This is a genomic window from Aquirufa sp. (genome assembly GCF_044377215.1).
Taxonomy (GTDB): Bacteria; Bacteroidota; Bacteroidia; order Cytophagales; family Spirosomataceae; genus Aquirufa.
Genome location: NZ_JBILJM010000018.1, coordinates 1 through 52,649, shown reverse-complemented (window position 1 = coordinate 52,649; position 52,649 = coordinate 1). Strand labels below are relative to the sequence as shown.

Here is a 52,649-nt window from a genome sequence, read left to right as displayed (position 1 = left end):
GGCTGCCTAGATACCCCCAGCACCGGGTCTTATATCTTAAACGGCCAAGACGTTTCGACGATGTCGGAAAATGAATTAGCCGCAGTTCGTAACAAGGAAATTGGATTTGTTTTCCAAACCTTCAACTTACTACCCCGTCAATCCGCCCTTGAAAACGTTGCCCTTCCACTCATCTATGCCGGCTATTCTAAATCAGAACGCACCCGGATTGCCATGGAAACACTCGCAGGGGTAGGTCTCGAAAACCGTGCCCTTCACAAGCCAAACGAGCTTTCAGGTGGACAAAGACAGCGTGTAGCCGTTGCACGTGCCTTAGTCAATGATCCTTCGATACTTTTGGCGGATGAGCCAACAGGTAACCTAGATACCAAAACATCCTACGAGATCATGGATCTCTTTGATCAATTGCACAAAAAAGGCAATACCATCGTCATGGTTACCCACGAAGACGATATTGCCCAATATGCCCACCGAATCATTCGTTTACGCGATGGTGTCGTGGAATCTGACACCATCAACAAAAACGTTCGGAGGATAGAAAAAATCTAGAACTTTACCCGATCAGTTCCATAAGGTGCCCTTTGAGAGCGACGCAACCAGGCATTTGCCTCAGCATCGTTCCCAAAGTTCTCCTTCTTTGAATCCCAAGTTAATTTACGCGGCACCTTCATCGCCACATGCGTAATTAAACAAACTGTGCAAGCCCGGTGTCCAATCTCAATAGGCGAAATCGGCTCCTTCCGCGACTCAATGCAATCAAGCCAATTACCATGTTGGTCTACTGAATGATATAAATGAATTTCATTCTCCCCAATAACAGAACTTAAAATCTTAGGATCTGATGCGTCCAAAGCCTTCGAACGTACTTTGGATGTTGGATCTGTAGGCGTCGCCGCATAATCACCCCGCGAAACAAATATCCATCCCTCTGACCCTTCATAACGAATACCATTTGGAAAACCTCCCGACGTATACATGGTAATTCCATTTGCGTACTCTGCTTTGGCCATAAAATCTCCATGTACATTCCACAAACCAGATTTAGGGAATTCCGCCAACGCCTCAATCGTAACCGGACCCGTGTATTCCGTATCCATTCCCCAAGCTGCTGAATCAAAATGATGCTGTCCCCAGCCCGTAATCATACCAGCACCAAACTGCTCCATGCGCAACCAACCCGGGCGGTCATAGCCCTTCTGTGGATGCACCGCAATTTCCGTATAAGGCATATTGGGCGTAGATCCCAACCATGCCTCGTAATTAAATCCTTTCGGCACAGGCATCGCTGGCGCCGGCGGCCCCGAGGGATCTCCTGGCAAGCCTACCTTAACCGTGTGCAATTTTCCAATCCGACCATTGCGAACTAATTCCGCCGCTATTCGAAACTGTGAGGTTGACCGCTGCTGTGTTCCCACCTGTAAAATACGTCCCGTTTTCTTAATCACATTGGCGAGTTGGCGCCCCTCATGAATCGTCAACGAAGTAGGCTTTTGCAAATAAATATCTTTACCTGCAATCGCTGCTTCCATCGCAGGCTGCGCATGCCAAAAATCCGGCGTACTAATCATCACCGCATCGATGTCTTTATTCAACAACATCTCCCGGTAATCATCATACATCTTCACATCGATGTAATTCGACTGACCCGTTTTTTTCGTGTAGTATTCCTCAACCAATTGCTTTGTTTCCTCCGTCCGATGACGGTCCAAATCGCACACCGCCATAATGCGCGCCTTCTCATGTTTCCACGTTCCCGGCAAATCATGCGTACGTGCAATTCGACCGCAACCAATTTGGCCGATATTAATCTTATTGCTTGGGGCATCTTTCCCACCCAACACGTGTGCTGGAACGATCGTAGGAAACCCAAGGGTTCCCACGGCACCCAAGGCTATATTATTGATAAATTTTCTCCTTTTCATGCTTTAATAGATATGTTGGTTGCGTTTTTCTGTGCAATTAATGCGAGTTCAGTTGATAAAAAACAATGCGCTTGTGTCATCGCCGTTTCTGTACGATTCAACACATCATCCACGAGCAATTCGCCGTGTGGCAAATTCACGTCCTTGCAATCAACATACAAGGTCTCTTTCTTATTCACAATGTATAAATGGCTCCCCGTTCCATGCGGCGAAGCAATATCGGTATTCTTACGTACTTCAATATATCCATCCGTTCCTAAAATCGTCAAACGACCATCGCCCCACGTATTCAATCCATCCGGCGTAAACCAATCCACCCGAATATATCCTGACCCTTTATTACTGCGTAACATCAAATCACCAAAATCCTGGAATTTGGGATACTGTGGATGGTGGTGATTCGCAATTTGCGAAGCCACGACCTCTCCTTGCGTCGAACCCGTAAAATGTAAAAATTGATCTACTTGATGTGAGGCGATATCCGTAATAATCCCACCATAATACTTGGTATCAAAAAACCAGTCGGGACGTGAATTTACACTCATCCGATGCGGCCCTGTTCCCAACGTCTGCATCACCTTTCCTATCTTTCCTTGAGCGACCAGTTGGCTCGCCAACTCCGTCGCCTTATTCTCAAAACGCTCACTAAACGATATCGAATAAATCCGATTCGTCTCTTTTTGAACTTTCCGAACATCGGCTAATTGTTCCAAGCTAGTAATCCCTGGCTTATCCACCATGTAATCCTTCCCATGCTGCATCACCCGAATTCCTAAAGGCGCGCGCTCATTTGGCGTTATCGAACTTAAAACTAATTTGATCGAAGGGTCTTCCAAAACCGCAGCCTCATTCTTAACAAGTTTTGCTTGCGGATAACGCTTCGCAAAATCTTTAATCAAATCTGGCTCTTTGGCATAATAGGAAACAAACTCCCCTCCTCCACGGATAATCGAATTAGCCATCGAATAAATATGCCCATGATTAATCCCAACCACCCCAAAACGCAACCGAGGCGCGATAATTTTCTGCGAAGAACCTTTGACAAACGAACTCGTAACATCTTTCACAGAAGGCATAAAGGCCAATCCGCTTAATAAACTCGCGTCGTGAAGGAACTTCCGACGATTCGAGGAACTTGATCTCATGATTGAATAGGTTTAAACTATGTTTAAAAGCACGCCAGTTAAAATTTCTACTGATACAAACCCACAAAAAAAGCTGCTCATTTCTGAACAGCTTTCTTTTATACAAAAAATCTCAAACCTATTTTTTCTTCTCTTTGACGCGAGCCGATTTTCCTTGCTTACCACGCATGTAGAATAAACGTGCACGACGCACTCTACCACGACGTAATACTTCGATTTTATCGATGTTTGGAGATAGAATTGGGAAGATACGCTCAACACCAATTCCATTAGAAATCTTACGTACAGTGAAAGTCTCACCAGCACCTGAATTCTTGCGTTGAATTACCAATCCTTGGAACACCTGAATACGCTCCTTATTCCCCTCACGGATCTTAACATGAACATTAATGGTGTCTCCAGCTGCAAATTCTGGACGCTCAGCTCTACGCAATGCGTTTTCGGCTTCTACAAATTTAATTAAATCACTCATCTGACTTTTTATTTTGTGTAATATCAGCACTTAGCGGTCGCTTCGTACATAAAATTGCTGATTGGGTTGCAAAGATAGGAAAAATATTTCTTTCCAAAAACAAACTATTACTTTTTACCTTTAATCGATTGAACAAATCCCACAATATCCGCATGAAGATTTTGTGTTTGACCTAGCAACTTCACAAATGCACTTCCGATAATCGCACCAGCCGCTGATTCTGAAGCTTTCACGAAACTCGCACGATCCGATATGCCAAAACCAATCAAACGTGGGTTTTTCAAATTCATCCCATTAATTCGCTTGAAATAAGTTTCCTGAATATCTGAAATACCCGTCTTCGCCCCGGTTGTACTTGCCGATGATACCATGTAAATGAACCCTTTACTGATGGCATCAACTTGGGCAATGCGCTCGTCTGTTGTCTGCGGAGTTATCAAAAAGATATTATACAATCCATATTGCTCGAAAATCGCTTGGTATTCCGATTCATATTCGGCCATCGGCAAATCCGGCAAAATAACCCCATCAATCCCCACTTCCGCGCATTTCTTGCAAAATGCCTCCACCCCAAATTGTAAAACCGGATTAATGTAACCCATCAATAAAACAGGAACCGTTATGGTTTGACGCATAGCTTTCAACTGTTCAAATAAATGCGCCACGGTCATCCCTTGATCCAAAGACACTTGGTTCGATTGTTGAATCGTCTCCCCATCCGCAACCGGATCCGAATACGGCATCCCAATCTCAATAATATCAACCCCACCTTCCTGCAAGGCATGTAAAACTGTCAACGTATCCCCAAAATTTGGATAGCCAGCCGTCGCATAAACATTCAAAATAGGCTCCGTCGCCTTCGCAAATAATTCCGTAATCCGATTCATCTTAGTCATTCAATTTTAAGTGCTGCTGATACGTGGATAAATCTTTATCTCCCCTGCCCGATAAATTCACGACAATTACCTCATCCGGCTTAGCTTGTAATTTATCAAACACCGCCAAGGCATGCGCTGTTTCCAATGCCGGAATAATTCCTTCCATGACAGAACATTCAACCGCCGCATCCAATGCCTCCGCATCTGTTATACCAAAAAACCGGGCACGTCCCGTCAGCGATAAATTGGCATGCATCGGTCCAATGCCCGGATAGTCTAGACCCGCCGAAATCGAGTATGGCTCAATAACCTGACCATCAGCCGTCTGCATCAATAAACTTTTACTGCCATGCAAAACTCCCGGTTTCCCTAAGAAAGTTGTTGCCGCCGAATGGCCCGAATTAACCCCTTTTCCCGCCGCCTCCGCCGCAATCAATTGGGTACGTGGCTCATCCAAGAAATGGTAAAAAGCACCCGCCGCATTCGACCCACCACCCACACACGCAATCACATAATCTGGATAATCACGACCCTCTTTCTCTAGCAATTGACTGCGTATTTCTTCCGAAATCACCGACTGGAACCGAGCCACCATGTCGGGATAAGGATGTGGACCTACCACAGAACCAATAATATAATGCGTGTCAACCGGATTATTTATCCAGTGGCGCATCGCCTCATTCGTCGCATCTTTTAAGGTTTTAGATCCAGATTGAGCTGCGACTACTTGTGCGCCCAACATACGCATCCGTGCCACATTAGGCGCTTGACGTTCAATATCAATCGCACCCATATATACGATACACTCCATCCCCATCAGCGCACAAACCGTCGCCGTCGCAACGCCATGTTGGCCCGCCCCCGTCTCCGCCACTATCTTATTTTTGCCCAAACGCTTCGCTACTAAAATCTGCCCAACCGTATTATTCACTTTGTGCGCACCCGTATGGCACAAATCCTCCCGCTTGAAATAAATATTCGTATTGTACTTAGCCGATAACCTTTCCGCCTTGAACAAAGGGGTCGGTCGGCCTACAAAGTCACGCAACAAATCATCATATTCCTTCTTAAACGCAGGCTCCGCGATGATATCTAAATAGCGGCTGCGCAATTCCTCTACATTGGGATACAACATTTCCGGAATAAAAGCTCCGCCAAATTCTCCGTAATATCCACGTTCGTCAACTTGAAATGAATGATTCATATGTTTTGCATTATGTCTTTTACCTTCGTCAAATCCTTTAACCCAGGACTTGACTCTAATTTACTATTGAAATCCAAGGCAAATAAGCCCGGTAATTGCTTCGCTACTTTGATACTCGCCTCTTCCAAACCGCCCGCTAAAAAATAGGGAATATCGAGTTTGTATGCTTCTAGTATAGACCAATCAAACTGTTCCCCCGTTCCGCCCACTTGCGATCCTTTTTTCGTATCAAACAAATAAAAATCAGGGCTCAAATTTAAGCCTTTTATGTCTTCGTCAGTGGCCACGCTAATTGCTTTGATAACAAGCAAACCTGCCGCTTGCAATTCATTAATGACCTCTTGCCCCTCATCCCCATGCAATTGCACGACTTGAAATCCAGCCTTTTTTGACAAGGCAAGTATGTTGGCCGTAGTCTCATTCACAAACACCCCAACCGCCTTTGTGTTCGCTGAAAGTGTAGGAATAACAAAATCAGGACCCACATAGCGTGGAGATTTAGTAGCCCAAATGAATCCCATAAAATCCGGTTCGCATGCAGCCACTGCCTCAATGTTATTCAAATCCCGCATGCCACAAACCTTCCACTTCATGTTTATTGCTTTAAAAAATCAGTTAATGCTTGACCCGGATTAATGGTCTTCATAAAACTTTCACCGATCAAAAATCCACGATATCCGTATCCTTTCAAATCTGTAATAATCTCAGGGCCTGAAATACAGCTCTCTGAAACTTTGACAAATTGTGCCGGAATTTTGTCGGCAAGCACTTTGGATGCCTCCACATTTTGCTCAGAAAAATTCTTTAGGTTCCGATTGTTCACGCCCACCACCGAAATGTAATCGCCCAATGAACGTTCCAATTCCTCTTGGTCGTGCACCTCGAGGAGCGTTTCCATACCTAAGGAACGCGCCAACAAACCTAATGTTTTGATTTCCGCTGGGTTTAATGCCGCGGCAATTAATAAAACCACATCCGCACCCATCGATTTCGCCTCAATAATTTGGTATGCGTCGATCATGAAGTCCTTACGCAAAATGGGTGTGTTCGGGTTGGTCAAACGCGCTAAATTAAAGTCGGCATAGGTGCCTCCAAAATACGGTGTATCTGTTAATACAGATAGACAAGCAGCTCCCGCTTCCACATATCCACGCGTCACTTCGTCTACTCCCATGGAATCATTGATGATACCTTTCGATGGTGACTTGCGCTTAAATTCTGCAATAATACCCGTGGATGCTGGTTGGACCAACGACATGGCCAACGAATGACAAGCACGCGCAAAATAGCCCTGCTTTTCAAGCGCAGACACAGAAACGTGCGCTTTTGCTGCGGCGACTTCCGCTCGTTTGGTGGCAATGATTTGGTCTAAAATACTCATACCAGTTAGTTGTAAAGACGCGATACCTCGCGTCTATTTATTTTCGCGATACCTCGCGTCTTAATCCATTATAAACTTCTTGAACACCTGAAACGCTTTCCCGCTTTCCAAGGATTCTTTCGCCATGGCAAAACCATCCGTTAATGATGGCGCTTTCTCGGCAACCCATAACGCTGCACCTGCATTCGCAAGCACGGCATTCGTTTGTGCCGGTGTCCCTTCTCGTTGTAAAATCTTGTATAACATATTGGCCGATTCCTCCACATTTGCCCCTCCAAACAACTCGGATTGTTGGACATATTCACAACCCAAATCTGAAGGCGAATAAACCTGTCGGCCCGTATTTGTTTCTAATCGAAAATTTGAAGTCAACGAAATCTCATCATAGCCATCCTCCGCAAAAACAATCCCATACTTCTTACTCGAATCCTTAAAGAATCCCGCATACAAATCGAACACTTCGGGCGAATACACTCCTGTCAATTGCTTGTTGACATTCGCCGGATTCAACAAAGGCCCCAGCAAGTTAAAAAACGTTTTCATCCCCAACTCTTTCCGAATCGGGCCCACAAAACGCATCGCAGGATGAAACAAAGGTGCGTGTAAAAAGCACATACCGGATGTTTCCATTTTACGTTTTAATACTTTCGGGTCATTGTTAAATTTCAATCCCAAAAATTCTAAAACTGTAGAAGATCCCACAGAGGACGACACCCCGTGATTGCCGTGTTTGGCAATTTTTTGACCTGCACCTACAATGATAAACGAAGAAGTCGTACTTATGTTAAACGTATCCTTCCCATCACCACCCGTTCCACACACATCCATGGCATCGAACTCCGACAAATCAATCGTCACTGCAAGCTCAAGCATAGCAGCAACAAAGCCTTTTAACTCGTGTACTTGAATCGGATGATACCAGTAAGATGACAAAAATGCGGCGATTTGGCTTGGATTAACTCCGCCATTCCCGATTTCCAACATCACCTCACGCGCCTCATGTTCTGACAACGCCTCTCCACTCACTCTTCTTTCTAGAACCTTTTTCATATTTTATTTCATCCAATTTTTAATCATTTGTAATCCATGTTGCGTCAAATACGCCTCAGGGTGAAATTGTACGCCACGCACATCGAATCGCTGGTGCGCCTCCGCCAGCACATACCCTTTGTCATCCTGCGCCGTTATCTTTAAGTCCGTAGGCATGGATCCCGGAATCACTGTCCAGGAATGGTACCGACAAACCTCAAAGCGGGCTGGAATATCCAAAAACAGCCGTTCTGCAGGGTCGAGTACCTGACATTCAGTCGTCACGCCATGCAGAACTTCCCCCATATTTTGCAATTCCGAACCAAAGGCCTCCGCGATAGCTTGGTGACCTAAGCAAACCCCCAAAATCTTTTTTGTCGACTTATACTCCTTCAATAAATCCATCATGATTCCGGCCTCTGAAGGAATACCTGGACCTGGGGATAATAGGATTTGATCGTAGTTGCCAACCTCCTCTAATGTTATCTTATCATTGCGAAACACATCTACGTGCGCACCTAATTCCTTTAGTAAGTAAACTAAATTATATACAAAGGAATCATAATTGTCTAGTACCAAAACGTTCTTCATATCGGCTTAGCTTAAAGTGGAGGCAACTTCCAATGCGCGACGCAAAGCTGCTAATTTATTATGTATCTCTTGCATTTCACTGGCAACAACAGACTTGGCAACTACGCCCATCCCTGCTTGGAAATATAGCGTGTTGCCTTTACTCAAGAACGTACGAATCGCAATCGCATGATTGAAGTTTCCTTGAAAATCCATAAAACCGATAGCCCCGCCGTAAATGGCTCGATTCGTTGGTTCTAAGCGATTAATGATGGTCATCGCATTATGCTTTGGCGCGCCACTTAAGGTTCCCGCAGGAAACGTATCCGCCACTAACTGCAAGGGATTAACTACTTTTTGTAAACGACCAGTCACTTTAGAAACCAGGTGAATCACGTGCGAAAAGAATTGTACTTCCTTGAAGGTCTCTACTTTGACCTGGTCCGCACTTCGGCTTAAATCATTGCGCGCTAAGTCGACGAGCATCACATGTTCGGCCGTTTCTTTAGGATCTGCCAATAATTCTTGGGCTAATTCCGCATCACGGGCATCATCCCCCGAGCGTCTAAATGTTCCCGCGATCGGGTGAATCTCAGCAACATCCCCTTCGATTTTTATTTGCTTTTCAGGCGACGCGCCTAAAATTCGGTAGTGCTCATAGTCGAAATAGAACAAATACGGGGAGGGGTTCACGGAGCGTAAAGCTCTGTATAATTGAAAATCATCCCCTTTAAATCCTTGGGCAAAACGACGGGATGGGACAATTTGGAAAACATCCCCACGTAAACAATGTTTGATGCAGGTTTCCACAATTTCTTTTACTTGTGGATCTGTCAAGTTACTTGTCTCCTCACCGACTAATTCGAAGCGCTCAGAATCGTAATGTGGCATGTTCAACAAATACGTAATCGTATCAAAGGAAGGCTCCGAACCATCGTAACTATGCGCATAAAGCGACATTTGATTATTGAAATGGTTGACCGCAACCACATAGCGGTACACAAAATAGCGAATGGATGGAATTTCCGTTTCGGGATTTTTCGCTTGAATCTCAATATCCTCAAAGTAGGTTACCGCATCGTATGAAATATGGCCAAACAAACCATTCGCCATGGGCGAATCTCCTTTTTCTTTTTGAAAACCAAATCGATCCGCAAAAGCTTTGAGGGCTTGAATGGCATCCCGGCGGTTCTCCAAAGTGAACTTTTCTATGGACCCGTCAGGAAATATTTGAATAACATTTGAATCTGTTAATTCAAATGAAGCAACAGGGTCAAAGGCAATATGCGAAAATCCGTGTTCCCGACCGTGGTAATCAGCGGATTCAAGGATTACGGAATTCTTGAAGTTTTTACGAATCTTCATGAAAATGCCGATTGGCGTGAGGGTGTCGGCCAACAGCGATTTTCTAGTAGTTCGAATTTGAATTATAGACATGTTTTCTAGGGACAAAATTAAAAAAGGCTTACTGAGAACAGCAAGCCTTTGGTAAACATATCATGTACACACAGCGAAACTGTTCAAGGGGGTATTAGCCTTGCCACCAGTTTTTGTTGTATGTTGCTTTTGTCATTGTCGTATTAATTTCATGCAAATGTAAACTGAAATCTCTTAATTCAAAATTTTAGCCAATTAAATCCCACAAATTTCCATATAAATCCTCGAATACTAAGACCTGACCATATTCTTCTACCACGGGACCGCGAACGATTTTAATGTTGTGCTTCATCAAATTTTGATGGTCTTTTTCGAAGTCATCCGTGTGCAAAAACAAGAAAACGCGGCCACCGGTTTGATTTCCAACACGGGATTTTTGCTCGTCAGTTGCAGCCTTGGCTAGTAACAATTGGCATGAACCCTTCCCCGATGGTTGCACTAAAACCCAACGTTTCACATCGTTAAGTCGGGTGTCTTCAATTAAACTAAAGCCAAGCTTTTCCGTGTACCAAGCGATTGCTTCGTCGTAATCGGCGACCACAAGGGCGATGTGCATGAGGCGGTGGTTCATAGTCAAAAGTCCGAAGTCCGGAGGGAAAGAGTCCGGAGGGGTTTAGTTAATGTATTAATTTTCGTCGCGGCCTACGAAGTTAAATGGGCTAATTAATTTCAATTCGGCTTTAATGGCATCAGTCACAGCTAATCCGTCAATGAATGCGTGGAAAACAGCCTGGTCAATTTTGCCGTGGTGACGGGTTAAATCCTTCAAGGCTTCATATGGTTTTGGGAAAGCTTCTCGGCGTAAAACGGTTTGAATTGCCTCCGCAATGACTACCCAGTTATCCTCTAAATCTTGTTGGATTTTGCTATTATTCAATTCCAATTTACTCAAACCACGCTGCAATGAATTCAACGAAATCACCACATGCGCTAGCGGAGTTCCTACATTACGAAGTACGGTAGAATCCGTCAAATCACGCTGCAAACGAGAAATAGGAAGCTTCGCAGATAAGAATTCAAAGAAGGCATTTGCCATGGCTAAGTTTCCTTCGGCATTTTCAAAATCAATTGGGTTTACTTTATGGGGCATCGCTGAAGAACCAATTTCTCCTGCCTTGATTTTTTGTTTGAAATAACCCATCGAAATGTATTGCCAAATGTCGCGAGACAAGTCAATAAGGATTGTATCCAATCGCTTTAAGCCATCAAAATAGGCAGCTAAATTATCGTAATGCTCAATTTGCGTCGTGTATTTTGACCGTGTAATCCCTAGATTCGCATGTAAATTGGCAGCAAATTCCGGCCAATTAATCTCTGGAAATGATACCTGATGCGCATTGAAATTACCTGTTGCACCACCAAATTTTCCGGTAAATGGGACTTGCGCCAATAAGTCTAGTTGGCGATTTAATCGCTCAACAAAAACCATAATTTCTTTTCCTAAGCGTGTCGGAGAAGCCGGTTGGCCATGTGTATGCGCCAACAACGGAATCTCTTTCCACTCAATTGCATAGGCTTCTAAAATCTCAATAACCGCCTGATAAGCCGGCAAGATAACCTGTTTATGTGCCTCCGCAATCGAAAGTGGGATGGCGGTATTATTAATATCTTGGGATGTAAGGCCAAAGTGGATGAATTCAACGTAAGGGGTCAGATCTCCAGGAAGTGCCAGCATTCGATCTTTGATGAAATACTCAACTGCCTTAACGTCGTGGTTTGTTACTTTTTCGGTTTCCTTAATCCATTGTGCATCAGCTTCCGTGAAATTGATATACATCGCACGTAGTGCTGCAAAATGTTCCTTAGGAAAGCTCGCTAACGGAGCTAATGGAATTTCGCAAAGAGCGATGAAATATTCAATTTCGACACGAACGCGATATTGGATTAACCCAAACTCAGAAAAATAAGGAGCGAGTGAGTGGGTTTGGCGACGGTAACGGCCATCAACTGGGGAGATTGCCGTAAGCAGATTTAAGTCCATAAGATCTATTCAAAGCGCAAAGGTACAACATTTTAAAAATTAATCTGTAAATTCGAACATGTTACAGCCTAGATATCTTTCGGTCGTTTTATCCTTTTTCATCTCAGGTGTGACTACGGCATTTATCTCGTTTTTGCCGTCGAGTGATTTGACCATTTTGGTCATTAGTTTCATTAGTTGTTTTATATTCGGTTCGATTTTAATCTATTTCGCGCTCGATTATTTAGTATTTCAGGAGGTCAATCAATTGTATGACCGAATCAAGCAGATAAAAAAGAAGGACTTTTCAGTCACCCCACGCAAGCAGTTGGTGGAAAAAACAAATCCGATCGAACTCTTAAAAAAGGAATTAAATACCTACGTAGCATCCAAAGAGGGGGAGGTTCAAGATTTGAAGAAAGCGGCGAAGTACCGCCAAGAATTTTTGGCAGATGTTTCTCATGAATTAAAAACTCCCATTTTTGCGGCTCAGGGTTTTGTTCATACGTTATTGGATAATCCAGATGAGGACATTGAAATCCGTGTCAAATTCCTAGAAAAGGCAGCCAAAAGTTTAGATGGTTTAGATAATTTGGTTCAAGATTTATTAACTGTTTCTCAGATTGAAACAGGGGCAATTAAAATTGAAAAGAAGAAAATTAATCTTCGGCCATTGATTGAAGAATTATTCGAACAATTGGAGGCAAAAGCCAAAAAAAGAGACGCTAAACTCAAACTCATCGCTCCTGTAGGAATGATTCAAGTTAAAGCTGATGAACAACGGATTTCGCAGGTGATTTTGAATTTGGTCGTTAATGCCATCAAGTATGGCAAAGACAAGGGGCTTGTTCAGATTATCATAACAGAAAAGAAAAAAGTATACACAATATCGGTTGTGGATAATGGGCCTGGGATTCCGGAAGAACACTTACATCGTATCTTTGAACGATTCTATCGGGTTGACAAAAGCCGCTCGAAAAATTCGGGGGGAACGGGACTGGGACTTTCCATTGTTAAACACATCGTCCAAGCGCACAACAGTAAGATTTCGGTGCAATCGGAGATAAACAAGGGGACTCGGTTTGAGTTTAAGCTAGAAAAGGCTTAGGGCAATCGGCGTAAAATCAACATGTAGAGACGCGATACCGGCGTCGAATCAACATGTAGAGACGCGATACCGGCGTCTGATAATCAAAAAAACGCGATACCGGCGTCAAATCAACATGTAGAGACGCGATACCTCGCGTCTAATAATCAAAAAACGCGATACCGGCGTCAAATCAACATGTAGAGACGCGATACCTCGCGTCTAATAATCAAAAGAGACGCAACGTATGCGTTCTACAAAATCTAAACTGCCCCTTCTGTTAGACGCTCCGCATTTTCTGCAATGCGTAACTGCTCAATAAATTCAGCAATTTCGCCATCCATAACGGTAGGTAAATTATATACAGTTAGCCCAATCCGATGATCTGTAACACGGCCCTGCGGGTAATTATAGGTTCTAATTTTATCTGAGCGATCGCCTGTGCCAACCATCGATTTCCGATTTCCCGCGATCTCTGCGTTACGTTTTGCTAATTCGATTTCGTATAAACGCGAACGCAAAACTGTCATCGCTTTGTCAAAATTCTTGATTTGGGAACGCTCATCTTGACATTGAACAACTAAACCAGAGGGAATGTGCGTCACACGAACTGCTGAGTAGGTTGTGTTTACGGATTGTCCACCTGCACCTGAAGAACAGAATGTGTCTTTGCGAATATCATTCATATTGATTTGCACATCCACCTCATCAGCTTCTGGCATCACAGCAACGGTAGCTGCTGAGGTATGAATGCGTCCTGCTGATTCTGTGGCGGGGACACGCTGCACACGATGAACACCCGATTCAAATTTCAATTTGGCATAAACATCCTCTCCTTGTACGGAAATAATAATCTCTTTATATCCTCCAGCTGAACCATCGGTAAAGTCCATAATTTGGAACGTCCAACCTTGTTTTTCTGCAAACCGTTGATACATGCGAAATAAATCGCCTGCAAAAATAGACGCTTCATCTCCACCTGTTCCACCCCGAATTTCCAAAATACAATCCTTTGAATCGTTCGGATCACGTGGAATCAACAACTCCTTCAACACCTCTTGCATCTCTTTTTCTTGAGGAGCTAGTTCCTCCAATTCGGCTTTAGCCATATCACGAAAATCCTCGTCTTTTTCGGTTGCAATGACTGACTTAGCTTCCTCGATTGATTTTAATAAATTTTGGTAGGTGATGTATTGATCAACAATTTTTTGCAGGTCTTTGTACTCCTTACTTAAGGTCTTGAATTTCTTTAAATCGGAAACAATTTCCGGCATCGCAATCTGTTGTTCTACTTCAAGGAATCTCTCTCGGATGGCTTCTAGCTGCTCCAGCATGTCTTCTGTGGGGTTAAAAATCTGCGCAAAGATAACCAATTAATGAATACCTTTGCGCTTTACATTTTTCAATATGAAAAACATCTGCTTTTTAGTCGTTCTATTTTTATTTACTCAATGTGACTTCTCTACCCGTATTGATACGGCAGCAGCCGTAAAAGAGATGAAAGCGCGGCAAGTCAAACGGGTACTTCCACAAGATATCGTTAATCAAGTGGATGAGTGGGGCCAGCAAATGCAGCAAAATTTGCAGGACACGGCTCTTAGAACAAAATATACAGTTAGATACATTCAGGGAAATGCCCAATCGTTACGCGGACAAGTTAAAGACGCCAAAATTCAACAGGTATTAGATGCGCTAGCCTATAGCCAATCTTTGAATCAAGAAGTTCCTCCTAGTATTCAAAAAAATGTGGCAGGTGATAGCTTATTTTACATTTTCCCAACAAACAATAATCAAATTATTATTATTGGTTTTAGCAAAGTACAGGTGATCCAAAAAATGGATCGCAAATTAATCAAATAGATTTTTGTCGAATCAATTCCACCATATTGCGGTAAATTTCCCTCATTTCAGGCTTCTCAAGTAGTGATTGATGGTCAAGACTGATCCGGGTATCTTGTAGTTTGGCTAATTCTTGATTGGATGCCAGCACCTGATTTGCGAAAAATGCCTGAGCGTAATTTTGCATAAGCCCTTGAATTAGCTGTTTATCTAGATCGATAGATTCAAGTAGCGATTGCGCTTGTAACCACAATTGTTGGGTAAAAACCCCTGCCATCAACATGGCTAAGTGAATCCGTTTGCGCTCCTCTCCGTTCACTAAATAAATAGAATCCGAGATGTCCTTTGCCAAATGCACTAATAAAGCCTCTGTTTCTTCCACTAATACCTCAATGCAGATGGGTGTATGACTTAAATTAATTTTGCGTTCCGCTTGCAGATGTTGGACCGGGAAAAACACCCCTAGCTGATTTGTGCTTTCACGGAGAGGGTCGTATTGAATCATTGCTTCAGGCAAAGAGGTCGTGCCGGCCACAAGAATTAACGTTGCATATTTGGGTAAAAGTAGCTCAGGTAGTACCAAACTGTAAGCTGACTCGGGAATACATAGAAAAAATACGGTAGAGGTCGATTCTGAATAATCTAAATGCTCCTGCACTTGGGCATTATACAAATAAGAAACAACGTCTTTGGCTTTGGCGGGATTGCGACTAAATACTTCTTGCACACTATGACCGGCATTTTCCAGCGCTTGAGAAAGGTGCCAGGCCACATGGCCTGCACCAATAAACGAGATTTTTAACATTAATACATGGGTTCAGTCTTAGATCCTACAAAGGGGAGCCATTGATGATTCAAAATTCCGGAAAAATTTCGCAAAAACATAACAAATGATGGCTTGAATGGCTTGCGCAATAAATGCATTCCTGCTTCCTCGGGAGTCAAATGTCCCTTTTTAGAGTTACAATATTTACACGCCGTTATCAAATTATCCCATGAGGTACGTCCTTGGCGCGATTTAGGGATAACATGATCCAATGTCAAATGGTCGCCAGATCCGCAATATTGACATTGATTACCATCGCGTTTGAAGATGTTTTGTCGGCTTAACACCACCCCCTTATACGGAAAATAAACATAGCGATTTAGTCGAATGACCGAGGGATAGGGAAAAGTTTGATGGATGGAGTGAAGCTTTTCTGAAGTTGATTCGGCTATTAATTCAGCTTTATTGAGGTAAACTAATAAAAAAGCCTTGGGCATCGAGCAAATGGTCAAGGCACTATAATCTTGGTTAAGGACTAATACTTTTTGACTCATGGGGGAAAAAATTATTGCATTCAGTAGCACATGCTTTAAAGTTAAAAAAAATAATAACCTGATTGACAAGGGCTTGCCATAAAATAATTAGAAGAGCTCTCATTTCGATTTAGAGCTATTTAAGCCATATTTTGTACTTTTGTCAAAATAAATATTTTCTGATGCCTTCACTTATTGAAAAGATCAAATCACTAGCGGCTGCACACACAACCGAAACAGTTGCGTACAGGCACCACATTCACCAGCATCCCGAATTGTCTTTTCAAGAATTTGAAACACAGGCTTATGTACAAAAACAATTAGCCCTTATGGGTATTGCGAGTACGCCATTAGCAAATACAGGGTTGGTGGCTTTGATTGAAGGCAAAAACCCAACGAGTCGGGTAGTTGCGTTGCGCGCCGATATGGACGCGTTGCCAATTTTAGAGACGAATGATGTCCCTTATAAATCACAAACCCCTGGAGTTATGCATGCCTGCGGGCATGATGTGCATACCTCATCATTGTTGGGGACAGCACGTATTTTGCAATCCATTAAAGAAGAGTTTGAAGGTGCCGTGAAATTGATTTTCCAGCCAGCAGAGGAGAAAGCTCCAGGTGGTGCCAGCATAATGATTCAGGAAGGGGTTTTAGAAAACCCAAAGCCTGCAAGTATTTTTGGCCAACATGTTGCTACGAATGTTCCAGTTGGCAAAATAGGGTTCCGAGAAGGCATGTATATGGCCAGTACGGATGAAATATACATCAAGGTTATCGGCAAAGGTGGGCATGGAGCCATGCCGGATGCATGTATCGATCCAATTGTTATTGCATCGCATATCATTGTGGCGATGCAGCAAATCATTTCACGAAATAAAAATCCAAAATTACCTTCTGTGTTAACTTTTGGAAAAATTGAGGGATTAGGGGCTACTAATGTTATTCCTGATGAAGTGAATATTGCGGGTACATTCCGGGCAATGGATGAAACTTGGCGGGCAGAAGGCTTGTTAAAGATGAAAAAATTAGCGGAAGGAATCGCAGATGCTATGGGAGGTGAGGCAATTTTTGAGGTTTTGAAAGGCTATCCATTTTTACAAAATAATCCTGAATTAACACGTAAAGCCAAAGCCGCGGCTATCGAATATATGGGCGAAGAAAATGTGGTGGATTTAGATCTTTGGATGGCTGGCGAGGATTTTGCTTTCTACACCCACCATGTCGATGCATGTTTTTATCGACTTGGGATTCGGAATGAAGCGCGTGGTATTATCAGCGGCGTACATACACCTACATTTGATATTGATGAAAAAGCGTTGGCAATTGGGCCAGGTTTAATGGCTTGGCTGGCAGTGAGTGAATTGAAAATGTAGAGACGCGATACCTCGCGTCTTAAAAAAAAGACGCAAAGTATTGCGTCTGTACAATTTGTGATTAAAACTCCATCGGATCAGGCCATTTAAAATCGTACGTTAATTCCTCTACGATTTTATCTCCCGAAACAATTTTACCCCCTAAACACGGTTGGCTCGAATCCCAGTAACCCGAATTCATGCCACGTTTTTCACAATCGTTCATACCCACATCTTGTTTGGTGGGGTGTTCGGGAGCAACAATGTTATAGATCCCGGATTGGATTTTCTCACATGTAAGGGCAATTAAATTGACTACATCGTCTTTATGAACATAATTGACAGGGCAATTCGCGCCGTCATTCCGCTTATTTGAAAAGTATTTAGCTACAAATCGGTCTCCTCCCATTAGGCCTCCCAGGCGTAAAATTATAGATGTGATTGGAGAGGCCGAAACAATAGCTTCTGCTTGGGCCATCAATGAATTTTCATTGATTTCAGCCGTTTCATCCACGATAGCCGACACATTTGCATAGACAGATGTAGAGGACAAAAAGATAATTTTCTCCACTTTTTCAGCATCCAAGCCGCTGACCCAATTTTGTACGATTCGCAAATATTGTTCTTCCGAGTTTTTCTTACGGCGTGGGGGAATGGACCAAACTTGAATTGCAGATTGATTCATTTGTGACCATTCGCTCTCAGTTGTCTCGTCGCTGGCACGAAAATCGACCACATGTACGTGCGGATGTTTGGCTTGGGGATGTACTTGAGAGGCAGAAACATGAACATCAAAATCCGCTAATGCTAGTTTAAATGCCAATGGTGCGCCTACCCAACCGCCTCCGTAAATACTTAATGTCTTTTTCATATATATTTGCACTTTTGGAACAATTGAACCGCAAAGATAGTTTAGAACCCATGAATAAAATGTTTTTTGTGCCTTTTATCAGTATTGTACTTGTTGCATTGGATTACTATGTTTGGATGGCCGTAAAAACTGCCTTCAAAAAATCAACTAATCGTATCCAAAAAACGGCTAAATATTTCTTTTGGGGCTTTACTGTATTTATTCTTTTAGGCATTGTTTCATATAATTCCTTGCCTTTGCACGCCTGGAAAAACGAACTGCGTGTTACGTTCATGTCATTAGTCATGATTTCGGTATTTAGCAAAATATCCATTATTCTGTTTTTGCTGTTAGAGGATATCACCCGCTTTTTCCGCTGGGGAAATAATAAAATTCGCAAAAAAGATCCGAGCGCGATCAGTCGGCATGAATTCCTTTCACAAGCCGCTTTAGCAGTAGGTGCTGTTCCGGCTGCCACATTTGCCTTTGGCATTCTTTCTGGTGCACATGATTACCGCATCGAAAAAGTAAGTCTAAAAATACCGAAACTCCCCAAAGAATTCCGGGGCATGCGCATTGCTCAGTTGTCGGACATACATTCAGGAAGCTTTTTCAACAAAACAGCTGTAGAGGGTGGCGTAGATATGCTCATGCGTGAAAAAACGGACCTCGTATTTTTTACGGGGGATTTAGTAAATAATGAATCCAAAGAATTAACGGATTATTTTAAGATGTTTTCAAAAATCAAAGCTCCTTATGGCGTTTTTAGCACCTTAGGCAATCACGATTATGGAGACTATGTGAAATGGAAAAGTCCAGCGGCCAAAAAAGAAAATTTAAATAATTTGATGAAGGCGCATGAATTAATGGGCTGGAACCTACTCATGGATGAAAATCATATCATTTCGGAGTCAGGCGAAAAATTAGCTATTATTGGCGTACAAAATATTGGTATCGGCCGCTTCCCGTGGTATGGCAATTTAGCTAAGGCATATGCGGGGACAGAGGAGGCTGCGACCAAATTATTATTATCGCATGATCCAACGCATTGGAATGCCGAGGTAACGAAAAATGCCAAATTTAAAGATATCGATATAGCGTTTGCGGGGCATACGCACGGGGCGCAATTCGGGGTAAAGATTCCAGGTTTTGATACATGGTCGCCAGCAAAATATATTTATAAACAATGGGCGGGATTGTATGAGGAGGATGGCCAACAACTCTATGTGAATCGTGGATTTGGTTATTTGGGCTATCCAGGACGTGTGGGGATGCCGCCGGAGATTACCATATTTACATTAAGTTAGAATAGAGAGTAGAGGCTATCGACTGATCACAGCCGACTGACTACTATTTTTTATCATTCCCCTTGCTCCTAATTGAAAAAAAGCTAAATTTGCGTCCCAATTAACTGGTTTCGTGGCCGAGTGGTTAGGCAGAGGTCTGCAAAACCTTCTACAGCGGTTCGAATCCGCTCGAAACCTCAGAAAAAACCTTCCCATCCGGAAGGTTTTTTTGTTAAACTCCGTTTTGTACAAACTACTCTAGAAAAATTACATTTTCGTCTTTAGATTATTTTGAAAAATTCTAAATAACCGCTAAAACCTTAAAAAAACACGAAATTGCTCTACGAATAAATTGTTTCCTAAAAATTCGGATTGTAGTTTTGCGGACTGAATTAAAATGAGAAAATCAATATTATGTTTTGCAAAAAAATAACTCTCGTTAAGTTTCTATTATCCTTCACATTATTTTTAGCCACTTTTGGCGCAGTATACGCTCAAGATGCAGCGGAAGGGGAAACATTATTTAAAAACAACTGTGCGGCATGCCATGCATCAACTGACGAGGTACTTGTTGGGCCAGGTCTAAAAGGAATTAGTGAGCGTCGCCCGATTGAATGGATCATCAAATGGGTTCATAATCCACAAGCAATGATTGCCTCAGGCGATAAATATGCGAATGACTTGTATAACAAGTTCAATAAAGCTGCGATGACACCTTATCCGAATTTCTCGGATGATCAAATCAAAGGTATTATTGCCTACATCGATGCATCTAATGTGGCACCAGCAGCCCCGGCGGCGGGAGCGGCCCCAGCGGCGGGAGCCGAAGGAACAGCAGCAGCTAGCTCTGGCGGAATGATGGAAGTCTTATTAATTGGACTTTTAATCATTATGGTTCTCGTATTGATCGCATTACTTTCAATTGTAAATACGTTAGGTAAAATCACGCAAAATCCAGAGGCTGCTGCAGAGACTCCATTGATGCAACGCATTTCGGCCAACCTAAAAGAATTAGCGGCAAACTCGGCAGTAAAGACAGGTGTTTTGGTTTTAGCCCTTTTATTAGGTGGTAAAGCGACTATTGATGCGGCTTATGGCGTAGGTATCCATCAAGGATATGCTCCAGAGCAACCAATCAAATTTTCACACAAATTACACGCAGGGCAGTATGAAATCAACTGTAACTACTGTCACACAGGCGTATACTCTGGTAAAGGAGGTAACGTGCCATCTGCAAACATTTGTATGAACTGCCACAACGCCATCAAACGCGAATCCCCAGAAATTCAAAAAATTTATACAGCATTGGAAAATGACGAGCCTATCCAATGGGTTCGTGTTCACAATTTGCCGGATTTGGCATATTTTAACCACTCACAACATACAAACGTAGGTGGATTAGAATGTAAAAACTGCCATGGTGAAATCGAGAAAATGGAAGTAGTTGAGCAACGTTCATCGTTGACAATGGGCTGGTGCATCGACTGCCACCGCCAATCAGACGTAAATGCAAAAGGCAATGCCTATTATGATAAACTTGTAGAAGTTCATAATAAGGATAGCAAGACTCCATTAAAAGTACAAAACATAGGCGGCCTAGAGTGTTCTAAGTGCCATTATTAATAGGTTTACAATAGATTCAAAATTAGTCTGAATAAGAAAGATTATATGGAAAATTCGAACAAGAGGTATTGGAAAGGGATTGAGGAGTTAACCAATGAACCATCGTTTGTCAAAAATGTCCACAATGAGTTTGGCAATATGCCATCTGAAAACGATTCGAAAGGCGATGCCTTAGTCGATGGCGCAGGAACTCATCGTCGTGATTTTCTTAAAATGTTAGGATTCGGTGTTGCAGCCGTTTCATTAGCTGCATGCGAAGCGCCAGTTAAGAAAACTATTCCTTATCTGAACAAGCCAGAAGATGTGGAGCCTACGATTGCCAACTGGTACGCATCGACTTACACGGACGGAGGCGATTATGCTTCAATTTTGGTGAAGACGCGTGAAGGTCGGCCGATCAAAATCGAGGGTAACAAATTATCATCGGTTTCCAAAGGAACACTTTCAGGCCGTGCACATGCTTCGGTATTGAGTCTATATGACAATGAAAAATTAAAAGGTCCACAAATCGGTAGTAAAGCTGCAGATTGGACTCAATTAGATAAAGAGTTTACAGCAAAATTAGCTGCTGTAGCTGCCAAAGGAGGTCAAATCAGAATCATTTCAAACACGGTTCTTTCTCCAACGACTAAAAAGGTAATTGCTGAATTCGCGGCGAAATACCCAACAACCCAACACATTTCATATGATGCCAATCCAGCTTATGGTTTAACACAAGCTCATGGTGGCATTTTACCAAGCATCGATTTCAGCAAAGCGAAAACAATCGTTTCGATAGGAGCAGACTTCTTAGGTTCTTGGATTTCACCTACTGAATTTGCCGCGCAATGGGCGGTAACCCGCCGTGTAAGCTCTGAAAAAGGGGGTAAAAGAGACATGTCGCGTCATTACCAATTTGAAACAATTCTTTCAAATACGGGTGCGAATGCAGATTACCGTGCTACTTACAAGCCATCACAAGAAGGTTTAGTAGCTGTTGCACTTTACAATGCAGTTGCTAAGTTAACTGGCGCTGCAACTGCAGCGGGTGGTTCTGTAAAAATTGATCATTTAGATAAAGCTGCAAAAGATTTAGTCGCTTCTAAAGGAGCTTCTATCGTAGTTGCTGGATCAAATGACCCCGAAGTTCAAAAAATCGTTGCAGCAACTAACGCGTTAGTTGGCGCCTATGGCACCACCCTAAATACTGCAATCCCAATGAATTACCGCCAAGGTAATGACATGGCGATGGCTAGTTTTATTAAGGACGCTAGTGCAGGTTCAATTGCAGCGGTCATATTCTATAATGCAAACCCAGTTTATAACCACCCAATGGGAGCCGCGTTAGCAGCAGCTTTACCGAAAGTGGAACTTAGTTTAGCAACCAATGATCGTGCAGACGAAACTGCTTCATTGTGTCAATTTATTGCTCCAGATTCACATTACTTAGAATCTTGGAATGATGCAGAACCAAAAGCTGGTTTCTATTCATTAACGCAACCTGCTATTTCAACCATTTTCAAAACGCGTCAAGCACAATCAAGTTTCTTAACTTGGGCTGGCTTAGCAAGTGACTACCAAGCGTATTTAGAGCGCAACTGGGAAACCACAATTTTGAAAGGTGGAAAAGTTGCTTGGAACTCAGCATTACACAATGGCGTATTTGAACCAAATACAGGTTCGATTTCTGCCGCTAGTCCATCCGTTGACGTAGCTTCTGCTTCATCTGCCATTAACAAAGCATACGCAGCAGCATCTACTGGTTTAGAAATCGCTGTTTATGAGAAAGTTGGCTTAGGTACAGGTTCTCAGGCCAACAACCCATGGTTGCAAGAATTCCCTGAGCCAGTTTCAAAAGCGTGTTGGGATAATTATGCATCCATCTCGCAGCCAACGGCTACAAGGTTAAAATTAAAGCAAGGCGACTTAGTTAAAGTAGGCGCTAAAGGATACGAAGTGACTTTGCCTGTGTTAGTTCAACCAGGCCAAGCGCAAGATACAATTGCCATTGCGATCGGATACGGACGTACGAAAGCAGGTAAGTCTGCAGATGGCGTAGGAGTAAATGCGTATCCGTATATCTCTGAGATCAATGGCGCATGTGTGGGTATTTGTACACAGGGAGTTTCGGTAGCACCAACTGGTGACACGAAAGAAATTGCACAAACACAAACACACAATACGGTTATGGCGCGCCAAGCGGTCGTTCAAGAAACGGTATTGGCAGACTTTGTAAAAGATGCAAAAGCTGGAAGCTTTACACCACGTGTAAAAACATCTGAAGGCGAAAAAGACGCAACTGATTTATCGTTGTGGAATGGTCACGAATACAATAACCATGCGTGGGGTATGGTGATTGACTTGAATACATGTACGGGATGTTCGGCTTGTGTGATTTCATGTTCGGCAGAAAACAACGTACCAGTAGTAGGCCGTCAGGAAGTTGTTAACCGTCGTGAAATGCATTGGATGCGTATTGACCGGTATTATTCATCGGATGCTGAGGTAGAAGATATGCAAGGTTTAGAAATTGCGTCGGATAATCCTGAGGTTATATTCCAGCCGATGTTATGTCAGCACTGTAATAATGCTCCTTGTGAGACGGTTTGTCCGGTATTGGCAACAACTCACTCGACAGAAGGTTTGAACCAAATGACGTACAACCGTTGTATTGGAACGCGTTATTGCGCAAACAACTGTCCATATAAAGTTCGTCGGTTCAACTGGTTCCGTTATTTCCAAACAGATGACTTTGATTTCCATTTCAATAACGATTTAGGTCGTATGGTAATTAACCCTGACGTAACGGTTCGTTCACGTGGGGTAATGGAAAAATGCTCAATGTGCGTTCAGCGTATACAAGAGGGCAAATTGGTAGCAAAGAAAGAAAAGCGCCGTCCCGTAGATGGAGAGATTCAAGTAGCTTGTGCTCAATCTTGTCCTACAAATGCGATTACTTTTGGTGATATGAATGATCCTGTATCTGAAATCTCTAAATTATTACTTGTGGAGAAAGAAGGTCGTGCATTCCACGTAATTGAAGAAATTAACGTAAAACCAAATATTTCTTACTTAAAGAAAGTTCGTAATAAGGATGCTAAAAAAGCATAAATTTTTAATCGTAAAACAGTAAATAAAAATATGTCGCACGTTGTATCACCCATAAGAGAGAAACTAGTTACTGGTGGAAAGTCTTATTCCGATGTTACCCACGATATCTGCAAGCAAGTAGAGGGAGAGCCTACAAAGGAATGGAAAATTGCATTCGGGATCTCTTGTCTTGTATTCATTTATGGTGCTTATTGCCTTTTCTACACTTGGTGGCAAGGTATTGGCGTTTGGGGATTAAATAAAACCGTTGGTTGGGCTTGGGATATCACGAACTTCGTTTGGTGGGTTGGTATCGGTCACGCGGGAACCTTGATCTCGGCTGTATTATTATTATTCCGCCAAAAATGGAGAACATCCATTAACCGTTCAGCGGAAGCGATGACGATCTTTGCCGTACTTTGTGCAGCATCGTTTATCCTTGCACACATGGGACGTCCTTGGTTAGCTCACTGGGCTTTACCACTTCCAAATGCATTTGGATCTTTATGGGTTAACTTTAACTCTCCCTTGGTTTGGGACGTATTTGCAATCTCAACGTATTTATCTGTATCCCTATTATTTTGGTATATGGGTCTTGTGCCAGATTTGGCAACGATTCGTGACCGTGCAACAACAAAAGGTCGTAAGTTTTGGTACGGTTTTTTCAGCTTAGGATGGACAGGTTCTTCGAAGACTTGGGCGCGTTATGAGTATATGTCATTGATTTTGGCAGGTATCTCTACACCGCTTGTACTTTCTGTACACACCATTGTATCGATGGACTTTGCTACGTCTGTTATTCCTGGTTGGCATACTACAATCTTCCCTCCATACTTCGTGGCGGGTGCGATCTTCTCAGGTTTCGCGATGGTACAAACATTGTTATTAATCACGCGTGTCGTTTTCAAATTAGAAGATTACATTACGATTGAGCATATTGAAATGATGAACATCGTAATTACGGTAACGGGTTCGGTTGTAGGTATCGCCTATTTAACTGAATTCTTCATCGCATGGTACTCTGGAGTAGAATATGAAAGTTATGCGTTTGTTAACCGGGCTACTGGTCCATACTGGTGGGCATATTGGATGATGATGACTTGTAACGTAATTTCTCCGCAGTTATTCTGGTCAAAAGCGATCCGTACGAACTTGATGGTTTCATTCATCTTATCAATTGTGGTAAACGTAGGTATGTGGTTTGAGCGATTCGTAATTATTGTGACGTCATTACACCGTGATTATATTCCCTCATCTTGGGCGATGTTCTCCCCTACGATGTATGATATTGGTGATTATATCTTCTCATTCGGTTTATTCTTTACGCTGTTCTTCTTATTCGCGAAATATTTACCTGTTGTCAATATGGCCGAGGTGAAGTCGGTAATGAAAGGCGTATCGACGGAATTTACGATTAAACGTATTAAGCCAACAAAAAAATCTGAAGAGTAATTCTATTTAGCAAATTCGAAATTAAAAAAATATGAGTTCGACAACTAATTACATTTTAGGAGTTTACGACGATGAGGATGAGGTTTTACATGCGGTAACTGCGGTAAAAGCAAAAGGAATCAAAGTTGAGGATGTGTATTCTCCCTTCCCTATTCACGGATTAGACGTTGCAGTGGGTCATGATCGCACGAGATTGCCCGTTGCAGCATTCATGTTTGGCACATTGGGTATGATTTGTGCCTTTTCATTGATTAGCTACACGATGGTATTTGACTGGCCGATGATTATTGGAGGTAAAGATTTCTTTGCATTACCAAACTGGATTCCAATCGCCTTTGAAGGAACGGTATTATTCACGGCTTTTGGACTAGTATCTACTTTCTGTATATCAAATGATTTATGGCCAGGAAACAAAACGCTTCCTCTAGATATCCGTACAACAGATGATAAATTTGTGATGGCAATCAATGTAGACAAGAATAAAGTAAGTGTAGCTGATATCAAGAAAGCCCTAAAGGATTCTGGTGCAGTGGAAGTAAATGTTAAATAATTAATAAGAACAATTGTTCACGAAGAAGCATAACAACATGTTTAATCCAAGAATTAAATTCGTTTTAGTAGCCAGTATTGTAGCAGGATTAATGTCTTGCGGATCTGACCACAATGATACAGGAACTGAATTCGCCCCTAATATGTATCACTCAGTTGGATATGAGCCAATGAGCCAAACAGAAGGCGATAGTAATACAATTAACCCGCTAGGCTTGAATATGAGATTGCCTGTAAAAGGAACCGTTTCTCGTAAAGTTTACACAGGTTCAGATAGCTTAAAGCAGGCATTTTTAACCCAGGAGTTGACATCAAAAGCAATCCCCACGGATAGTATATCCTATTCAGAGAAATCATTATTTAATCCAATTTCGGCCACTCCAGAAAATATTGAAGCAGGGAAATTGCAATATGAGCGTTTTTGCCAACACTGCCATGGGGAAGCTGGTAAAGGAGATGGTTTAGTAGCCAAAGCCTACAAAGGTGTTCCTGTATATTCAAGTGATGCACTAAAGGACATGAATGACGGACATATCTATCACGTTATCACACATGGAAAGGGTAGAATGTGGGCACATGGATCACAAATATCATCTGAAAATAGATGGAAGATTGTACTATACGTTCACGAATTGCAAAAACAATAATTCAATTAATTTAAATTAAATAGAGATCAAGATGGCGGGACATTCACATTTTTCCCCAGCAAACGTTGAAGAGCATTTTGAATTCAGTTCTGAAGGCAAAAAGAGAATAATTTATGCTTTCATCGCTGGATTAGCAGCTTTAGCACTAGGCATTTACCTTTTATCCAAAGGGGAGTCTGGTGGTCACGAAGTAGCCAATGCAGGACATGAAGCAGTAAAAGCAGGGCATGAGGCAGCAACAGTAGGACATGAAGCTGCAACAGAGCATGTTTCAGGTGGGGCCGTTTCACACCAAGCATCCGCAGAGGAGCATTACGATTGGACTAATCGTATTTGGGCTAACGTATGGTTAAATGCGGTCTTCTTTACCGGTATTGCTGTTGTTGGCATGTTCTTTGTTTCCTTACAATACCTAACCAAATCTGGTTGGTCTTCCGTAATGAAGCGTGTGCCTGAGGCTTTCCCTAAGTTCTTATACATCACATTGCCAATTTTAATCGCAGTTTTCTTATTTAAAGGGGATGTAATTTTTCACTGGATGCACCACGGTGTAACAGAGGTTGGTAGCGAAAACTATGATAAAATTATCGCAGGGAAATCCGGTTATTTGAACAAGAGCTTCTTTTTAATTCGCTTAGTCGTTTTTGGCGGATTGTGGATTCTACTATGGAAAATGTTACGTAAGAAATCACTAGAAGAAGACTTAAATGGGGGTACTGAATATTTTAACCAACTAGTTAGAATCGGAACCGCATTTATCGTTGTATTTGGAGCATCTAGTTCGATATTTGCATGGGATTGGGTCATGTCAATTGATACCCACTGGTTCTCGACGATGTTTGGATGGTACATGTTCGCGTCATGGCATGTAACAACTTACGCTGTAATCGTATTAGCTATCTTGTACTTGAAGGACAAAGGCTTAATGGCTTATGTAAACGAAAACCATTTACATGATTTGGGTAAGTTTATGTTTGCTTTTTCTATCTTCTGGACATATGTATGGTTTGAGCAATTTTTATTGATCTACTATGCAAATTTACCTGAGGAGACTATATATTTCTTAGAGCGTTGGGAGGGGCACAATAAAATTTACAAAACTTCAGAAATTTTAATGGTTTTGCTAAACTTCTTGTTCCCATTTTTAGTTCTAATGACACGTGATGCAAAGCGTACACGCTTGTTCTTAAAAATAGCAGCATTCATGATTATTGTGGGTCATTACATTGACTTTTATCAAATGATTATGCCTGGTGTAGTTGGCAAACATGGCGGTTACGGTTTAGTTGAATTTGGAATGGTAACTGTGTTTGCAGCTGCTTTCATTTATGTAATCTCAGACGAATTAACGAAGGCGTCTTTAATTGCAAAAAACCATCCATTCTTACCAGAGGCTTTACATCACGACATTTAGTATTTAGCGCATACGATTAAACTTAAAATATATGAATTACCTAATTGGTCTTTTATCCATCGTTTTCTTCATCCTTGCTATCTCAGTGATAGTCAAGAGTATGAAGATTAACAAAAATCTATCTGAAAGCGAAGATGCAGATACTGCATTGGATTCCTCAAACAACACAAATGCTTACGGAATGCTTGTGTTTTGGCTATTGGGCACCATTGCAGGTGTTTGGTCATTTCTACATAGTGCTCCCGATTTCCTACCAGAAGCTGCTTCAAAGCATGGAGTAACTACAGATAAAATGTTTTGGACATCTATGTCAGTTGTGACATTAGCGTTTTTTGCTTCGAATACATTACTATTGTTCTTTGCATTCAAATACCGTTACAACAAAAATAGAAAAGCTACATTCTATCCGGTAAACCATAAATTAGAATTAATTTGGACAGTTATCCCAGCTATTGTAATGGCGATTCTTGTTTTCACAGGATGGAGAACGTGGCGTGATATTACCTCGCAAGCACCAAGCGAAGCTGTTGTGATTGAGCTTACAGGCCATCAATTCGGTTGGTACGTTCGCTATGGTGGTGTTGACGATAACCAACTCGGAAACTACAACTACAAATTAATTGACGAGACAAATAATATTGGTATTGATTTCACAGATAAGCATTCATTTGATGACTTTACTGCGACTGAACTACACTTACCTAAAGGAAAACCTGTACTATTAAAGATTCATGCACAGGACGTTTTGCACTCGGTATACCTTCCATTCCACCGTGTGAAAATGGATGCGGTACCAGGTATGCCAACTAAATTTTGGTTTACGCCAACAATCTCTACAGATGAAATGCGGGCTAAGTTGGGCAAAAAAGACTTTAACTTTAAATTGAATTGCACGGAAGTTTGTGGTCGTGGGCACTTCGGTATGGCCATTACTGTTTTTGTAGATGAGCCGGCAGATTATAAAAAATGGTGTGCGGAACAAAAGCCATTTTTGGCAACAAATCCAGCCTACCTAGCTAAGGTTCCTGCCAATTTAAAAGCCAAAGCAACTAAATATATTCCAGCAGAACCTATCGCTACAGATTCAACCGCGACTGAGGCTGTTAGTATAAACTAATCATTTAAGAAAAGTAGAAAATAAATTTATATGTCAACTGTAACATCACACGCTGAAGAAGTTCACACTCATGCACACGATCATGATCATGAGCACGAACACCATGAATTAAATTTCTGGACGAAGTATATATTCTCTACGGATCACAAAACCATTGCAAAGCAATACTTGATCTCTGGTATCTTGTGGGCTTTTATTGGCGGATCGTTCTCGATAATTTTCCGTTTGCAATTGGGCTTTCCAGATATGCAATTGGAGTGGCTTCGCCCTATACTAGGTGGCTGGATCGATGAAGGTGGAAAACTAGATAAGGAATTTTATTTAGCCCTAGTAACCATGCACGGTACCATCATGGTATTCTTTGTATTGACAGCGGGTCTTTCCGGAACCTTCTCTAATTTCTTGATTCCTTTACAAATTGGTGCAAGAGATATGGCATCTGGATTTATCAATATGTTATCCTATTGGTTCTTCTTTTTGTCTTCCATGATCATGTTTTCTTCTTTATTTATAGAAACAGGCCCAGCATCTGGTGGTTGGGTAATTTATCCCCCACTTTCTGCATTACCACAGGCGATGCCAGGTTCAGGATTAGGAATGACGCTTTGGTTAACATCGATGACATTCTTTATTATCTCATCATTGATGGGTGGCATAAATTACATTTGTACAATTATAAACCTGCGTACTCGAGGAATGACATTTACAAAAATGCCATTAACGATCTGGTCGTTTTTCTTTACGGCAGTTTTAGGTCTTTTATCTTTCCCGGTTCTTTTATCCGCGGCGTTATTATTAATCTTTGATCGTTCATTCGGTACGTCATTTTACTTATCAGAAATTTACATTCAAGGTCAAGCGCTACCTAACGTGGGTGGATCTGCGATTTTGTATCAACACCTTTTCTGGTTCTTAGGTCATCCAGAAGTATATATCGTGTTATTACCTGCTTTAGGTATGACTTCTGAAATCATTGCAACAAATTCACGCAAGCCTATCTTTGGATACCGCGCGATGATTGGTTCTATGATGGGTATCACCGTGTTAGCTTTCATTGTGTGGGCTCACCATATGTTTGTAACAGGTATGAATCCATTCTTAGGTTCTGTATTCATGTTCCTTACGTTAATCATTGCAGTTCCATCAGCAGTGAAAGCGTTTAACTACATCACGACACTTTGGAGGGGCAATTTGATCTTTACTCCAGCGATGTTGTTCTCGATTGGTCTTGTTTCGCTATTTATTTCAGGTGGAGTAACGGGTATTATCCTAGGAAACTCTGCTTTGGATATCAATTTACATGATACATATTTCGTTGTAGCACACTTTCACCTAGTTATGGGTGCGGCATCGTTTTTTGGATTAATGGCAGGTGTGTATCATTGGTTCCCTAAAATGTTTGGTCGAATGATGAACAAGACATTAGGATATATACATTTCTGGTTTACGTTTGTTGGCGTTTATCTTGTATTCTTCCCAATGCACTACATCGGTATCGCTGGATTCCCACGTCGTTATTATTCGTTTACAGCGATCGGAAATGATGGAGCATCTGCATTTACAAACATGAATGCATTTATTTCAATTGCAGCCATAATTACATTCTCAGCGCAAGCTATATTTGCATGGAATTTCTTCTACTCTATATTTAAGGGTAAGAGGGCTCCACTAAATCCGTGGAATTCAACTACGCTTGAATGGACTACACCAATTAATCCAGAACATGGAAATTGGCCTGGTGAAATCCCAGCAGTATACCGTTGGCCTTATGATTATTCTAAGCCAGGTTCAGATGCGGATTTTATTCCTCAGAACGTACCATTCTCTGCAACGAAAAGTTCAAATCTTCCCGAGGAAAATGAAGATATTGCAAAAGAAAAGGATATTGATGGTTTACTAGGAGCACAAAACGAGAGTTATAACCGTTAATTAACTGTTCTAAACTAAGATGCATCCGAATGAATCTCATTTAGATGCATCTTTTTTTTACCCCAAAAATGGCCTTTAGAAGATCTGCTATCTTATCAATTGTAAGCATCTATTTGCTTATCCTAGCTGGCGGAATCGTTCGCAGCACAGGATCTGGAATGGGGTGCCCAGATTGGCCTAAATGTTTTGGTCGATTTATCCCTCCCACAAAAGCCGAAGAATTGCCATTGCATTATGAAGTTATCTACAAGGAGAAGCTGCATGGAGAAGTCGAATTCAATGCCACTAAAACTTGGATTGAGTACATCAATAGACTACTAGGTGCGTTAACAGGCTTAATCATATTAATTACGACTATACTGGGTTATAAAGAGGGCAAAAAGGTGTTTTTACCCACTTTAATGGCCCTTATACTCGTGTTAGTTAATGCCGTTCTTGGTAAATATGTAGTCGACTCCTTTCTGTTGCCAGGCGTTGTAACGGCGCACATGTTATTATCTATTGGGGTCATCTATTTTTTAGTGAGAGCCCTAAACAATCAATCTAGCGCTGAAGTTATATTGTTAGAAAATCGGCAATGGATTGCAATTAATCTACTTATTGTTTTGGTCCAAATAGTGCTAGGGACTCAGGTCCGCGAAAATATGGATCATGTAATCAGAGAAGTGGGAGAACAGGCAAAAGACCAATGGATTGTAAACCTTGATCTTGCGTATATCATTCATCGTACTTTTTCGTGGGTATTGTTAGTTAGCCATCTACTACTTTGGAAAAAATTAGCAACTTATCCTTTGCAAACTTACCGAAATGGTATGCTTGTTTTAATTGGAATTTCATTTACAACAGGTATTTTAATGGCCTACTTCGCGTTACCGCTGGGAAGCCAAGCGATACATTTATTGATTTCATTGGTATTAGTGGGCTGGCACATCAGCTCATGGATACAAACCAAAAACGCCTAAATGCCAAACTTGAAACCCTATATCGCGCTATTAAAGTCAAGACTATCTATAACGGTAGCCTTCTCCGGCACGTTTGGATATTTATTGGCTCCAATTGAACACAAACCTTTAGGAATAATTTTGATCTCATTAGCAGGATTCGTTTTAACCGGTGCCGCTAATATTGTAAATCAACTCAAAGAAATTGAATTCGATAAATTAATGAAGCGTACGGCTAAGCGCCCACTGCCTACCCAAACCTTAACACCGGCTCAAGCCCGAAATTTTGGTTATGTTTTGGCCGTTATTGCCTTAAGTTTATTAAGTTATTTTACGTGGAAAGCGGCCATAATCGGCTTGCTCTCCTATGTTTTATATGGCTATGTTTATACCCCCTTGAAGCGCGTGGGGCCCATATCTGTATTTGTGGGTGCGTTCCCAGGAGCCTTCCCCCCCATGATTGGTTGGGTTGCCGCAACAGGCCATTTTGGTTGGGAACCAGGAATTCTTTTTGCCATTCAATTTTTCTGGCAATTCCCGCATTTCTGGGCGATTGCCTGGGTAGCCGATGCGGATTACCGCAAAGCTGGATTTAAGATGTTACCAAATGATGGGAAGAAAGACATTAAAACGGCTTTCACCATTATGATTTATACACTCTTTTTAGTGCCTTTGGGATTTGTGCCCTATTTATTGCACATTACTGGAATTCAATCGGCTATCATTACCGTTGTCGCTGGAATTCTTTTTTTATGCCAAACTTTCTATCTCATGATGCGACCGACCGATAAAGCTGCGAAATGGATGATGTTTGGTTCTTTTTTCTATTTAATTATCATACAAATTGCCTTATTATTTGATAAAGTTTAAATCATGAAAGCACAACAAAATGTTATCGAACCTTCGGAAACACGCTCGATCAACCCAAAAGTTTTTACGATGTGGCTATTTATTGTCTCCATCGTTATGTTATTCGCCGCCTTCACTTCAGCCTACTTAGTTAGAAAAGCAGAAGGGAACTGGGTAGAGTTTCAAATGCCAAGTTTATTTAGCTATAGCACTGGCGTTTTAATTTTGAGTAGTCTTTCCATGCATTACTCATTAATAGCAGCAAAAAAAGACCAATTTAATGCACTTCGAATAAGTATTTCTATTACTTTTGTGCTCGGATTACTCTTTTTAGTAATGCAATTTTTCGGTTGGATCCAATTAGTGGAAATGAACGTTTATTTTGTAGGTAATCCGTCTGGTTCTTTTGTGTATGTTTTATCAGGTTTACATGGTTTACATCTAGTTTCAGGACTAGTGGTTCTCATTTTTGCACTTGTTGCGGCTTTCAAATTGAGAATTAACGCGAAACAATTGACCCAAATTAAAATTTGTGCCACATACTGGCACTTTTTAGACGCCTTATGGCTTTATTTATTTATATTTTTATTGATTAACAATTAAGCTTATACCTATGTCAGTAGCACACGCTGCCCCAGCGGTTCCAGAAAATTTAGCATGGCAAGGAGGTTCTGAACCTCTAAAAGCTAGTTATGGAAAATTGATGATGTGGTTTTTCCTATTATCGGATACCTTCACATTTTCAGCCCTTTTGATTACGTACGGAATGATTCGTTTTAGCCAACCAGCTTGGGAGGGAACACCGGATACATTTTATTTCTCTACGGCTCATTGGCCTATTCCTGAAAAGGTATTTGAGGCAGTTCCATTTTTACATGGCATATCATTGCCACTGGTTTTCGTCGGAATTATGACGTTTATTTTAATTGCTTCATCGGTAACGATGGTGCTTGCCGTAGAGGCAGGCCACCGGGGTGATCGTAAAGATGTAGAAAAATGGATGCTATGGACCATCATAGGCGGCTTTACATTTTTAGGCTCGCAAGCTTGGGAGTGGTCTCACTTTATTCATGGACCAGAAGATTTAACCCTCGCGGCTAAACAAGTAATTGATGGCGTTATTTCGCCAATTGAAGGTGCGAATTTAGTTCGCAATCCATATGGCCCACCTGCTTTTGCCGATCTGTTTTTCTTTATTACAGGATTCCATGGAACCCACGTATTTTCAGGTGTAATTTTGAATATTCTAATTTTCTTTAATGCCGCTACGGGAGTTTATGAGCGTAGAGGTCATTATGAAATGGTTGAGAAAGTAGGCCTTTACTGGCACTTTGTAGACCTTGTTTGGGTATTTGTGTTTACCTTCTTCTATTTAGTTTAATCTTAAATTTGATTACATATGGCTTCGCACGTAGCTCACGAAACCTCTGAAAAAGTAATTGCTCCTCCCAATACAGGTGCGATTTGGAAAACATTTTGGATCTTGTTGATCTTAACTGCAATTGAATTCGTTATTGCATTTACCATGCCCGCTAACACATTACGTGTAGCCATTTTCTGTGGCATGACGATTGTAAAAGCGTTCTACATCGTAGGTGAATTCATGCACTTAAAACATGAAGTCAAATCGCTTATTTGGGCGGTTTTAATTCCTGCCATTTTCGTCGTCTGGCTTTTGGTTGCCTTGATGTTCGAGGGCGGCAATATGTATTAATAGGGATATCCCTACCCTCAAAATGAATAAAAAGACAGGCATTTTATTAATGATATTAATAGTGCCTGTTCTTGTTTATATAAGTCTGAAGATTTTTGGCCAAAATCATTTTAGTCTTCCTCGATATATTCCTGCTATTGATTCTACTACAGGTGAAATTAAAATGGCCAAACGACTGAAACCACGTTGGAATGAATCCGAGTTGGATACCGTTTTTCAGACAATCCCTTCCTTCTCTTTAATAGACGAACGTGGAGATGCCTTCACTTCTGAAAAACTAAAGGGCAAAATTTATGTGGCTAATTTCTTTTTTACGCGTTGCGGGACTATTTGCCCGAAAATAACGTCTCAGATGAGTCGAGTTACAGACGCCTTTATCCAAGACAAAGACATACATTTTATCTCTCTTTCGGTAGATCCGAAATACGATAATCCTGAGAAACTAGCAAGCTATGCTAAAAAGTTCGATGCAGACACTGCTCGTTGGACTTTCTTAACGGGAGATAAAAAAAATATTTACCCATTAATCTTGAAGGGATTTCATGTGCCTTTGGCAGATGCTTCCGAATATGATGCGGCCATTAAAAATCCAGATGAAACATTTATTCATTCAGAACGTTTAGTATTAGTTGACAAGTCGGGTGTCATCCGTGGATTTTATGACGGGACAGACAAAAAAGAAGTTGACCGACTAATTGTAGAAATAAAGGTCTTGAAAACTATATATTCAACAGAAAATTAATATGCCTACGATTTCCCAAAATCCACAAAACGATAAATTAATTAACATCGTTTCAATCGTAATTCCGTTGGCCGTTGCGGCACTTATCGGCATTCAAATAAAATTACCTTTAGGTGATTGGACCAAAGTGTTACCGCATGTGATTGGTTTTTTGAACACTACTACGGCTATCTGCTTAATTTACGGTTTCATCGCAATTAAGTCCAAGAATATTAAGGGGCATGAAACTGCTATGAAGTTGGCCTTTGCGCAAGGTGGATTATTTTTAGTCCTATACATCTTATACCATATTTCGAATCCTTCTACGCCATATGGAGGTACAGGCTGGACAAGACCTGTGTATTATTTCTTTCTAATATCACATATTGTTTTATCGATTGGGGTAGTTCGTTTGGTCTTGTATGCCATTTATCAAGCTTTAACAAATCAGATAGAAGCGCATAAAAAAACGGTCAAATGGGCCTTCCCTATTTGGCTCTATGTTTCTCTAACGGGTGTGATTGTTTACCTTATGATTTCTCCTTTTTATGTATAAGCAAATAGCCTTATTTTTAATCGCGTTTTTGTTATTCCAAATGGACGGAGTTGCGCAGTGCGCGATGTGTAGGACGACTGTGGAAAGTACAATTTCCAATGGGCGATCTAATATCGCCACGGGTTTAAATACCGGTATCTTATATTTATTGACCGCTCCTTATTTGTTAGTTGGTGCAATTGCTTGGATGTGGTTTCGTCAAAGCAAAAAAGAGCAGCAAGCGCGTATTTCGAAATGGCAATTGCGCCAAAAGGTATCTCAACTATTAGGCAAACAAGCTTAGTCCCAGATAGGATATTGAGTTAACTTAATCGCTTCCCCAAAAAATTGTTTAGTTGATTGCTCAAATGATTCAGTGTAGTCGGAGACGTAAAATTGCCGACTACCCGTTACGCCTGTCGACAAAAGGTCTTTTTCAACCAATAACTCTTTGATTGCTTCAGCTACAATAATCGAGGTGTCTATTACTTCTACGCTCCCTTGGTAATAATCTTCAATTTGTTTTTTGATTAATGGGTAGTGTGTGCACCCAAGAATCAATCCTTCAATGCCTGTTAATGTTGGGTTCGCTAAGTATTCCTGAATAATTTGCTCTGAAATGCGGTTATTGAAAAAACCTTCTTCAATCATGGGGGCTAAAAGTGGCGTAGCTAAGGATTGTATTTGAATATTTTTGTCAAGCTCCGCTGCCTTGCGGGCGTAAATTCCAGAGTTCACGGTTTGTTTGGTCCCGATAAGTCCCAGTTTTTTGTTTGACCAATCCTGATCGAGGTATTCAATGACTGGGTCGATGACATTCACAACAATGGCCTTCGTTCCCACATAGGCCTTCACTAAATCATAGGCCGCTGCGGAGGCCGAATTGCAGGCAATTAAAATCAGTTTACAGTTTTTTTCTAGAAGTAAATTGCAGATTTTGACAGAATATGCCTGGATCGCCGTGGCTGATTTGTCACCATAAGGTAAGTGCGCCGTATCCCCAAAATAGATGATGGGTTCATTTGGCATGAGTTCGGTTATGGCATGAGCTAAGGTGAGTCCCCCAATTCCACTATCAAAAATTCCGATGGGTGCAGCGTTTGGCATAAGTCTAAAATAGAATGTAAATAACGGGAATTTGGTATTCTTTTCAAACCCACGCAACCATTTAGACATTTTTACCATCTTTGCGTTCGAATTGATTAACTCAGTACCGTTGACCGAAATTTTACCATCACAAACAAAAGAGATCGAATGGGTTCGATTATGCCAAAAGCAGGATCGAAAGGGCCAGTATGCTGTTTATCAGCATTATGCAGGGAAAATGATGGCTGTTTGTCGGCGTTATTTAGGCCAAAGCCCAGACGCCGAAGATGCATTGCAAGAAGGGTTTATGAAAGTGTTTACGAAGATTGATCAGTTTACGGAGGGAAAAAGTTTTGAAGGTTGGATCCGTCGCATTATGGTGAATGAGTCCCTCATGAAATTACGTAAAAATGGGTCGGTATATTTAAAAGATATTGATGAAACGTGGGATGTAGGTCAGCCGGCGGATGCCTTGATGCAATTGTCAACGCAGGAGATTGAGGGATTGATAGCTGATATGCCGGACGGATATCGAACTATTTTTAACTTATATGCCATTGAAGGGTACAGCCATCCAGAGATAAGTCAAATGTTACAAATATCTGAGGGTACCTCGAAATCACAATTATCACGCGCACGCGCATTACTTCAAACCAAAATGAAAAACGTAGTGGTATGAAAGACGAACATAAAAACACCTGGGAACAAATAGATGCACGATGGCGTGCACAACTGGGGGAAAAAGTAGAGCCGGCTCCCGAATTTAATTGGAAACAATTAGATGATGTCACCGCGCGTCCAGTTGTTCCACTTTGGCGTAAAGTTTCACTCAGTCCATGGAGTTGGGCTGCGGTGCTCGCGTTATCCATTGGATTAAACTGGCAGTCAGTAGAGACTGAGCCGACTGTATTGCCGGTGCTTGCTTCTGAAAAAAATGTGGTGATTGCTCCAACGGAACCACTGCTTGTCTCGCAAGTCGAAAAGCAAGGTATTCCCAACAGACATGTTGCTGTTGAAATTAAGCCTGATACGCCGCAACAAAATCCAGTGCCTGAAATTGAGGTGGCTAAATCTGTAGAATTACCTCAAGAAACTAAAAGCGAGGAAGAAGAAGCTGTATTTGTCCGGGTGGACATTGATCCGATTGAAGAAAAAAGCGTTACTCCTGTTACAGAAGTAACCGAAAAACCAATTAAACGTAAACGAAATCTAATTCGTCAGCTCATCCGCCAAGTAATTGTTGGCGAACCTGGTGGCTGGCGAGAAATAGCGAATTCAAATGATAAATTAAGTGACGGAATTCACCAAGTGGCAAATACCGTAATCCGAACAGAACAATCCGTAAAACAAACATTACAAATTCAATAAATATGAAACACCTATTACTACTGACATGCCTATTGGTTAGCCAAGGGCTTTGGGCAAAAAACACAAATGATAGCTTATTGCTTAAGATTGATAAGCGAGACCAAAAGATCATAGGAGCAAATAAAGATTCTAAAAAGACCTTGCGGGAAGAGCTTGAGGGGGTATTTGAGAAAAAGGGCTTGGTACTTACTGATAGTTTATGGCAACAAATTAGGACAGTCATCAAAACGGATTCAGAGGGCGATAGTAGCTTATCAATGCAAATCGGGAATAGCCGAGTGAAGATAGGGATCCTAAAGTCCGGTGTTAATTATAAATCTGACATTAGTATGAAATCGAAACCCGGAGGTGTCAGCATTGAATCCTCTAGTAAAGAAGAGGTACGTGTGGGATGGAATGGTATTCATGTAAAAGATGGGAATGAAGAAGTCCATGTGGACTGGAATGGGGTACGCGTTCGTGAACCGAATGGAGCTGAGACCAAAGTAATTTGGGGGAAAGATTCAACCAAAACACAGTCAAAGGATAAAAAAACGACTTTATATGAACGAAAAAGATTTAATATCTACATTGGACTTAATGGTCTAACGGGTAAAATGCCAGAAAATGTCATTGCCATTTTCCCAAGCCCTTATCTAAATTCTGATAAAGATCTTAAGCCATTAGGTTCCAGATTTGTAAGTCTGGATTTTACTTCGGCCGCAACAATCGCTCGTGGTAAGAAAAGTGCCATCAAGTTGGGATATGGTTTTGCATTTGATTGGTACAATTTCATGTTTGATCATAACCGGGTGGTCACCAAAACGACTTCGGCTACGAATTTCCAACCTATGTTTGATGCACAGCAAAATGTAATTCAATTGGATAAAAATAAATTAACAGCATCCTACATTACTTTACCAATTGTGCCACATGTGGTATTTAGTAAGCAATCGGCCATTAAAATGGTTGGATTAGGAGGCTATGTCAGTTACCGATTGGATAGCTGGACAAAGACCATTGAAAAAAACAATGAGAATTTAACCCGCATCGGATCAAATTTCAATTTGAATGATGTTCGTTATGGTGTAAAGGCAGAAGTGGCTTTACGTCATGTGGGAGAAATATTCTTTAATTACGATTTAACGCCTTTGTTTGAGAAAAATTATGGACCTCAATTAACGGCATTTAGCTTCGGATTTAAACTATAATTAAAATTTATCATATTTTTTTTGACGAGAGCTTTGCGGAAATCAAAAAAGGAGCTACTTTTGCGAACTATTTCAGTGAAACGTTCTACTGGAATGCAGAATTTTGGGGATATACCAGAGCGGCCAAATGGGGCAGACTGTAAATCTGCTGGTGAATGCCTACGGTGGTTCGAATCCATCTGTCCCCACATTCTTTTATGATTTAGGTTCTTTTTACAGGAGAATTTATCAGCGGGAGTAGCTCATTTGGTAGAGCGATAGCCTTCCAAGCTATAGGTGGCGGGTTCGAGCCCCGTCTCCCGCTCGAATGAAAATGTTGCTTAGGAGAATTCCCCCTGAGTGATATTTTTATTTTGTTAGACCAAAAGAGGTTTAATTTTGGCCGCAGGGTAATTGGCCTTTGTAGCTCAGTGGTAGAGCACTTCCTTGGTAAGGAAGAGGTCGGCAGTTCAATCCTGCTCAAAGGCTCTAACACACCTTACTTGAAAGAGTAATAATTGGAATTTGTAACATTTGAATTTTTTATAAACTAATTAAGAACTAAATAATCATGGCAAAAGAGAATTTTGACCGAAGTAAACCCCACGTTAACATTGGTACAATTGGCCACGTTGACCACGGTAAAACAACTTTAACAGCTGCTATCACTAAAGTTCTTTCTGAAAAAGGTCTTGCTGAGAAGAAAGATTTCTCTTCCATTGACTCTGCTCCAGAAGAAAAAGAGCGTGGTATCACGATTAACACAGCGCACGTAGAATATTCTACTGCTGCTCGTCACTACGCTCACGTTGACTGTCCAGGTCACGCGGATTACGTGAAGAACATGGTAACTGGTGCTGCACAAATGGACGGTGCTATCTTGGTAGTTGCTGCTACAGATGGTCCAATGCCACAAACGCGTGAGCACATCCTTTTGGCTCGCCAAGTAGGTGTACCTCAATTGGTCGTTTTCATGAACAAAGTGGACATGGTAGACGATCCAGAATTATTAGAATTAGTTGAAATGGAGATCCGTGAGCTTCTTTCATTCTACGAATTCGATGGTGATAACATTCCAGTAATCCAAGGATCTGCATTAGGTGGATTGAATGGAGATGCGAAATGGGTAGCTACAATCGATGCGTTGATGGATGCAGTTGATTCTTGGATTCCACTTCCAAAGCGTGATGTTGACAAGGCATTCTTGATGCCAGTTGAAGACGTATTCTCGATCACAGGTCGTGGTACTGTTGCAACAGGTAAAATCGAGACTGGTGTTATTAACTCAGGTGAAGCAGTTGATATCTTAGGTATGGGAGCTGAAAACTTGAAATCAGTCGTAACTGGTGTTGAGATGTTCCGTAAGATCTTAGATCGTGGTGAAGCTGGTGATAACGTAGGTTTATTGTTGCGTGGTATTGAGAAAACTGATATCCGTCGTGGTATGGTTATCTGTAAGCCAGGTTCAGTTAAGCCTCACACGAAGTTCAAGGCTGAGGTTTATATCTTGTCAAAAGAAGAAGGTGGACGTCACACTCCATTCTTTAATAAATACCGTCCACAATTCTACTTCCGTACGACAGACGTAACAGGTGAAATTACTTTACCTGCAGGAGTTGAAATGTGTATGCCTGGTGATAACTTAACAATTGATGTTACGTTATTGAACAAAGTAGCTATGGATAAAGGTTTACGTTTCGCGATTCGTGAAGGTGGCCGTACAGTAGGTGCTGGTCAGGTAACTGAAATCTTAGACTAATTTTTTATTAGTTTTTGTGAAAAGAGCGGTCAGTGGCCGCTCTTTTTTTTTGTATACTTGTGAACAGAAAAGCTAAGCCTTACGCAAGCTTTGGCAAACCTTAAAGGTTTGCCAAAGCTTGCGTAAGGCTTGAACGATTTTAATTTAACCTATATTGTCTCATGAAAAAATTACTACTCATTTTATCAGTTTGTTTATTTGCCTTTCAGTCTTACGGTCAGGAATATTATGAAATCAGAACGTATCATATGAAATTCAGGGGAAATGCAAATCTCTTAGAAAATTACTTAGCTAAATCATTTATCCCAGCAATGAATGCGTATGGTGTTTCAAAAATTGGCGTATTTAAAGATCTTGGCAAACCTGAACCGGCTATTATTGTCGTTACGATTCCATTTAAATCTTTGTTGGCCTACGCCGGATATAAAGAGGCATTGGAGAAAGATGCCAACTACCAAGCTTCGGCGCGCGCATATTTCGATCAAGTGGGGCCAGATAAACCATTGTATGAAAAAATATCTACTTTATTAGCAAAAGGATTTGCGGGACATCCTGTAATGAAGTTACCACAAACAAATTCCGGAAGAATTTATGAATGGCGGACCTATGAAGCCTATAATGAAGATGCGCTAAAGCGTAAAATTGCCATGTTTAACCAAGATGAACTTGCCATTTTTGATAAAGTAGGCCTTCATAATGTATTTTTTGGGGAAGTATTGGCTGGCGAAAACACACCTTGTTTGAGCTATATGGTCTCATTTGAAAACATGGCTGAGCGTGATGCCAATTGGGCTAAATTCGGAGCAGATCCGGATTGGAAACGCATTAGTAGTGACCCACGCTATGCAAATAGTCATTCGAAGACGGTGCGCAGATTTTTAGAGCCGACAAGCTATTCGCAGTGGTAAAAAATCAATAATACGTAACGAGGTTTGTTAGTTAGGTTTTTTTATCTAAATTTGCAATCCTTTCTACGGGCATAGTATAACGGTAGTATGCAGGTCTCCAAAACCTTTGGTCAGGGTTCGAATCCTTGTGCCCGTGCAATGAAAATTTAAATAACCGATAATCGGCAATATATGAGCAGTTTTACATCATTGATTAAAGAATCTTGGACGGAAGTGACTGAACAAGTCACTTGGCCAAAATTCACAGAACTTCAATCGAGTTCAGTATTGGTATTAGTTGCCTCTTTGATTTTTGCCTTGTTGGTAGGAGTCGTAGATTTGGCATTTAAATCTGGTTTGGATTTATTTTATACCTCATTTTAACAAATAGATTGATCCATGGCAGAGACTAAATGGTATGTGTTGAGAGCAATCTCAGGACAAGAAAAGAAGGTAAAGACCTATATTGAGAATGAATTAGCACGCCAAGGTGTGTCTGATTCAGTTCCTCAGATATTGATTCCCACCGAAAAAATCTATGAAATCCGTAAAGGGAAAAAAGTAATTCGCGAGAAGAACTTGTTTCCAGGATATATCATGGTGGAAGCAGACCTTGCTGGCGAGGTTAGTCACATTTTAACTTCAACACCAAGTGTAATAGGCTTCTTGCAAACAAGTAATGAAGAGATTGAAGAGACTAAGATTGAGGGGGGGAAGACAAAAAAGGTCAAGGTAATTATTAAAAAACCAATGCCAATTAACCAAGCAGAGGTTAATCGTATTTTAGGCAAAGTGGATGAATCAGCAGCGCTTGAAGAATACGCATCCATTAGTTTTATCAAAGGAGAAACTGTTCGCGTTATTGATGGCCCATTTGCGACATTTGAAGGTACGGTAGAAGAAATTCATGAGAATAGTAAGAAATTATCTGTTATGGTTAAAATCTTTGGGCGTAATACGCCTTTGGAATTAAATTACGCACAGGTAGAGAAGTAATTCTGCTTTACAAATTAATTAAAAGTCCTGAACTAAAATTCAGGACTTTTTTTGTCAACTAATTGCATTTTAAATTAATTTCCTTAATTTTGCAGTCCGTTTAAAAAGCGGCAATCTCTGTTTTGAAAATTTCAGGAGGAGATTGGGCTCAGATGTCTTGTTACACGGAAGAGTCACCCGGAGGAGAATCAGATAAGGAAGCTTCCACCCTTATTGGCAGATAAACCTCTAATTCACTAAATAAACGATGTTTTAACATGGCAAAAGAAATAGCTGGCTACGTAAAGCTTCAATGCAAAGGTGGCCAAGCCAATCCTTCACCACCCATCGGTCCTGCATTAGGTTCGAAAGGATTAAATATCATGGAGTTCTGTAAGCAATTCAATGCGAGAACTCAAGATAAAAACGGCGTAGTATTGCCGGTCCTAATTACTTATTTCGCGGACAAATCGTTTGAATTCGTTGTAAAAACACCTCCAGCGCCAATTTTGTTATTGGAAGCTGCAAAGGTAAAATCTGGTTCAGCTCAACCTAATTTGAAAAAAGTAGGTTCTGTAACTTGGGATCAAGTGCGCGTTATCGCGGAAACGAAGATGCCAGATTTAAACTGTTTTACAGTCGAAGCGGCAATGAGTATGATTGCTGGAACGGCCAGATCAATGGGTATTACTGTTTCTGGTGATAAACCGTTCTGATTTAATCGTCAGAAATAAACATTTTAATTAAAAGGTAATGGCAAAACTTACGAAGAAAATAAAGGAAGCCCTTTCTAAATACGATGCAACGCAAGCGTATTCGCTTGAAAAAGCTGCGGAGATTTTGAAAGAAATTTCTTATACTAAATTCGATGCCTCAGTGGATATTGATGTTCGCTTAGGAGTAGACCCCCGCAAAGCGGACCAAATGGTTCGTGGTGTGGTTGCCCTACCTCATGGAACTGGTAAAGACGTACGTGTACTCGTATTGTGTTCTCCAGATAAAGTAGAGGAAGCAAAAGCAGCCGGCGCAGATCACGTTGGATTGGATGATTACATTGCAAAAATCGAGAGCGGCTGGACCGATATCGACGTAATCATTACAATGCCTACCGTGATGGCGAAATTAGGCCGTTTGGGACGTGTGTTAGGACCTCGCGGTCTGATGCCTAATCCAAAGTCAGGTACTGTAACTTTGGAAGTAGGAAAAGCAGTTAACGAAGTAAAAGCAGGTAAAATCGACTTTAAAGTTGACAAAACCGGTATCATCCATACCTCAATCGGTAAGGTGTCTTTCGGAGCTGATAAAATTGTAGATAACGCTTTAGAAGTAATCAACACGTTGATTAAACTAAAGCCATCTTCTGCAAAAGGAACTTATGTAAAATCGATCAACTTATCTTCGACGATGTCTCCGGGCATTATCATCGATAAGGGAACTGTAGCCGGATTGTAATCATGACAAGAGAAGAAAAAAATCAGATTATTGATGAGTTGGGCGAAAAGTTCGCAACAACTCCGTACTTCTACATTGCAAGTACAGCCGGTTTAACTGTAGCTGAAGCGACAGAATTTCGTCGTATGTGTTTCGCGAAGGGTTTAGAATATAAAATCTTCAAAAATACATTAATTGCGAAAGCCTTAGCTAAGACAGGGACCGATTACACACCTTTCGACGCTGAAGTCTTGACAGGAATGTCTGGAATTATCTTCTCACCAGAAGATGCTAAAGTTCCAGCTAAATTGATCAAAGATTTCAAAAAAGCAGCAGGAAAGGGTAAAATTACATTCAAAGGAGCTTCAATCGAAGGCGGCTTGTATATTGGTGAAGACCAATTAGTAGCCTTAGAAAATATCAAATCGAAAAACGAGATGATTGGCGAAGTGATTGGTTTATTACAATCGCCTGCTAAAAATGTTATTTCAGCATTACTTAGCGGTGAGAAAAAATTAGCTGGTCTAGTGAAGACATTGTCTGAGCGTCCTGAATAATTTTAACACGTTTTACCGGAGCGTAGCTCCAACACATAATTAATTTGTAACAATTAAATTTTAAAAAAATGGCAGATTTAAAAGCATTCGCTGAGCAATTGGTGAATTTAACTGTAAAAGAAGTAAATGAATTAGCTACTATCCTTAAGGATGAGTACGGTATCGAACCAGCTGCTGCTGGTGCTGTTATGGTTGCAGGTCCTGCAGCTGGTGGCGCTGACGGTGGAGACGCTGCTGCTGAGAAAACATCTTTCGATGTAATCTTGAAAGCTGCTGGTCCTAACAAATTAGCAATCGTTAAATTAGTGAAAGACTTAACTGGTTTAGGTTTGAAAGAAGCTAAAGACGTAGTTGATGCTGCTCCAAAAGCAGTTAAAGAAGGCGTTTCTAAAGACGAAGCTGAAGGTTTGAAAAAATCTTTAGAAGAGGCTGGTGCTGAAGTTGAAGTTAAGTAATCAATTACTTGATTTATAAAAAAAAGGGAATGGCAACATTCCCTTTTTTTTGCTTTATTTGAACTCTAATTGCCCTTTTACCCATGCACGATTTAATTCAACTCCTCCCCGATGCCATCGCAAATCAAATTGCGGCCGGAGAAGTCGTGCAAAGACCCGCTTCTGTCGCCAAAGAACTCATGGAAAACTCCATCGACGCCGGAGCAACCCAAATCCAACTCATCATTAAGGATGCCGGAAAAGGTATCGTACAAGTCATCGATAACGGTTCAGGCATGTCAGAAACCGATGCACGCATGTGTTTCGAACGCCACGCTACATCCAAAATCAGAAAAGCAGAAGACCTATTCCGCATTAAAACCATGGGGTTCCGTGGCGAAGCCATGGCATCCATCGCTTCTGTTTCGCAAGTCGAACTTAAAACCCGACGCCCCAGCGACGAACTCGGCACCCACATCAAAATTGATGGTTCCGTCTTCAAAGCACAAGAAAACATTCAATCCCCAATAGGAACATCCATTGCCGTCAAAAACTTGTTTTACAACATTCCAGCACGACGCAATTTTCTAAAATCGAACCCCGTTGAAATCCGACATATATTAGACGAATTCCAACGAATCGCCCTAGCTCACCCCGAAGTTTCCTTTTCATTCTTCCAAAACGAACAAGAAACCTATGCACTGCCTGCCGAAAAACTAGGGAAACGGATTGTTGACCTTTTCGGTAAAAGCTACCGCGAACAACTTGCATCCTGCGAAGAAAATACCAATTATGTATCCATAAAAGGCTACGTAGGAAAACCCGAACATGCGAAAAAAACACGTGGAGAACAATTCTTCTTCGTAAACGATCGATTCATCAAGAATTCATATCTGAATCACGCCGTCATGAGCGCTTACGAACGCTTATTGCCGGATGGAGCTTTCCCCTTCTATGTGTTGTTTCTAAGTATCGATCCCCAGCACATTGACATCAATGTACACCCAACAAAAACGGAGATTAAATTCGACGACGAACGATCAATTTATGCAATCATTCAAGCAGCCGTTCGAAAAACACTATCAATCCACAACCTAATTCCCTCATTAGACTTCGAAAACAATGTGAATTTCAACAGCCCCATTCGAACTAATGGTCGAGGGCAAGAACCTCAATCTGCTTATACCGAATCCCATAAACCAAAAGAAGCGCACGATGCCTGGAAAAAACTATATGAAGGGCTTCAAAACAATATTGACGCCTTTGAACAACAAGCTCCAGCCAAACAAGCCAATTTATTTGCAAGTGGAATTAATTCATTCCATGACTCCACAACGATTCAAAGCAAAGCAAATGCTTGGGAACGCGGCGCTGAAATCAATAGTAAACTGCAATACATTCAAGTATTGAATAAGTATATTATTGTTAGCATGTCCAATGGCGCATTGGTCATCGACCAAAAACGTGCTTACCAACGGATTATGTACGATCAATTCATGGAGAATTTGAATAGAAAGAATGGCGCGTCCCAACAAGTCCTCTTCCCGCAGCTGATGACTATCAACCCTGCCGACCAGGTACTCTTGGCTGAAATAGGTGCAGAAATTAATGATTTGGGCTTTCGTTTAGAAACGAATGAGCAGGGACAAATGCATATAGTAGGTGTGCCAACCGAAATTGGAGATGAAGATGGGCAATCAATCCTTGAAGGCATTTTAGAACAAATTAAACATGCCGCTTCCGATTTAGATGTCAAACGATCAGAGAAGATCGCACAATCTATGGCCAATCGATCTGCCATTCGATTCCAACAACGTGCACTAAATCAAGAGGAAACGAGGTCGCTCATTGAACAGATATTCGCGAGCACAAATCCGAACTTCTCGCCTAATGGAGAAAGGATAAGTCAAATGATGCCAATGGCGTCTTTTGAAGGCTTATTTAGCTAACTCAACCGCACGATCACGCGCAGCGTAAATACCCTGTTGAAGGCCTTCCCCCACAAACTTTTCCTGAAATACACGTAATGCAGCTTCAGTGGTACCTCCTTTGGACGCCACCGCTTGAATCAGTTCATCTAACGTTTTATCACTAGTTTGCATCAAATGGTATGACCCTAACATCGTTTGCTTCACTAATAAAGAAGACATCGCCGGATCAAAACCCATGGCCACACCTGCATCAATCATCGATTTAATTAAATAGAAAAAATAAGCTGGTCCACTACCACTCAAGCCAGTAACGGCATCTAGCAATTTTTCATCCTCCAAAAACACCGCACGGCCAGTAGAATTAATTAAATTTTCAACTTTTCGAATATCCGCAAGGCCAACCTGCTCCGCCGCAGCAAAAGCGGTCATACCCATGCCTAAAAGCGCCGGCGTGTTCGGCATAGCACGAATCACCAAATCATGCGATAGGCTTGTCTGAATTTGAGCAATTGGAATTCCAGCCATAATCGATAATACTACTTGACTCTTCTTGATGTATGATTTCAAATCAAACGAAACAGCTGGATAATCTTGAGGCTTAACCGATAAAATAATCAAATCAGCCTGCGAAATCTTACTCGAAATTGTGTCAACCACAATACCCGATTTCTGCTCTTGCAACTGTACACCCCGCTCTTGGTTTTTCTCCACTAAGAGCAAATCTGCCTTTTGCACCAAATTGTATTGAATAAAGGAATTAGCAAATGCCATTCCCATATTTCCACAGCCAATGATCACTACTTTCATATTTATTTTCCGCTAAACAAATTTTCTAAATATTGATTCAGTGTCTCGCCACGAAGGCCTTTGGCAATAATCTTACCCTGTGGGTCCAATAAAAAGGTCATCGGAATAGATGAAACCTGATACGCCTGAGCTGCCACCGAATTCCAATATTGTAAATCTGAAACATGCTTCCAAGTTAGCTGATCTACTTCAATTGCCTTCAACCAAGCTTGTCGGTCCTTATCCAAACTCACCCCATAAATCTCAAAACCTTTATCCTTATACTTGGCGTATGTTTTGATAACATTGGGGTTTTCGCGCCGACAAGGTCCACACCAACTTGCCCAAAAATCAATCAATACATATTTTCCGCGCAAAGAAGATAATGGCAAAACAGTCCCTTCGGGGGTATTTAGAGCAATTTCTGGGGCCTCAGACCCCTCTGCCGCGCCCTTTAATCGATTCAAATTTTCAAGAAATGGCTTTACCTGTGGATGATTGGGGCGGGCTTGTGCAAAACGAGCACCAATTTCTTCTAACGTAGCTAATTCTGTTTCTGCAGGTAAAAAATTAGTCGCCCACAAGGCTACCAAATTTGTACCCATCTGAGGGATTAATGACTTGATTTGAGTGAATTGCTCTTGCTGTGCTTGTTCAAAAGCTGCTTGAATGCGTGCCTGACCTTTCGGATTTTTCTGAAATTCAGCATTCCAAACGGCCACGCGCTTCTGCAAATTTGATGACAATTCAAGAATTTGATTCATAAACTGAATGTTAGGCGTATTGCCTTGGACACTGAATGCCCCACTCTTTTCTGGCGTATTAATTCCTTCCGCTTGAACACTAATTTTCTCTCCCCCTTCCAAGATTAAAAGAACCTTTTGTGGATTAGCTATGTCAAAGAAATTAACCAAATAAAAGCCACCTTGATCCAACACTTTTCCTTTAAATACAACTTCTTTTTTAGCATTCGGAAGCATGGAGTCTATTTTTACAGCCTGTCCTCTTCCATTAATAAACTCTAGAAATATGCGTTTCGACGGTACCACTTGAGTTGCTTGAACACGTACTTCAAAATCTTGAGCAAACGCTGCCCATGGACCTACAAACAAGAGAAATAAAAGTATCTTTTTCATATTAGTTTTGATTTAGCGCTTCAGCAACCAACTGATTAACACGTTTCGGATCCGCAGTACCTTTCGATCGTTTCATGACTTCCCCAATAAACAGTGCGAGTAAGCCTTTCTTCCCTTGGCGATATTCGTTGACCTTTTCAGGATAAGCCGCTAAAGCCGCTTCAACAAAGGCGGGAAGCTCATCCGCATTTGATTGCACTATCCAACCTTGTTGTTCCACTATAGCACTTGGTGCCAATGCAGGTGATTGCAAGCACAACGGAAATAGTTGTTGGGCTGCCAAATTATGTGTTATGGTTCCCTTTTCAATTAGCTCAATTAATTCAGCAAATGTCGCTGGAGCCAACTCAAATTGCTCAATTGTTTTCCCAGAATCATTTAAGTGGGATTTAACGGGTCCCATAAGCCAGTTGGCTACCGATTTATATGCCTGGGTATGTTTAGTCGTTTCAACAAAATACAAAGCCATTTCACGCGTTTCGGCAAGGAAATGAGCATCGTAGGCTGATAGGTGGTAGGTATTAATCAATTGCATCTCTTGCTCCCAAGGCAATAGGGGCATGTTTGTTTTAATTTCAGCGATCCATTTTGCAGAAATTTCCAAAGGTGCCAAATCAGGCTCGGGAAAATAGCGATAGTCATTCATGGATTCTTTGACACGCATGCTGGCAGTTTTACCTGTATGTGCATCAAATGTCCGCGTTTCTTGCACCAACTTTTCCCCGGCGAGTAGCGCAGCTTCTTGTCGGCGACATTCATACTCAATCGCCCGTTGAATATTACGCAACGAATTCATATTTTTGATTTCGACCTTAGTTCCTAAGGTTTGTGTACCAATTGGGCGTAAAGAGATGTTGACATCTGCTCGCAAAGAACCCTCCTCCATATTTCCATCACAAATACCTAGATAGCGAACCAATTTTCGCACTTCTGAAATCATAGCAAAAGCTTCTTCGGCAGAATGAATTGCAGGCTCGGTAACCATTTCGATAAGCGGAGTGCCTGCTCGGTTATAATCAATGAAACTGAAAGGGTTATCACCTTCATGAAGTGATTTACCTGCATCCTCTTCTAAATGAATGTGATGAAAAGGTAAATGCTTTGGACCAGCAGCTAGATGTACTTGAATGGAACCACCCATACAGATGGGTGTTTTATCTTGAGTAATTTGGTATCCTTTTGGAAGATCAGGATAGAAATAATTTTTACGATCGAAGTTTTGCCAACTTGTTATTTCGCAGCCGAGGGCAATACCCATTTTTATTGCAAATTCCACAGCCTTTTTATTTAGGTGTGGAAGTGTTCCTGGGTGACCTAGGGTAATTGGTGAAATTAGGGTATTTGCTTCTTGTCCAAACAATACACGATCGCTAGCAAATATTTTAGAATTTGTTTGAAGCTGGGCATGAATTTCAAGCCCTATGACAGGTTCGTAAACAGTAGATTGATATGTACTCACTAAATAAAGATCTTAAACGATGCAAAACATCATAAAGATACAAAAACCTGCGTGTTATAAAGCGCTAGGATTTGATTTTACAGGTGCAGGCTGATTTGTGTTTGAAATTAATCCAATACGCATAAGCGACAGATACGCCTAATAATGTACCAAAAATCCACTCATCAGATTGTTGGCCTACAAAAATATCAATTATCTTAATAAACAATCCAATACCTAAAAAGACCAATGGCCAAACATTTCGATGCAAGAGATAGTCGGCAATAAGCAAATAGGCTGCCAACGCAAAACTACTTGCCACTAAGACCCACTCCACGACAGGACCGAAAGCGTAGGTCCCAATAAAATAGGGAGCAAAAAAAAGCACAAAAGGCATCGCCAAACAATGTATGGCACACGCAAAAGAAAGGAATAATCCTAACTTTTCGAGTGGCATAAACTGTTTGACGGGCTTTTGTTTAGACATCTTGCTAATTATTTAATAGTTACCGGAAATGTAACATCTACATCTGTAGATCCACCTTCTTCTTTACCAGTTTTAACGGCTTTACCATTGACAGGGGGCTGGTGTTTTAGAATTACATTGAACTTGCCAGTTCCAGCAGCAAATTGAGATTTAACTTCAGAACGCAAACCAATGGGCATTCCTTTTTTATCTAAATCTTTGATCTGGACACTCAATAAGCTTAGTGGATTAGATTTAAATACAAACAAATGTACATCTCCTTCTTCCTCAACCTCTTCAGAAATATCAAATGCAGGCTTCTTGGTTTCATCAAGTAATGAAACCTTCATTTCATATGTGGTATTTTTGTCTAACTCAATTGGATCTACCGAATCCATGACACCATCACCTTGTGTGTCTTTCCAAAAAAATGATTTAGTGGGAAGTGAAGAATTAGTTACTGGCTTGAATTCCAATTTGACGGTAGTAATTAATTCATTGTCGTCTTCTGGCTCAACTTCTTCCTTTGAACAGCTTGTAGAAATAGCTAATAAAGCCAAAAATGTAATAATGTGTTTCATGGGTAAATTTAGTTTAATTGTAAAGAATGATACAAGTTAAACATTTTACAAATATGCAACATTGTTGCAAATTAAACAAGTAGATAAACGGGCAAATTTAGAAGATGAAAAAAGAAGTAAGCCACTAGTCGCTAGTAATCAGTGTCCAGTCGTCAGTCCGAAGGGAATTAGTCCGAAGGGAACATGAACCTCTTACCTCTTAACTCATACTTCTTACCTCTTACATCAAACTTCTCCTCTGGACTAGCGACTAGTGACTGACGACTAGTGACTAGCGACTGTCCACTGACCACTGACTACTTTTTTGACATAAAAAAACCCACACTTTCGGTGCAGGTCTTTCTTAAATAACTTGGAGCTTACTTACTTTCCCG

55 protein-coding genes and 5 tRNA genes are annotated in these 52,649 nt (G+C 41.2%); 38 read left to right on the top strand and 22 right to left on the bottom strand.

What is annotated here, in order from left to right; all coding sequences use genetic code 11:
• Positions 1-549, top strand: a 549-nt coding sequence (locus ACIQ6T_RS07260) for an ABC transporter ATP-binding protein (protein ID WP_395785239.1), incomplete at its 5' end; no start/stop codon positions are given.
• On the opposite strand, the gene ACIQ6T_RS07255 is transcribed toward ACIQ6T_RS07260, so the two are convergent.
• The 12 genes from ACIQ6T_RS07255 to purB form a co-directional block, all read right to left on the bottom strand.
• On the bottom strand, positions 546-1,922 hold the full coding sequence (locus tag ACIQ6T_RS07255; protein WP_395785238.1) for a Gfo/Idh/MocA family protein: 1,377 nt from the start codon (positions 1,920-1,922) through the stop codon (positions 546-548). The genes ACIQ6T_RS07260 and ACIQ6T_RS07255 overlap by 4 nt on opposite strands.
• Positions 1,919-3,067 carry a Gfo/Idh/MocA family protein gene (locus ACIQ6T_RS07250; protein WP_395785237.1) on the bottom strand — a complete coding sequence of 383 codons (1,149 nt, stop codon included), beginning with the start codon at positions 3,065-3,067 and terminating at the stop codon, positions 1,919-1,921. Before ACIQ6T_RS07250 ends, ACIQ6T_RS07255 begins: the two co-directional genes overlap by 4 nt.
• A 118-nt stretch (positions 3,068-3,185) precedes the next feature.
• On the bottom strand, positions 3,186-3,539 hold the full coding sequence (rplS, locus tag ACIQ6T_RS07245; RefSeq protein WP_395785236.1) for a 50S ribosomal protein L19: 354 nt from the start codon (positions 3,537-3,539) through the stop codon (positions 3,186-3,188).
• Between the two features lie 107 nt (positions 3,540-3,646).
• Positions 3,647-4,426: a tryptophan synthase subunit alpha gene (trpA, locus tag ACIQ6T_RS07240; protein WP_395785235.1), complete on the bottom strand. Its 780-nt coding sequence runs from the start codon at positions 4,424-4,426 to the stop codon at positions 3,647-3,649.
• Position 4,427: 1 nt separating this feature from the next.
• On the bottom strand, positions 4,428-5,621 hold the full coding sequence (trpB, locus tag ACIQ6T_RS07235; RefSeq protein ID WP_395785234.1) for a tryptophan synthase subunit beta: 1,194 nt from the start codon (positions 5,619-5,621) through the stop codon (positions 4,428-4,430).
• Entirely contained in the window at positions 5,618-6,214 is a 597-nt protein-coding gene (locus ACIQ6T_RS07230) for a phosphoribosylanthranilate isomerase (RefSeq protein WP_395785233.1), read from the bottom strand. The genes trpB and ACIQ6T_RS07230 overlap by 4 nt, the downstream gene beginning before the upstream one ends.
• Positions 6,215-6,216: 2 nt before the next feature.
• Positions 6,217-7,002 (bottom strand): indole-3-glycerol phosphate synthase TrpC, encoded by a 786-nt coding sequence (gene trpC, locus ACIQ6T_RS07225; protein WP_395785232.1) that lies wholly within the window; start codon positions 7,000-7,002, stop codon positions 6,217-6,219.
• Positions 7,003-7,062: 60 nt separating this feature from the next.
• On the bottom strand, positions 7,063-8,052 hold the full coding sequence (gene trpD / locus ACIQ6T_RS07220; protein WP_395785231.1) for an anthranilate phosphoribosyltransferase: 990 nt from the start codon (positions 8,050-8,052) through the stop codon (positions 7,063-7,065).
• Positions 8,053-8,055: 3 nt separating this feature from the next.
• Positions 8,056-8,622, bottom strand: coding sequence for an anthranilate synthase component II (locus ACIQ6T_RS07215; RefSeq protein WP_395785230.1), 567 nt, complete (start codon positions 8,620-8,622; stop codon positions 8,056-8,058).
• 6 nt (positions 8,623-8,628) lie between these two features.
• Positions 8,629-10,038 carry an anthranilate synthase component I family protein gene (locus tag ACIQ6T_RS07210; RefSeq protein WP_395785229.1) on the bottom strand — a complete coding sequence of 470 codons (1,410 nt, stop codon included), beginning with the start codon at positions 10,036-10,038 and terminating at the stop codon, positions 8,629-8,631.
• Positions 10,039-10,225: 187 nt separating this feature from the next.
• Positions 10,226-10,609 carry a VOC family protein gene (locus tag ACIQ6T_RS07205; RefSeq protein ID WP_395785228.1) on the bottom strand — a complete coding sequence of 128 codons (384 nt, stop codon included), beginning with the start codon at positions 10,607-10,609 and terminating at the stop codon, positions 10,226-10,228.
• Positions 10,610-10,663: 54 nt separating this feature from the next.
• Positions 10,664-12,019: an adenylosuccinate lyase gene (gene purB / locus ACIQ6T_RS07200; RefSeq protein ID WP_395785227.1), complete on the bottom strand. Its 1,356-nt coding sequence runs from the start codon at positions 12,017-12,019 to the stop codon at positions 10,664-10,666.
• A gap of 58 nt (positions 12,020-12,077) precedes the next feature.
• Between purB and ACIQ6T_RS07195 the strand changes: the two genes are divergently transcribed.
• On the top strand, positions 12,078-13,106 hold the full coding sequence (locus ACIQ6T_RS07195; RefSeq protein ID WP_395785226.1) for a sensor histidine kinase: 1,029 nt from the start codon (positions 12,078-12,080) through the stop codon (positions 13,104-13,106).
• Positions 13,107-13,348: 242 nt separating this feature from the next.
• Here ACIQ6T_RS07195 and prfA read toward each other — a convergent pair whose 3' ends face one another.
• A complete protein-coding gene (prfA, locus tag ACIQ6T_RS07190) occupies positions 13,349-14,419 on the bottom strand; it encodes a peptide chain release factor 1 (RefSeq protein WP_395785225.1) in 1,071 nt (356 codons plus the stop codon).
• A 73-nt stretch (positions 14,420-14,492) separates the two neighbouring features.
• On the opposite strand from prfA, the gene ACIQ6T_RS07185 reads away from it, so the two are divergent.
• Complete coding sequence (locus ACIQ6T_RS07185) at positions 14,493-14,945, top strand: hypothetical protein (RefSeq protein WP_395785224.1); 453 nt, start codon at positions 14,493-14,495, stop codon at positions 14,943-14,945.
• On the opposite strand, the gene ACIQ6T_RS07180 is transcribed toward ACIQ6T_RS07185, so the two are convergent.
• Both ACIQ6T_RS07180 and ACIQ6T_RS07175 read right to left on the bottom strand, forming a co-directional pair.
• Positions 14,938-15,729: a DUF2520 domain-containing protein gene (locus ACIQ6T_RS07180; RefSeq protein ID WP_395785223.1), complete on the bottom strand. Its 792-nt coding sequence runs from the start codon at positions 15,727-15,729 to the stop codon at positions 14,938-14,940. The genes ACIQ6T_RS07185 and ACIQ6T_RS07180 overlap by 8 nt on opposite strands.
• Positions 15,729-16,244 (bottom strand): HNH endonuclease, encoded by a 516-nt coding sequence (locus tag ACIQ6T_RS07175; RefSeq protein WP_395785222.1) that lies wholly within the window; start codon positions 16,242-16,244, stop codon positions 15,729-15,731. Before ACIQ6T_RS07175 ends, ACIQ6T_RS07180 begins: the two co-directional genes overlap by 1 nt.
• 161 nt (positions 16,245-16,405) lie before the next feature.
• On the opposite strand from ACIQ6T_RS07175, the gene ACIQ6T_RS07170 reads away from it, so the two are divergent.
• A complete protein-coding gene (locus ACIQ6T_RS07170) occupies positions 16,406-17,596 on the top strand; it encodes a M20 family metallopeptidase (RefSeq protein WP_395785221.1) in 1,191 nt (396 codons plus the stop codon).
• Positions 17,597-17,657: 61 nt separating this feature from the next.
• On the opposite strand, the gene ACIQ6T_RS07165 is transcribed toward ACIQ6T_RS07170, so the two are convergent.
• On the bottom strand, positions 17,658-18,446 hold the full coding sequence (locus ACIQ6T_RS07165; protein ID WP_395785220.1) for a hypothetical protein: 789 nt from the start codon (positions 18,444-18,446) through the stop codon (positions 17,658-17,660).
• Here ACIQ6T_RS07165 and ACIQ6T_RS07160 point away from each other — a divergent pair.
• From ACIQ6T_RS07160 to ACIQ6T_RS07075, 18 genes are all read left to right on the top strand, one after another.
• Complete coding sequence (locus tag ACIQ6T_RS07160; protein ID WP_395785219.1) at positions 18,434-19,732, top strand: metallophosphoesterase; 1,299 nt, start codon at positions 18,434-18,436, stop codon at positions 19,730-19,732. The two genes, ACIQ6T_RS07165 and ACIQ6T_RS07160, sit on opposite strands and share 13 nt — an antisense overlap.
• A gap of 106 nt (positions 19,733-19,838) precedes the next feature.
• Positions 19,839-19,909 (top strand) — tRNA-Cys (locus tag ACIQ6T_RS07155).
• Positions 19,910-20,125: 216 nt separating this feature from the next.
• The gene (locus ACIQ6T_RS07150; RefSeq protein WP_395785218.1) at positions 20,126-21,334 is read left to right on the top strand and encodes a c-type cytochrome; all 1,209 of its coding nucleotides are present in this window, start codon (positions 20,126-20,128) and stop codon (positions 21,332-21,334) included.
• A 45-nt stretch (positions 21,335-21,379) separates the two neighbouring features.
• Positions 21,380-24,424, top strand: coding sequence for a TAT-variant-translocated molybdopterin oxidoreductase (locus ACIQ6T_RS07145; protein WP_395785217.1), 3,045 nt, complete (start codon positions 21,380-21,382; stop codon positions 24,422-24,424).
• A gap of 30 nt (positions 24,425-24,454) precedes the next feature.
• Positions 24,455-25,855 (top strand): NrfD/PsrC family molybdoenzyme membrane anchor subunit, encoded by a 1,401-nt coding sequence (nrfD, locus tag ACIQ6T_RS07140; RefSeq protein ID WP_395785216.1) that lies wholly within the window; start codon positions 24,455-24,457, stop codon positions 25,853-25,855.
• A 31-nt stretch (positions 25,856-25,886) separates the two neighbouring features.
• Positions 25,887-26,405: a DUF3341 domain-containing protein gene (locus tag ACIQ6T_RS07135; RefSeq protein ID WP_395785215.1), complete on the top strand. Its 519-nt coding sequence runs from the start codon at positions 25,887-25,889 to the stop codon at positions 26,403-26,405.
• A gap of 37 nt (positions 26,406-26,442) precedes the next feature.
• Positions 26,443-27,051, top strand: a complete 609-nt coding sequence (locus ACIQ6T_RS07130; protein WP_395785214.1) for a c-type cytochrome — start codon at positions 26,443-26,445, stop codon at positions 27,049-27,051.
• Between the two features lie 31 nt (positions 27,052-27,082).
• Positions 27,083-28,465 (top strand): quinol:cytochrome C oxidoreductase, encoded by a 1,383-nt coding sequence (locus ACIQ6T_RS07125; protein WP_395785213.1) that lies wholly within the window; start codon positions 27,083-27,085, stop codon positions 28,463-28,465.
• Between the two features lie 31 nt (positions 28,466-28,496).
• Entirely contained in the window at positions 28,497-29,582 is a 1,086-nt protein-coding gene (locus ACIQ6T_RS07120; RefSeq protein WP_395785212.1) for a cytochrome c oxidase subunit II, read from the top strand.
• Between the two features lie 30 nt (positions 29,583-29,612).
• Positions 29,613-31,511 (top strand): cbb3-type cytochrome c oxidase subunit I, encoded by a 1,899-nt coding sequence (locus tag ACIQ6T_RS07115; RefSeq protein ID WP_395785211.1) that lies wholly within the window; start codon positions 29,613-29,615, stop codon positions 31,509-31,511.
• Between the two features lie 68 nt (positions 31,512-31,579).
• Positions 31,580-32,473, top strand: a complete 894-nt coding sequence (locus ACIQ6T_RS07110; RefSeq protein ID WP_395785210.1) for a heme A synthase — start codon at positions 31,580-31,582, stop codon at positions 32,471-32,473.
• Complete coding sequence (gene cyoE, locus ACIQ6T_RS07105) at positions 32,474-33,322, top strand: heme o synthase (RefSeq protein ID WP_395785209.1); 849 nt, start codon at positions 32,474-32,476, stop codon at positions 33,320-33,322.
• 3 nt (positions 33,323-33,325) lie between these two features.
• Positions 33,326-33,904: a heme-copper oxidase subunit III gene (locus tag ACIQ6T_RS07100; protein ID WP_395785208.1), complete on the top strand. Its 579-nt coding sequence runs from the start codon at positions 33,326-33,328 to the stop codon at positions 33,902-33,904.
• A gap of 10 nt (positions 33,905-33,914) precedes the next feature.
• Positions 33,915-34,682, top strand: coding sequence for a cytochrome c oxidase subunit 3 (locus ACIQ6T_RS07095; protein ID WP_395785207.1), 768 nt, complete (start codon positions 33,915-33,917; stop codon positions 34,680-34,682).
• A gap of 18 nt (positions 34,683-34,700) precedes the next feature.
• Positions 34,701-35,015 (top strand): cytochrome C oxidase subunit IV family protein, encoded by a 315-nt coding sequence (locus ACIQ6T_RS07090; RefSeq protein WP_395785206.1) that lies wholly within the window; start codon positions 34,701-34,703, stop codon positions 35,013-35,015.
• 22 nt (positions 35,016-35,037) lie between these two features.
• Positions 35,038-35,757: an SCO family protein gene (locus tag ACIQ6T_RS07085; RefSeq protein WP_395785205.1), complete on the top strand. Its 720-nt coding sequence runs from the start codon at positions 35,038-35,040 to the stop codon at positions 35,755-35,757.
• A 1-nt stretch (position 35,758) separates the two neighbouring features.
• Positions 35,759-36,292: a DUF420 domain-containing protein gene (locus ACIQ6T_RS07080; protein WP_395785204.1), complete on the top strand. Its 534-nt coding sequence runs from the start codon at positions 35,759-35,761 to the stop codon at positions 36,290-36,292.
• A complete protein-coding gene (locus tag ACIQ6T_RS07075) occupies positions 36,285-36,575 on the top strand; it encodes a hypothetical protein (protein WP_395785203.1) in 291 nt (96 codons plus the stop codon). Before ACIQ6T_RS07080 ends, ACIQ6T_RS07075 begins: the two co-directional genes overlap by 8 nt.
• On the opposite strand, the gene murI is transcribed toward ACIQ6T_RS07075, so the two are convergent.
• A complete protein-coding gene (murI, locus tag ACIQ6T_RS07070; RefSeq protein WP_395785240.1) occupies positions 36,572-37,378 on the bottom strand; it encodes a glutamate racemase in 807 nt (268 codons plus the stop codon). The genes ACIQ6T_RS07075 and murI overlap by 4 nt on opposite strands.
• A gap of 109 nt (positions 37,379-37,487) precedes the next feature.
• Here murI and ACIQ6T_RS07065 point away from each other — a divergent pair, with 109 nt between their 5' ends.
• The 16 genes from ACIQ6T_RS07065 to mutL all read left to right on the top strand — a co-directional run bounded on the left by ACIQ6T_RS07065 (position 37,488) and on the right by mutL (position 47,886).
• A complete protein-coding gene (locus tag ACIQ6T_RS07065; RefSeq protein ID WP_395785202.1) occupies positions 37,488-38,036 on the top strand; it encodes an RNA polymerase sigma factor in 549 nt (182 codons plus the stop codon).
• The gene (locus tag ACIQ6T_RS07060; RefSeq protein WP_395785201.1) at positions 38,033-38,725 is read left to right on the top strand and encodes a hypothetical protein; all 693 of its coding nucleotides are present in this window, start codon (positions 38,033-38,035) and stop codon (positions 38,723-38,725) included. Before ACIQ6T_RS07065 ends, ACIQ6T_RS07060 begins: the two co-directional genes overlap by 4 nt.
• Positions 38,726-38,727: 2 nt before the next feature.
• Entirely contained in the window at positions 38,728-39,915 is a 1,188-nt protein-coding gene (locus tag ACIQ6T_RS07055; RefSeq protein WP_395785200.1) for a hypothetical protein, read from the top strand.
• 105 nt (positions 39,916-40,020) lie between these two features.
• A tRNA-Tyr gene (locus ACIQ6T_RS07050) sits at positions 40,021-40,103 on the top strand.
• A 43-nt stretch (positions 40,104-40,146) separates the two neighbouring features.
• Positions 40,147-40,219 (top strand) — tRNA-Gly (locus ACIQ6T_RS07045).
• A 92-nt stretch (positions 40,220-40,311) separates the two neighbouring features.
• Positions 40,312-40,383 (top strand) — tRNA-Thr (locus ACIQ6T_RS07040).
• Between the two features lie 82 nt (positions 40,384-40,465).
• Complete coding sequence (tuf, locus tag ACIQ6T_RS07035; RefSeq protein ID WP_395785199.1) at positions 40,466-41,653, top strand: elongation factor Tu; 1,188 nt, start codon at positions 40,466-40,468, stop codon at positions 41,651-41,653.
• Between the two features lie 161 nt (positions 41,654-41,814).
• On the top strand, positions 41,815-42,561 hold the full coding sequence (locus tag ACIQ6T_RS07030) for an NIPSNAP family protein (RefSeq protein ID WP_395785198.1): 747 nt from the start codon (positions 41,815-41,817) through the stop codon (positions 42,559-42,561).
• 65 nt (positions 42,562-42,626) lie between these two features.
• Positions 42,627-42,697, top strand: a tRNA-Trp gene (locus ACIQ6T_RS07025).
• Between the two features lie 35 nt (positions 42,698-42,732).
• The gene (gene secE / locus ACIQ6T_RS07020; RefSeq protein ID WP_395785197.1) at positions 42,733-42,924 is read left to right on the top strand and encodes a preprotein translocase subunit SecE; all 192 of its coding nucleotides are present in this window, start codon (positions 42,733-42,735) and stop codon (positions 42,922-42,924) included.
• A gap of 15 nt (positions 42,925-42,939) precedes the next feature.
• Positions 42,940-43,536, top strand: a complete 597-nt coding sequence (gene nusG / locus ACIQ6T_RS07015) for a transcription termination/antitermination protein NusG (RefSeq protein ID WP_395785196.1) — start codon at positions 42,940-42,942, stop codon at positions 43,534-43,536.
• A gap of 257 nt (positions 43,537-43,793) precedes the next feature.
• Positions 43,794-44,231, top strand: coding sequence for a 50S ribosomal protein L11 (rplK, locus tag ACIQ6T_RS07010; RefSeq protein ID WP_377983849.1), 438 nt, complete (start codon positions 43,794-43,796; stop codon positions 44,229-44,231).
• 37 nt (positions 44,232-44,268) lie between these two features.
• Positions 44,269-44,967 (top strand): 50S ribosomal protein L1, encoded by a 699-nt coding sequence (gene rplA / locus ACIQ6T_RS07005; RefSeq protein ID WP_377983850.1) that lies wholly within the window; start codon positions 44,269-44,271, stop codon positions 44,965-44,967.
• Positions 44,968-44,969: 2 nt separating this feature from the next.
• On the top strand, positions 44,970-45,503 hold the full coding sequence (gene rplJ / locus ACIQ6T_RS07000) for a 50S ribosomal protein L10 (protein ID WP_395785195.1): 534 nt from the start codon (positions 44,970-44,972) through the stop codon (positions 45,501-45,503).
• 68 nt (positions 45,504-45,571) lie between these two features.
• Positions 45,572-45,958, top strand: a complete 387-nt coding sequence (gene rplL / locus ACIQ6T_RS06995; protein WP_377983852.1) for a 50S ribosomal protein L7/L12 — start codon at positions 45,572-45,574, stop codon at positions 45,956-45,958.
• 83 nt (positions 45,959-46,041) lie between these two features.
• Entirely contained in the window at positions 46,042-47,886 is a 1,845-nt protein-coding gene (gene mutL / locus ACIQ6T_RS06990) for a DNA mismatch repair endonuclease MutL (protein ID WP_395785194.1), read from the top strand.
• Here mutL and proC read toward each other — a convergent pair.
• From proC to ACIQ6T_RS06965, 5 genes are all read right to left on the bottom strand, one after another.
• Positions 47,875-48,675 (bottom strand): pyrroline-5-carboxylate reductase, encoded by an 801-nt coding sequence (gene proC, locus ACIQ6T_RS06985; protein WP_395785193.1) that lies wholly within the window; start codon positions 48,673-48,675, stop codon positions 47,875-47,877. The genes mutL and proC overlap by 12 nt on opposite strands.
• 2 nt (positions 48,676-48,677) lie before the next feature.
• Positions 48,678-49,790: a TlpA family protein disulfide reductase gene (locus tag ACIQ6T_RS06980; RefSeq protein WP_395785192.1), complete on the bottom strand. Its 1,113-nt coding sequence runs from the start codon at positions 49,788-49,790 to the stop codon at positions 48,678-48,680.
• Between the two features lies 1 nt (position 49,791).
• Positions 49,792-51,249: an Asp-tRNA(Asn)/Glu-tRNA(Gln) amidotransferase subunit GatB gene (gene gatB, locus ACIQ6T_RS06975; RefSeq protein WP_395785191.1), complete on the bottom strand. Its 1,458-nt coding sequence runs from the start codon at positions 51,247-51,249 to the stop codon at positions 49,792-49,794.
• A 64-nt stretch (positions 51,250-51,313) separates the two neighbouring features.
• Complete coding sequence (locus ACIQ6T_RS06970) at positions 51,314-51,715, bottom strand: MerC domain-containing protein (RefSeq protein WP_395785190.1); 402 nt, start codon at positions 51,713-51,715, stop codon at positions 51,314-51,316.
• 8 nt (positions 51,716-51,723) lie between these two features.
• Entirely contained in the window at positions 51,724-52,275 is a 552-nt protein-coding gene (locus ACIQ6T_RS06965) for a hypothetical protein (RefSeq protein ID WP_395785189.1), read from the bottom strand.
• Positions 52,276-52,649: the final 374 nt, after the last annotated feature.

Bases quoted from the DNA above. Each gene is read 5' to 3' on its own strand.
- ACIQ6T_RS07255 (WP_395785238.1), bottom strand. From the start codon at position 1,922: ATGAAAAGGAGAAAATTTATCAATAATATAGCCTTGGGTGCCGTGGGA.
- ACIQ6T_RS07250 (WP_395785237.1), bottom strand. From the start codon at position 3,067: ATGAGATCAAGTTCCTCGAATCGTCGGAAGTTCCTTCACGACGCGAGT.
- rplS (WP_395785236.1), bottom strand. From the start codon at position 3,539: ATGAGTGATTTAATTAAATTTGTAGAAGCCGAAAACGCATTGCGTAGA.
- trpA (WP_395785235.1), bottom strand. From the start codon at position 4,426: ATGAATCGGATTACGGAATTATTTGCGAAGGCGACGGAGCCTATTTTG.
- trpB (WP_395785234.1), bottom strand. From the start codon at position 5,621: ATGAATCATTCATTTCAAGTTGACGAACGTGGATATTACGGAGAATTT.
- ACIQ6T_RS07230 (WP_395785233.1), bottom strand. From the start codon at position 6,214: ATGAAGTGGAAGGTTTGTGGCATGCGGGATTTGAATAACATTGAGGCA.
- trpC (WP_395785232.1), bottom strand. From the start codon at position 7,002: ATGAGTATTTTAGACCAAATCATTGCCACCAAACGAGCGGAAGTCGCC.
- trpD (WP_395785231.1), bottom strand. From the start codon at position 8,052: ATGAAAAAGGTTCTAGAAAGAAGAGTGAGTGGAGAGGCGTTGTCAGAA.
- ACIQ6T_RS07215 (WP_395785230.1), bottom strand. From the start codon at position 8,622: ATGAAGAACGTTTTGGTACTAGACAATTATGATTCCTTTGTATATAAT.
- ACIQ6T_RS07210 (WP_395785229.1), bottom strand. From the start codon at position 10,038: ATGTCTATAATTCAAATTCGAACTACTAGAAAATCGCTGTTGGCCGAC.
- ACIQ6T_RS07205 (WP_395785228.1), bottom strand. From the start codon at position 10,609: ATGAACCACCGCCTCATGCACATCGCCCTTGTGGTCGCCGATTACGAC.
- purB (WP_395785227.1), bottom strand. From the start codon at position 12,019: ATGGACTTAAATCTGCTTACGGCAATCTCCCCAGTTGATGGCCGTTAC.
- ACIQ6T_RS07195 (WP_395785226.1), top strand. From the start codon at position 12,078: ATGTTACAGCCTAGATATCTTTCGGTCGTTTTATCCTTTTTCATCTCA.
- prfA (WP_395785225.1), bottom strand. From the start codon at position 14,419: ATGCTGGAGCAGCTAGAAGCCATCCGAGAGAGATTCCTTGAAGTAGAA.
- ACIQ6T_RS07185 (WP_395785224.1), top strand. From the start codon at position 14,493: ATGAAAAACATCTGCTTTTTAGTCGTTCTATTTTTATTTACTCAATGT.
- ACIQ6T_RS07180 (WP_395785223.1), bottom strand. From the start codon at position 15,729: ATGTTAAAAATCTCGTTTATTGGTGCAGGCCATGTGGCCTGGCACCTT.
- ACIQ6T_RS07175 (WP_395785222.1), bottom strand. From the start codon at position 16,244: ATGAGTCAAAAAGTATTAGTCCTTAACCAAGATTATAGTGCCTTGACC.
- ACIQ6T_RS07170 (WP_395785221.1), top strand. From the start codon at position 16,406: ATGCCTTCACTTATTGAAAAGATCAAATCACTAGCGGCTGCACACACA.
- ACIQ6T_RS07160 (WP_395785219.1), top strand. From the start codon at position 18,434: ATGTCTTTTTCATATATATTTGCACTTTTGGAACAATTGAACCGCAAA.
- ACIQ6T_RS07165 (WP_395785220.1), bottom strand. From the start codon at position 18,446: ATGAAAAAGACATTAAGTATTTACGGAGGCGGTTGGGTAGGCGCACCA.
- ACIQ6T_RS07150 (WP_395785218.1), top strand. From the start codon at position 20,126: ATGTTTTGCAAAAAAATAACTCTCGTTAAGTTTCTATTATCCTTCACA.
- ACIQ6T_RS07145 (WP_395785217.1), top strand. From the start codon at position 21,380: ATGGAAAATTCGAACAAGAGGTATTGGAAAGGGATTGAGGAGTTAACC.
- nrfD (WP_395785216.1), top strand. From the start codon at position 24,455: ATGTCGCACGTTGTATCACCCATAAGAGAGAAACTAGTTACTGGTGGA.
- ACIQ6T_RS07135 (WP_395785215.1), top strand. From the start codon at position 25,887: ATGAGTTCGACAACTAATTACATTTTAGGAGTTTACGACGATGAGGAT.
- ACIQ6T_RS07130 (WP_395785214.1), top strand. From the start codon at position 26,443: ATGTTTAATCCAAGAATTAAATTCGTTTTAGTAGCCAGTATTGTAGCA.
- ACIQ6T_RS07125 (WP_395785213.1), top strand. From the start codon at position 27,083: ATGGCGGGACATTCACATTTTTCCCCAGCAAACGTTGAAGAGCATTTT.
- ACIQ6T_RS07120 (WP_395785212.1), top strand. From the start codon at position 28,497: ATGAATTACCTAATTGGTCTTTTATCCATCGTTTTCTTCATCCTTGCT.
- ACIQ6T_RS07115 (WP_395785211.1), top strand. From the start codon at position 29,613: ATGTCAACTGTAACATCACACGCTGAAGAAGTTCACACTCATGCACAC.
- ACIQ6T_RS07110 (WP_395785210.1), top strand. From the start codon at position 31,580: ATGGCCTTTAGAAGATCTGCTATCTTATCAATTGTAAGCATCTATTTG.
- cyoE (WP_395785209.1), top strand. From the start codon at position 32,474: ATGCCAAACTTGAAACCCTATATCGCGCTATTAAAGTCAAGACTATCT.
- ACIQ6T_RS07100 (WP_395785208.1), top strand. From the start codon at position 33,326: ATGAAAGCACAACAAAATGTTATCGAACCTTCGGAAACACGCTCGATC.
- ACIQ6T_RS07095 (WP_395785207.1), top strand. From the start codon at position 33,915: ATGTCAGTAGCACACGCTGCCCCAGCGGTTCCAGAAAATTTAGCATGG.
- ACIQ6T_RS07090 (WP_395785206.1), top strand. From the start codon at position 34,701: ATGGCTTCGCACGTAGCTCACGAAACCTCTGAAAAAGTAATTGCTCCT.
- ACIQ6T_RS07085 (WP_395785205.1), top strand. From the start codon at position 35,038: ATGAATAAAAAGACAGGCATTTTATTAATGATATTAATAGTGCCTGTT.
- ACIQ6T_RS07080 (WP_395785204.1), top strand. From the start codon at position 35,759: ATGCCTACGATTTCCCAAAATCCACAAAACGATAAATTAATTAACATC.
- ACIQ6T_RS07075 (WP_395785203.1), top strand. From the start codon at position 36,285: ATGTATAAGCAAATAGCCTTATTTTTAATCGCGTTTTTGTTATTCCAA.
- murI (WP_395785240.1), bottom strand. From the start codon at position 37,378: ATGCCAAACGCTGCACCCATCGGAATTTTTGATAGTGGAATTGGGGGA.
- ACIQ6T_RS07060 (WP_395785201.1), top strand. From the start codon at position 38,033: ATGAAAGACGAACATAAAAACACCTGGGAACAAATAGATGCACGATGG.
- ACIQ6T_RS07055 (WP_395785200.1), top strand. From the start codon at position 38,728: ATGAAACACCTATTACTACTGACATGCCTATTGGTTAGCCAAGGGCTT.
- tuf (WP_395785199.1), top strand. From the start codon at position 40,466: ATGGCAAAAGAGAATTTTGACCGAAGTAAACCCCACGTTAACATTGGT.
- ACIQ6T_RS07030 (WP_395785198.1), top strand. From the start codon at position 41,815: ATGAAAAAATTACTACTCATTTTATCAGTTTGTTTATTTGCCTTTCAG.
- secE (WP_395785197.1), top strand. From the start codon at position 42,733: ATGAGCAGTTTTACATCATTGATTAAAGAATCTTGGACGGAAGTGACT.
- nusG (WP_395785196.1), top strand. From the start codon at position 42,940: ATGGCAGAGACTAAATGGTATGTGTTGAGAGCAATCTCAGGACAAGAA.
- rplK (WP_377983849.1), top strand. From the start codon at position 43,794: ATGGCAAAAGAAATAGCTGGCTACGTAAAGCTTCAATGCAAAGGTGGC.
- rplA (WP_377983850.1), top strand. From the start codon at position 44,269: ATGGCAAAACTTACGAAGAAAATAAAGGAAGCCCTTTCTAAATACGAT.
- rplJ (WP_395785195.1), top strand. From the start codon at position 44,970: ATGACAAGAGAAGAAAAAAATCAGATTATTGATGAGTTGGGCGAAAAG.
- rplL (WP_377983852.1), top strand. From the start codon at position 45,572: ATGGCAGATTTAAAAGCATTCGCTGAGCAATTGGTGAATTTAACTGTA.
- mutL (WP_395785194.1), top strand. From the start codon at position 46,042: ATGCACGATTTAATTCAACTCCTCCCCGATGCCATCGCAAATCAAATT.
- proC (WP_395785193.1), bottom strand. From the start codon at position 48,675: ATGAAAGTAGTGATCATTGGCTGTGGAAATATGGGAATGGCATTTGCT.
- ACIQ6T_RS06980 (WP_395785192.1), bottom strand. From the start codon at position 49,790: ATGAAAAAGATACTTTTATTTCTCTTGTTTGTAGGTCCATGGGCAGCG.
- ACIQ6T_RS06970 (WP_395785190.1), bottom strand. From the start codon at position 51,715: ATGTCTAAACAAAAGCCCGTCAAACAGTTTATGCCACTCGAAAAGTTA.
- ACIQ6T_RS06965 (WP_395785189.1), bottom strand. From the start codon at position 52,275: ATGAAACACATTATTACATTTTTGGCTTTATTAGCTATTTCTACAAGC.